42 protein-coding genes and 2 pseudogenes are annotated in these 43591 nt (G+C 30.4%); 18 read left to right on the top strand and 26 right to left on the bottom strand.

The genetic code is table 11. The features are described 5' to 3' along the window. Nucleotides 1–64: 64 nt before the first annotated feature. The gene (locus AST02_RS00220; protein ID WP_069814819.1) at nt 65–655 is read left to right on the top strand and encodes a type 1 glutamine amidotransferase family protein; all 591 of its coding nucleotides are present in this window, start codon (nt 65–67) and stop codon (nt 653–655) included. A gap of 69 nt (nt 656–724) precedes the next feature. Then, nucleotides 725–1237, top strand: coding sequence for a GrpB family protein (locus AST02_RS00215; protein WP_069814817.1), 513 nt, complete (start codon nt 725–727; stop codon nt 1235–1237). A 13-nt stretch (nt 1238–1250) separates the two neighbouring features. Here the strand turns inward: AST02_RS00215 and AST02_RS00210 are convergent, their stop codons facing one another. From AST02_RS00210 to AST02_RS00195, 4 genes are all read right to left on the bottom strand, one after another. Continuing rightward, nucleotides 1251–1859 (bottom strand): stage II sporulation protein M, encoded by a 609-nt coding sequence (locus AST02_RS00210; protein ID WP_069814815.1) that lies wholly within the window; start codon nt 1857–1859, stop codon nt 1251–1253. 263 nt (nt 1860–2122) lie between these two features. Beyond that, entirely contained in the window at nt 2123–2575 is a 453-nt protein-coding gene (locus AST02_RS00205; protein ID WP_141714579.1) for a DUF334 domain-containing protein, read from the bottom strand. 28 nt (nt 2576–2603) lie between these two features. After that, nucleotides 2604–3593, bottom strand: coding sequence for a relaxase/mobilization nuclease domain-containing protein (locus AST02_RS00200; protein WP_069814811.1), 990 nt, complete (start codon nt 3591–3593; stop codon nt 2604–2606). Continuing rightward, nucleotides 3575–3955, bottom strand: a complete 381-nt coding sequence (locus tag AST02_RS00195) for a plasmid mobilization protein (protein ID WP_069814802.1) — start codon at nt 3953–3955, stop codon at nt 3575–3577. The genes AST02_RS00200 and AST02_RS00195 overlap by 19 nt, the downstream gene beginning before the upstream one ends. Nucleotides 3956–4346: 391 nt before the next feature. On the opposite strand from AST02_RS00195, the gene AST02_RS00190 reads away from it, so the two are divergent. Beyond that, entirely contained in the window at nt 4347–4781 is a 435-nt protein-coding gene (locus AST02_RS00190) for a plasmid mobilization protein (RefSeq protein WP_069814800.1), read from the top strand. Nucleotides 4782–4845: 64 nt separating this feature from the next. Here AST02_RS00190 and AST02_RS00185 read toward each other — a convergent pair whose 3' ends face one another. The 3 genes from AST02_RS00185 to AST02_RS00175 all read right to left on the bottom strand — a co-directional run bounded on the left by AST02_RS00185 (nt 4846) and on the right by AST02_RS00175 (nt 7512). Continuing rightward, nucleotides 4846–5331, bottom strand: coding sequence for an IS3 family transposase (locus tag AST02_RS00185; RefSeq protein ID WP_069814798.1), 486 nt, complete (start codon nt 5329–5331; stop codon nt 4846–4848). Between the two features lie 274 nt (nt 5332–5605). Beyond that, nucleotides 5606–6808, bottom strand: coding sequence for a cytochrome P450, cyclodipeptide synthase-associated (locus tag AST02_RS00180; protein WP_069814796.1), 1203 nt, complete (start codon nt 6806–6808; stop codon nt 5606–5608). 5 nt (nt 6809–6813) lie between these two features. After that, on the bottom strand, nt 6814–7512 hold the full coding sequence (locus tag AST02_RS00175) for a tRNA-dependent cyclodipeptide synthase (RefSeq protein WP_226957522.1): 699 nt from the start codon (nt 7510–7512) through the stop codon (nt 6814–6816). A 183-nt stretch (nt 7513–7695) separates the two neighbouring features. Here AST02_RS00175 and AST02_RS00170 point away from each other — a divergent pair, with 183 nt between their 5' ends. From AST02_RS00170 to AST02_RS14160, 3 genes are all read left to right on the top strand, one after another. Further along, nucleotides 7696–8145, top strand: coding sequence for a MarR family winged helix-turn-helix transcriptional regulator (locus AST02_RS00170; RefSeq protein WP_069814792.1), 450 nt, complete (start codon nt 7696–7698; stop codon nt 8143–8145). Nucleotides 8146–8157: 12 nt separating this feature from the next. Beyond that, a complete protein-coding gene (locus AST02_RS00165; protein ID WP_069814790.1) occupies nt 8158–9351 on the top strand; it encodes an MFS transporter in 1194 nt (397 codons plus the stop codon). Nucleotides 9352–9923: 572 nt separating this feature from the next. Continuing rightward, nucleotides 9924–10019: a type I toxin-antitoxin system Fst family toxin gene (locus tag AST02_RS14160; protein WP_014287283.1), complete on the top strand. Its 96-nt coding sequence runs from the start codon at nt 9924–9926 to the stop codon at nt 10017–10019. 126 nt (nt 10020–10145) lie between these two features. On the opposite strand, the gene AST02_RS00160 is transcribed toward AST02_RS14160, so the two are convergent. Next, on the bottom strand, nt 10146–11063 hold the full coding sequence (locus AST02_RS00160) for an AEC family transporter (RefSeq protein ID WP_069814788.1): 918 nt from the start codon (nt 11061–11063) through the stop codon (nt 10146–10148). Between the two features lie 18 nt (nt 11064–11081). Continuing rightward, the gene (gene aldA / locus AST02_RS00155) at nt 11082–12506 is read right to left on the bottom strand and encodes an aldehyde dehydrogenase (RefSeq protein ID WP_069814786.1); all 1425 of its coding nucleotides are present in this window, start codon (nt 12504–12506) and stop codon (nt 11082–11084) included. Between the two features lie 113 nt (nt 12507–12619). Between aldA and AST02_RS00150 the strand changes: the two genes are divergently transcribed. The 4 genes from AST02_RS00150 (at nt 12620) to AST02_RS00135 (ending at nt 15323) form a co-directional block, all read left to right on the top strand. Further along, nucleotides 12620–12967 carry a winged helix-turn-helix transcriptional regulator gene (locus AST02_RS00150; RefSeq protein ID WP_069814784.1) on the top strand — a complete coding sequence of 116 codons (348 nt, stop codon included), beginning with the start codon at nt 12620–12622 and terminating at the stop codon, nt 12965–12967. After that, nucleotides 12964–13365 (top strand): winged helix-turn-helix transcriptional regulator, encoded by a 402-nt coding sequence (locus AST02_RS00145; RefSeq protein WP_069814782.1) that lies wholly within the window; start codon nt 12964–12966, stop codon nt 13363–13365. Before AST02_RS00150 ends, AST02_RS00145 begins: the two co-directional genes overlap by 4 nt. Nucleotides 13366–13442: 77 nt before the next feature. After that, entirely contained in the window at nt 13443–13958 is a 516-nt protein-coding gene (locus AST02_RS00140) for a type 1 glutamine amidotransferase domain-containing protein (RefSeq protein ID WP_107544336.1), read from the top strand. A gap of 327 nt (nt 13959–14285) precedes the next feature. Next, on the top strand, nt 14286–15323 hold the full coding sequence (locus AST02_RS00135) for a 2,3-butanediol dehydrogenase (RefSeq protein ID WP_069814777.1): 1038 nt from the start codon (nt 14286–14288) through the stop codon (nt 15321–15323). 87 nt (nt 15324–15410) lie between these two features. Here the strand turns inward: AST02_RS00135 and AST02_RS00130 are convergent. The 5 genes and pseudogenes from AST02_RS00130 to AST02_RS00110 form a co-directional block, all read right to left on the bottom strand. Further along, nucleotides 15411–15962, bottom strand: a pseudogene (locus AST02_RS00130) (recombinase family protein). Nucleotides 15963–16234: 272 nt separating this feature from the next. Further along, nucleotides 16235–16531 (bottom strand): hypothetical protein, encoded by a 297-nt coding sequence (locus tag AST02_RS00125; RefSeq protein ID WP_069814775.1) that lies wholly within the window; start codon nt 16529–16531, stop codon nt 16235–16237. A 2-nt stretch (nt 16532–16533) separates the two neighbouring features. After that, complete coding sequence (locus AST02_RS00120) at nt 16534–16842, bottom strand: DUF2089 family protein (RefSeq protein WP_370736926.1); 309 nt, start codon at nt 16840–16842, stop codon at nt 16534–16536. Nucleotides 16843–17085: 243 nt separating this feature from the next. Next, nucleotides 17086–17817 carry a class I SAM-dependent DNA methyltransferase gene (locus AST02_RS00115; RefSeq protein ID WP_064206653.1) on the bottom strand — a complete coding sequence of 244 codons (732 nt, stop codon included), beginning with the start codon at nt 17815–17817 and terminating at the stop codon, nt 17086–17088. 67 nt (nt 17818–17884) lie between these two features. Continuing rightward, nucleotides 17885–18487, bottom strand: a complete 603-nt coding sequence (locus AST02_RS00110) for a recombinase family protein (RefSeq protein ID WP_064206671.1) — start codon at nt 18485–18487, stop codon at nt 17885–17887. Nucleotides 18488–18900: 413 nt separating this feature from the next. Between AST02_RS00110 and AST02_RS00105 the strand changes: the two genes are divergently transcribed. Genes AST02_RS00105 through AST02_RS14465 form a run of 4 tightly spaced genes read left to right on the top strand, consistent with a single transcriptional unit; the run spans nt 18901 to nt 22002 of the window. After that, nucleotides 18901–20082 (top strand): FtsW/RodA/SpoVE family cell cycle protein, encoded by a 1182-nt coding sequence (locus tag AST02_RS00105; RefSeq protein ID WP_069814771.1) that lies wholly within the window; start codon nt 18901–18903, stop codon nt 20080–20082. Beyond that, nucleotides 20079–20669, top strand: coding sequence for a phosphatase PAP2 family protein (locus AST02_RS00100; protein WP_069814769.1), 591 nt, complete (start codon nt 20079–20081; stop codon nt 20667–20669). The genes AST02_RS00105 and AST02_RS00100 overlap by 4 nt, the downstream gene beginning before the upstream one ends. Continuing rightward, a complete protein-coding gene (locus AST02_RS00095) occupies nt 20647–21561 on the top strand; it encodes an LCP family protein (protein WP_069814767.1) in 915 nt (304 codons plus the stop codon). Before AST02_RS00100 ends, AST02_RS00095 begins: the two co-directional genes overlap by 23 nt. 24 nt (nt 21562–21585) lie before the next feature. Beyond that, nucleotides 21586–22002: a sulfite exporter TauE/SafE family protein gene (locus tag AST02_RS14465; RefSeq protein WP_370736925.1), complete on the top strand. Its 417-nt coding sequence runs from the start codon at nt 21586–21588 to the stop codon at nt 22000–22002. Between the two features lie 270 nt (nt 22003–22272). On the opposite strand, the gene hxlB is transcribed toward AST02_RS14465, so the two are convergent. Beyond that, nucleotides 22273–22821, bottom strand: a complete 549-nt coding sequence (gene hxlB, locus AST02_RS00085) for a 6-phospho-3-hexuloisomerase (protein ID WP_069814762.1) — start codon at nt 22819–22821, stop codon at nt 22273–22275. 1 nt (nt 22822) lies between these two features. After that, entirely contained in the window at nt 22823–23455 is a 633-nt protein-coding gene (gene hxlA / locus AST02_RS00080) for a 3-hexulose-6-phosphate synthase (protein ID WP_069814760.1), read from the bottom strand. A 90-nt stretch (nt 23456–23545) separates the two neighbouring features. On the opposite strand from hxlA, the gene AST02_RS00075 reads away from it, so the two are divergent. Beyond that, on the top strand, nt 23546–23884 hold the full coding sequence (locus AST02_RS00075) for a winged helix-turn-helix transcriptional regulator (RefSeq protein WP_069814758.1): 339 nt from the start codon (nt 23546–23548) through the stop codon (nt 23882–23884). Nucleotides 23885–24203: 319 nt separating this feature from the next. Here AST02_RS00075 and AST02_RS00070 read toward each other — a convergent pair whose 3' ends face one another. From AST02_RS00070 to AST02_RS00035, 8 genes are all read right to left on the bottom strand, one after another. Continuing rightward, a complete protein-coding gene (locus AST02_RS00070; RefSeq protein WP_069814756.1) occupies nt 24204–24560 on the bottom strand; it encodes a YxeA family protein in 357 nt (118 codons plus the stop codon). 574 nt (nt 24561–25134) lie between these two features. Next, nucleotides 25135–27018: a heavy metal translocating P-type ATPase gene (locus tag AST02_RS00065; RefSeq protein WP_069814754.1), complete on the bottom strand. Its 1884-nt coding sequence runs from the start codon at nt 27016–27018 to the stop codon at nt 25135–25137. Nucleotides 27019–27274: 256 nt separating this feature from the next. Then, the gene (locus AST02_RS00060) at nt 27275–28228 is read right to left on the bottom strand and encodes a metal ABC transporter substrate-binding protein (RefSeq protein WP_069814752.1); all 954 of its coding nucleotides are present in this window, start codon (nt 28226–28228) and stop codon (nt 27275–27277) included. Nucleotides 28229–28246: 18 nt separating this feature from the next. Then, the gene (locus tag AST02_RS00055; RefSeq protein ID WP_069814750.1) at nt 28247–29086 is read right to left on the bottom strand and encodes a metal ABC transporter permease; all 840 of its coding nucleotides are present in this window, start codon (nt 29084–29086) and stop codon (nt 28247–28249) included. After that, nucleotides 29079–29816: a metal ABC transporter ATP-binding protein gene (locus AST02_RS00050; RefSeq protein WP_069814748.1), complete on the bottom strand. Its 738-nt coding sequence runs from the start codon at nt 29814–29816 to the stop codon at nt 29079–29081. Before AST02_RS00050 ends, AST02_RS00055 begins: the two co-directional genes overlap by 8 nt. Nucleotides 29817–30503: 687 nt before the next feature. Beyond that, on the bottom strand, nt 30504–31991 hold the full coding sequence (locus AST02_RS00045; RefSeq protein WP_069814746.1) for an aldehyde dehydrogenase family protein: 1488 nt from the start codon (nt 31989–31991) through the stop codon (nt 30504–30506). Nucleotides 31992–32365: 374 nt separating this feature from the next. Further along, nucleotides 32366–32821 carry a MarR family winged helix-turn-helix transcriptional regulator gene (locus tag AST02_RS00040; RefSeq protein WP_069814744.1) on the bottom strand — a complete coding sequence of 152 codons (456 nt, stop codon included), beginning with the start codon at nt 32819–32821 and terminating at the stop codon, nt 32366–32368. A gap of 85 nt (nt 32822–32906) precedes the next feature. Beyond that, nucleotides 32907–35756, bottom strand: a complete 2850-nt coding sequence (locus tag AST02_RS00035; protein WP_069814741.1) for a YhgE/Pip domain-containing protein — start codon at nt 35754–35756, stop codon at nt 32907–32909. Between the two features lie 218 nt (nt 35757–35974). On the opposite strand from AST02_RS00035, the gene AST02_RS00030 reads away from it, so the two are divergent. Further along, nucleotides 35975–38104, top strand: coding sequence for an amidase domain-containing protein (locus tag AST02_RS00030; protein ID WP_069814739.1), 2130 nt, complete (start codon nt 35975–35977; stop codon nt 38102–38104). A 164-nt stretch (nt 38105–38268) separates the two neighbouring features. Here AST02_RS00030 and AST02_RS00025 read toward each other — a convergent pair whose 3' ends face one another. Continuing rightward, nucleotides 38269–40263 (bottom strand): hypothetical protein, encoded by a 1995-nt coding sequence (locus AST02_RS00025; protein WP_069814738.1) that lies wholly within the window; start codon nt 40261–40263, stop codon nt 38269–38271. Nucleotides 40264–40513: 250 nt separating this feature from the next. Further along, on the bottom strand, nt 40514–41284 hold the full coding sequence (locus AST02_RS00020; RefSeq protein WP_069814736.1) for a DUF536 domain-containing protein: 771 nt from the start codon (nt 41282–41284) through the stop codon (nt 40514–40516). Between the two features lie 445 nt (nt 41285–41729). Here AST02_RS00020 and AST02_RS00015 point away from each other — a divergent pair, with 445 nt between their 5' ends. Together AST02_RS00015 and AST02_RS13985 are read left to right on the top strand one after the other, a co-directional pair. Then, nucleotides 41730–42668 carry a replication initiator protein A gene (locus tag AST02_RS00015; protein ID WP_069814734.1) on the top strand — a complete coding sequence of 313 codons (939 nt, stop codon included), beginning with the start codon at nt 41730–41732 and terminating at the stop codon, nt 42666–42668. A gap of 16 nt (nt 42669–42684) precedes the next feature. Then, a pseudogene (locus AST02_RS13985) lies at nt 42685–42996 on the top strand (protein rep); the annotation flags it as partial. Nucleotides 42997–43591: the final 595 nt, after the last annotated feature.

Here is a 43591-nt window from a genome sequence, read left to right as displayed (position 1 = left end):
CAATAAAGCAATTGGAATAAATCAATTAGGTTTAGTAATCTAAAAATAAAAGGGGTTTTTAATTTTGAAAAAAGCTTTATTTCTTTTACTAGATGAATTTGCAGATTGGGAAGGAGCATATTTATCTTCAATTTTAAATCAAGATGATAATTGGTCTGTAAGTACTATTTCTGTTGAAGAAAATGTATCTTCTTTAGGTGGTTTTTCTGTTTTGGTAGATTATATTATTGGCGATGAACCTAAAGATTATGATCTGTTAGTTATGATTGGAGGTAATTCTTGGGATAATGATTCTGAGAACCTTTTAAAATTTGTTGAGGAAGCATTTAATAAAAATATAGTAATTGGTGCTATATGTGGAGCAGTTGATTATTTAGCTAGAAATGGTTTTTTAAACAAATATAAACATACTGGTAATTCGGTTTATATTTGGCAAAATTATAAAAAATATAAACCTGAGAATGAGTTTTTAGAAAAGCAAAGTGTTGTTGATAATATGCTTATAACAGCAAATGGTACAGCATCATTTGAATTTACTGAATCAATTTTAAGAGAGATTGATTTTGATTCTGATAAAAGTATTGAAAAGACAATATTTATGAATAGGTTTGGTTTTTATAAATATTGTGAAAAATACGGAAATCCATATTTATAAAGTTGGGTGTATTTGGGTTTTTAGAAACTCGTTTACACTCGTTTCAAAAAACAAAAAAGGAAGGCTAAAATGAGAGTAGAAGTTAAAGATTATCAACCAAATTGGCAAGAAAATTTTAATAACGAAGCAAAAAAATTAAAAACTATTTTTAACGACGAAATAATTCATATTCATCACATAGGCAGTACATCAATCCAAGGATTAAAAGCAAAACCCATAATAGATATCATGGTAGTAGTGAAAAATATAGAAAAAGTTGATGAATTTAATAAAAAATTGAATGACCTCGGATACGAAAATTTAGGGGAAAATGGTATTCCTAGAAGAAGATTTTTTAGAAAAGGAAAAATAAAAAGAACTCACCACTTACATGTATTTGACTATAAAAATAAAACAGAAATAGAACGTCATTTAGCATTTAAAGAATATCTAAAATCTCATAAAGAAATCGCGAAAGAGTATGGGGAATTAAAAAATAAATTAGCCAAGAATTATCCTGAAGATATAAAATCCTATGTAAATGGCAAAGATAAATACGTGAAAAAAATAGAGAAAAGAGCAATAGATTGGTATAGACAATAAAGCAACGTTGAATTTAGGTAAATAAGTTATATATAAAATCTGTGAGGTATGTCTCTAAAAATGCTGCGAGTATGTATAAAGGTAAAGCGATTAGAAAATATATTTTAAGTAAATTGCTGAAAGCTAACTTAAATGAAAAGTTTTGTTTTTTAGTTTTTCTAAAAAGATTACTTATTTTTCTAATGATTGTTTTATTTAATTTATATAAACCACTGATAACAAAGCACATTGCAAATATTTCGATTATTGTATGTGGTGCTGAAGATAAAACCATGGTGAGGCCTTTATTTAAATCAAAATTGATTGCAAAACCAAATACTATTCCGGTAATTATTGTTGTAGATAATAAATTTAAAAAGTATAAAAATGGGATTGGAATTAAAGAAAGTATCAGCATTTGAAACGGCACTTTAAAACCGTTGTTTAGAATGTATTGCCAAACCTTTATTAAACCATTTGTTTTAGAAATGGTTCCGTGTTGTCCGTCTGTCATATTTTTAAGAGTTTCGAGTGATGGGCTAAAAATAATTGCTAGAATTAAAGTGATTAAGAAAATGGTTGTTGTGAATATGAATATTTTTATGGTTCTTTTAGCATAATTTGGATCTTGGATATTAAACATAAGGGACCTCTTTTTTGTTTGTTTTTGGAACGAGTGAAACGAGTTTCTTCTTGTCTTGATACTATATAGAAATAACTCAAAGATATTAAATGTCATATTATTGTTGATATGACAGTGTGTTTCTTTATACGCGAAAGAAATAAATAAAAACCCCCACTTTACTCTGGAAAGTAGCGGGGGATTCCATATAGCGAACCATACTTCACTTGTTACTTATAAAATAACATAATGAATAGCTAATTATAAATACTTTACGTTATATTTTATCTTTCAAATAGTCTTAAAAGACTTAAACAACACAATAAAATTAAAACAAAGAGTAGATAAGGGACGATATAAGCGATGTACCATAAGTAGCCCCATGCTGATTGTGTATGTGTAATCGTATGATGCAAGGCACTATACATGCTATCAATACCTAAAACGTGTCCAATCGGACCGGTCACAATGGAAACTAAGGCCATTAATAAAATAACGAAGTATAGGGCGCCTATACCATGTGTCATACTTTTAATACTCGATTTAAACGTGCTATTCAACTTTTGATTTTCTTTTAAACTGTTGTTCAATGCTTCATGCTGTTCTCGGTTAGCCATTCGAATCCCTTTGAGGTCTTCATACATCTCGTATTTTTCTTGTCTAAACGCCTTTGCGACATCCTCAGTTATATGTTTGGTATCAATTTTAGATAACATTTGATTGGAAATTTTAATCACTTTGGTTTCTGTTTTATCTAAGTAGTTTTTAAAGTTCGAGGTCGAAGCCTTTAGTTCGCTTACTAATTGTTGGTTCTGATTCGATCTGTTTTGCTCTTGCTGCTCGAGCTCGATCATCCTGTTCCCGAGCTTCGCGTTCTGCTCTTTCAGTTCGTTCACGACGTTTTCGTTCATTGAAGAGGGTTTGGGTTGATTGGTCGAAAGCTGACCAGTTAAGCGTTGTTCTAGGTTGTCTATGCGGTGATTGATCTTTTGGAGTTCGTTCAGGAGTTGTTGATTTTGATTCGTATTTTCTTCTTCTACGTTGTTTCTCGGCTTCAAAGCCATGTGAAATGCCTCCTTTGTCATAAAAATCTCCTAGTTTGCTGCCACGTACTTTTTTATCTGCTTCTATATGTCTATAAGTGATGGTTTTATCCGTCACACGTTCAACAATGATGCCTTTCGGACGTAATTGTTCTTGAAAACTTTCCATATCTGTCGCTTGTGTTTCATCAACGGCTAATCGGATATCATTTTTCCATGATAATTTCCCTTTATCTATGAGATTTTGTTCAGCTTGGGTGTAGCGCATCTCTGCTTGGTTGTTGGGGATGGATAAACCATGATGTCGGCATACCACATCATTTGCTTGTCTGACGTCTTTAAGTGCTTGTTTATTATTATTGAATTTTTTCCCTGTTTCTAAGTTGATGGCATTAATCACGATATGATTATGTACATGATCGGTATCACTATGCGTATAAATCGCCACTTGATGATCAGGCGCTATTTTTTCGGCTAGTTCTAAACCGAGTGCATTACACTTTTCAGGGGTCACTTCTCCTGGTTTGAATGACTGGATAATCACATGACCTTGGTTGCCGTCTGTTTTACCGTAAACTTCGCGAGAAGCTTTAAACGCACTTTTCGCATAATCGATGTCGCAATTTAAACCACTTTTTTCCTCAGCGCGTTTTTCTGCATAGTTAAGGGCTCGTGATGTTGATTTCGTAGCACTTATTTTAGTTGTTGCCATATATGATTCAACTCCTCACGCATGATGGCGATATCTTGTTGCATTTGTTCCATATTTGCGCGTTCGCCATACGTATTTAAAGCTTTCGCGATTTGGTTTAAGTTGCTACCCAACTTACCCATATCTTTGGCCATCGATTGGCGCGTGACTTTGTCTAATTTGGGCGCCACTAATCGAGCCCCTTGTGCTTTGTTTTTAACAAACAAAGGCACACTCATATTCAAAGTTTCAGCCGAAGCCTGTAACTTTGAATATTCGGATTCGCTCACACGAAAACTAATTTGTTTCGGTGCCTTGCGGTCGGGGATTTGGTTTTTCCCGACAGCTTCGTTACCTTCAATCATTGTTTTACGTTCGCTCATAATCCCACCTCGCTTTCTAACGAAAGACACGTTGTTCCGTTGATTGTATTATAACATAATACAATCTTTCTCACATCGTTTCAGAGGTTTGGCAAGCATTGGGAATGCTAGCCACTTTGTGCCTAGATACCCTGCTTGTTGGTGGATGAATCCCCCAAGCCCCCTGTGATTTTTTCTGTGAAAAAATAGCAAATACTCATGAGTATTTGCTTAGTCCAATGCGCAAAAATGTGCGCATTAAATATGAGTAATTACTAATTATATAAACGGTATTTATATTTAGTAATTATTCATCAAATATCCCCTCATATGTTAAAATAATAACTAAGCAATCACTCAATTAAAATAGCATCTATTTTTTGAGTGTTTACTTAGTTATGGGGGGATACCAATGACAGATCAAAATCATAAAAAAGCTAAAACAATCAATATCAATTTAACTGAAGACGAGTATGAAAAAGTAAAGCAACTTGCAGAAATAAGAAATTTAAATCCAACGGCATATACACGACTTACTGCGTTAGGTAATCGGATTAAACCGACGGTTGTATATCCTGCCGATGAGCGCATTGATGCACTTGAAAAAGAAAACGAAGATCTTAAAATGAAACTTATGGCAGGTTATGGTCAATATGAAGTTTCAAAAGAAGATTTTGAGAACTTAGAAGAACAATATTATCGATATGCGGGTTATGTAAATACATTTAAAGACTTTTTACAGTACGTGCAAAACGATGCGGAATATATCAATTTAAATGGTTATAAGAATGATGAAAAGTTAAAAGAAGAGATTAGGGATGCTATAAAGTCATTATTAGAAGATTAAAATGGGGAACGCTATGACAGTTACTTTTTTGGTATTGCTATGTCAACAGTAAACTGGACAATCTTCATGTGGTACTTAGCTTAAAATGAATAGGTGATTGATAATTTAAAGAACCATGAATTCTATGATGATTATACCAATTTATATAATCACAGAATTTTAATTCAAGTTCAAATAATGTTCTAAAATGATTTTGATAAATAAATTCTGTTTTTACAGCTTTAAACGTTGCTTCTGCTATCGTATTGTCATAAGGACAACCTTTTAAACTTAATGATCGTTCTATACTAAAATCTGTCAAAGCATCTTCGATGCATTGATTATCAAATTCTTTTCCAAATTCAGTATGAAGCATTGTTACATTATTTAACCTGTAATTAATCGTTGATAAAATACTTAAAACAAGGCTAGAGTTTTTCTTTTTTCCTGTACTCATTCCAATGATTTCTTTATTAAATAGATCGATAAATAAGCATATATAATGCCACTTTTGACCGACTTTTACATCAGTCAAATCACTTACAATGACTTCCATTTCCTGATTTGTCATAACCATTTATCCAAAGCAGAAGGTGTTAAATCATATTCTCGAATAATATCTTTTCTTGATTTTCCATGCTTGAATAGTTGGCCATTTGAAATTTGAATTCAGGAGCTTCTTAATTTTAGACTAACCTGCCTCATAAAAGTTGTTTAGTTAAGTGTAGCTGATCCATTGATTATTTTGTATGATAAAAAAGAAACACTCAACTCCGTTAGTTAAGTGTTCTAATTTTATAAAAAAGAAGCGTTAATTTTATTATTGAAAAGTTTAAAATATAACACTATTTAAAACTAATCAGTAATTCTTTTGCTCCCCTAGTATATATTCCCTCTTCTACTAAATTATTGTCTTTTAATTTAATGTCCTTTAATCTATCTAATATAATGTTTGTGACCAATTCTAATTGGATAATCGATAAAGCTGCACCTACACATGTATGTACTCCTGATCCGAATGAAAGGTTTTGTGAATGAGAAGTAAATGGTTTATTTTTATCTAATCTTCTATTTATATTGAATTCGTTTGGATTACTAAATGCTTCTTCGTCACGATTAGCTGATCCTATCATACAAATAACTACATCATCTTTATAAAGAATTACTCCATTTAATTTAGTGTCTTCTCTGACCTGTCTTGGTATTAATTGCACAGGTGAATTGAATCTTAATGTCTCTTGTATGGCATCTTTAACTAATGTTCTGTCTTCAATTACTGCTTTAAATTGACTCGGATGATTTGATAAATTATAGAATAAATATGATAAGGTCTTATCCACTGGCTCTGTTGCAGCCAATAGTATATTTAATGTTAATGCTAATATTTCAGAATCACTAATCTTATTTTCGTCATTTCCATATTGGTGTAACAGCGAAATTAAGTCATCATCTTCTGAATTATGTCTCTCTTTAATAAGAGGCATCAAATATTCTTCAAGCTTATCACTACAATATAAAGAATGTTTCATTTCTTCATCAGATAGATTAAATGAAGTGATAAATTTAGCTATACCATTGTGCCATTCTCTTATTTTTTCTGAATCATCTATATTTATACCTAAAAGATCCATAGAGCTTTGTACAGCAAATACTTTACCAAAATCATTTACTATATCTAATTCTTTTTGATTGTTTATGTTTTGATCGATTATATTATTTGTTCTTTTCTTAATAATTGGTATGAGCTTTTCTAAATACTTCCCTGTCATTCCCTTTAATATTGCTGATTTTTTTCCTCTGTGCTCATGTCCTTTCATTTGAGCGAGTACTCTATCTTTCATAACTGGTTCTGCTCTTGTAGCTAATGTCTGTGTTGTAAATAATTCGTTATTCTTTAATATATATTTTACATCTTCATATCTACTAATTAGATAAGCATCTACTTCTTCATCATAATGAATTGGTGATTGTTCCCTCAATGCCTCAAAAGTTGGTATTGGATTAGTTTCATACTCACTACTAAATACACTATTATTTTTTATTTCCATAATTATTATTCTCCCATTTCATTTAAAATTACATACCCTTGATTTTGATCAATTGATAAGTCAAAATGACCGTTTTGTATTTGTTCCCCTAAATCCCAATTGTCGTGATATGCTAATATTGTTTTTCTCACATTAAATATTGAGTTTGATTTCAAGAAAAAAGGAAGTTCAGCTAGTACATATTGTGATGCATGTTCTAAATCTGAGCGTGTGATATTTTCAACTGAGATCCCCATGTTTTTCGCCTTGCTTTCTAATGCTTGTTTTGACATTTTCAAACAATTATTTTTGAAATCTAAATCATTTAAATAGTTATTACAAACCTGTTCAAAAACCTCTTGATAATTTTCATCATTCTGAAAATCTGAAAATGTATATATTTCACATGCATAATTTCCAACTGACATCAAAGCTTCTTCGCAAAATCTTTTCTGTCTATTAAGCTCTTTACGAACTTTACGTTTAGCTTTTACCTCTGGTGTTCCTAAACACTCTAAAATATTAGTAGATTCTTTTCCCGCTAACAGTATAGTCATATTACTAAAATTATCATTTGCCCACTTTATAACTTTATTTATGTAGTCTCGATTATACTTACTTGTAAAAGGACTGATACCTATAGTTATATGTTCCCCGCTCGTATAAATTGCTTCGCAATTACTTGTTAAAAACTTTACTTCAAATTCTTTAATAACAGAGTCCAAAATTTCCCCTCCCAAAAGTTAACCTGTTAATTGTTAACCTAAAAATAATTAATCAGTTAACAATTAACAGGTTAACAAAGCTTTTTATTTTTATCAATGTTATTATTAACTAGTTGACAAAAAGGGGAAATTATTATTCAATATTGTTAACCGGTTAACAAAAATAAAAAAGGAGTTTTCACCTTGAGTAAAAAATATGAAGTTATCAAATCTCTTGAAAAATTTATAGTTGAAAGAGAAAACAGTAATAAAAAAAGAATTTATAAGAAAAGTGAGAATAAGATTGATTTGTCTTTAACACAATTCCATATAATAGAAATAATAGATAAAAAAGAAAAAGTGAATAATAAATTATTAGTACAGGATTTAAAAATCTCTGCGCCTGCCATTTCAAAATCTATGCGTAAGTTATTAGATCTTAACCTAGTCGAAGAAACGTATCTTGAAGAAAACAGAAAAGAGAAATACTACAAACTAACTTCTACAGGAGCAGTGTTTGCAAATGTCCACGAAGAATTACATAATCGTGCGACCAATAAATACAATGAAATATTAAATGATTTTGAAGAAGAAGAATTAGAAGTAGTTATAAAGTTTTTAAATAAAGTAACAAAAAGTCTTAAAGAGGATTAAAGGAGAGATACCATGTTAAACAATGACAAAGTAAAACGTACAATGCTTATTGTATTCGGGTTTATGGCGTTTTTTGCTTCTTTAATACAAAATATATATACACCTATCATTCCCCAATTGCAAAGTGACTTTAATGTCTCTTTGCTATGGGTTAACTTCACTGTAGGTGGATTTATTTTTATAGTAGCAATAATGCAAATTATTCTAGGAAAGTATATTGATTCGAAAAATCTAAAAAATATGTTACTAATAGCAATTGGTATTACATTATTAGGAAGTATAGTTTGTGCTATCACAAACACATTTATTATTTTCGCAATATTCCGTCTTTTTCAAGCTATAGGATGTGGAATGATTCCATTAATAGTTATTACATTACTTGCAGATGTTTCATCTAACGATAATCGATCATCCATAATGGCTAATTATCAAATAATGCTATCTTGTGCACCAGCCTTAGCACCTATACTTGGTGGATTAATAGGTAATGATTATGGTTATAAAGGGATTTTCTTGGTATTAACGACTGTCTCAATTATTTTACTCATAGTTTTAACATTTATAGAAGTTCCTGAGGTAAATAGATATAAGAAATCGAAATCTTCCGTAAAATATATGACTTTCTTTAAATCGAAATCTTATAATATTATGATCTCTTTTGGCTTTTTAATTTTCTTCACCTATTTTGCATTAATAGTATACTTACCTATTCTATTAACAAGAATATATGATATATCAACTGCTTTAATAGGTTTTATATTTTTACCAATTACCGTTAGCATTATATTAGGTAGCTTAACTTATAAGAAATTAGCTAAAAATGTTTCTAATTCTGTTGTATTCAAATTAACTATAATTACATTCCCAATTTTATTAATACTATTTAGTATTCTAAACCAAACTAATATTTATATATTATCAATTAATATATTCTTAATTGGACTAATTGTAGGTATAATACCTGCTCTTATATCTACAAATTTATCATCTGAATTTCCTGATAAAAAAGGAGCCGCTTTAGGCGCATTTAACTTTATTAGATATATAGGTATGGCGTTAGGCTCTATAGCAGTAGGCCTATTTAATATAAATAATGTATCCATACTCTTTATTGTCATATCAATACTTTTACTAATATTGACAATCATATATTTTCTATCAATTAGACAGCATAAGGTAATAATTAATAAAGCATATAATAGTTGAACAATTATTTTATTGTTACTTAAATTCTTTTATTATAAGAAAAATAAGGACAATACTAAATTAGGAATGAAAAGTATGAAGACTTATATAAAGAAAATAAAACACCCAAGAGTTATGTGAGATTTCTGATCAGTTAGCAATAGATCGTTTCTGGACACTCTTTCTTTATAGCCCAAAATCTATGTATATCGTTATATAATATGCTCAAATACCCAACATAAAGTCAATGTTCATAAAAATGATTTATATATCTATAGTGTATAATGTTTGGCTGTGGTAGGTTACGTGATATCTATTTTATAAGTGTACATATTAATTGGCCGGAGTATACAATCTATAAGCTTACTGTATACAAATTTTGGTTAACAAATCAGCCACGTAGAAACAATTGTGAAAGATAAGATGTAAGAATTGATGTATAGAATAAAGATTTTAATAAAGGTAGTTTAATTTCTATTTAACATAGTTCAACTTATCGGAAGTAGATATGCTTCAAAAGATACAGATGGTATAATAGTGGAGTCGCCTATCTCTCAGGCGTCAAGTTGACGTAGAGAGGAGGTGCATACGCGATGTCTGAAATCTTTGTAAACATCATGACCACAGCAGCAAGTGGTTGTCTCGTTGCGCTATTTGCGCATTGGCTACGCAAGCGTAATGACGAATAGGCGACTAGCCACACCAAAAAATCCCCTTACTACGGCCATAGTAAGGGGATTTGGTGCATACATGCCTGATAATCTTTGTTAATTGCATTATAACATCATAGTATAGAGGAATGCAAAGTGAGAAATTTACAATGACAATACATACATTAAAATAGGTAATGTTATGATGCATAGTATCGAAGACATAACCACATATTGAGAAGTTTCAGGCCCCTTATCAGAATATATCGTTGCTAAGGATGTATTGGTAGCCCCGGCAGGCATCCCTGCAGAAAGTACCATCACACCTAAAATAACTTTATCTGTTATAAACGTATTTAAAATTACAAATACAAGCCCAGGTATCACGATAAGACGTACAAAACAAAAAATATAGATATTTTTGGAGACCATAAATTTCTTAATATTGATTAACCCAAACAAAGCACCTGTAATAATCATAGATAAAGGAGCAGTCATACTCCCCAATTCATCCAGTGCAGTAGTTAATGTTTTAGGTAATGAAACATCTAATATCAATAGTAAGATGCCTAAAAAAGAAGCTAAAAGTGCAGGGCTTAATAGTGATGGGCCTATAGATTTAAAGTTAACATCATTTTTATATAATCTTATACCTAATGTAAATAAAAATAAATTAGATATTGTATTGTAAATGACAAGTATAAATAAGCCTTTTTCATCATATAGTGTACCTATAATAGGAATCCCTATAAATAGTATATTTGAGTATGTGCAACAACCAATCCATACCTTTTTCAGTGCTAGTTCCATGTGCGTGAAGGAAACAAGCAATTTAGAAAGAAGAAAGGGAAAAGCTACTAAGAATAAGCTGATACAAATGATTATAACAAAGAAATTCAAATTATAAGCAGCTATATTAACGTTAAAGCTAGTTAATATAGCTGCTGGTAATACAATATTAGTTAATAAATTCGATAAACTGCTCATATGTTTTTTATGAATCCAATTTTTTCTGCTACATAGAAAACCAATGACGAGGAATATTAATAGTATTAAACATTGATCTATAACTGTAGTTATCATACTAATGAATCTCCTAACCTACTCATAACGAATATAGGTTACGGTTGTATTTAAATATTCTTCAAAACCATTCACACCATCTGCACCACCAAGTCCTGATTGACGCCATCCTGCATGATAACCAACAATAGCTTCTTCGGCTTCACAGTTAACATAAACTTCGCCGAATTTTAGTCTTTCACTTGCTAACATCGCTTCTTTTAGATTTTCTGTAAAAATATAAGAAGAAAGGCCATAATCAGAATTGTTTGCTTCATCTAATATTTCTTCAAAGTTTTCAAAACTTACGATTGGAAGTACAGGGCCAAAAATTTCTTCTTTCATAACTATAGAATCTTTGGAAAGGTTGGTTAAAATTGTTGGTTCGTAGAAAAATCCTTTTCTATCTAAGATGTGTCCACCTAATTCTATCGTGGCACCTTCAGCTACTGCAATTTGTACTTTTTCGTTTATTGAGTCTAATTGTTTGTGATTAATAATAGGACCCATTGTCGTATCTTTATCATAGGGATCTCCAGGCTGAACTTTATTCATTTTGTCTTTAACGAGTGTTATAAATTCATCAAAGATATCTTTTGCTACATAGATACGTTCCGGGCATGTACATACTTGGCCGCTGTTATTAATTCTTGCTTGTACAATATAACTAGCTGCTTTTTCAATATCGGCATTCTTTGTAACAATCGCAGGCGCTTTACCGCCAAGTTCCAAGTTCACGCCTTTTACATTATTTGCTGCACTTGCCATAACTGATTTACCGGCACCAGTACTACCTGTAATTGAGATGAGCTCAATGTCTTCACTTTGTGATAATAAGTTACCAACTTCTGAACCTGTTCCTGTTATGATTTGGACTAAACCATTTGGAATGTGAGTCTTTTGGATATATTCAGCAATTTTAAACGCGCCAAATGGTGTCTCCTCACTTGGTTTTATAACAATAGAACAACCAGTAACTAAAGCTGGAATAAGTTTTCGCATTAAAACAAAAATAGGTGCATTCCAAGGAATGATACCAGCAGTATTACCTACAGGTTTTTTAGTTAATATAATTGTCTCGTTTTCTACTTCACTTTGTAAAACTTCTCCATTATTTTTTCTAGCTAAACTACACATGTAATTAATATACTCAATAGATTTCTCTATTTCACCTATGGCTGCATATAGTGGTTTACCTTGTTCTTCAACATAAATTTCAGCCAATTCATTCTTATTTTTTTCTAATTGCTCAGCTAAATCTTGAACAATTTTAGCTCTTTTTACAATATTAACCTGTTCCCATTTCAATTGTGCCTCTTTAGCACCATTGATTGCTTTTTTAGTATCATTTTCATTTGCTAAAGTAACTGTATTGATTATTTCCTCTGTAACTGGGTTAATAACTTCTAATTGATTTGTAGAATTACTTTCTACAAATTGACCATTTATAAATAATTTATTCATATAATGACCTCCTTTTGTTATAATATAATCTTTACGTAACATTTAGTAAATACAGAGTGCAAATTGATATACTGATTAATTTAACAGTATAAATTGTGAAAGGGTTGAATAAATTGATAGAATTTAAAAATCAAAGTTTTAATTGCGAAAAAGAACTTGCATTAAATATTATTGGTGGGAAATGGAAACTTATGATTGTATGGGAGTTATTACGAGAAGAACCATTACGCTTAAACCAAATTGAAAAAGCTATTCCAAACGCACATCAACGTGTATTAATCAATCAGCTAAAAGAATTGGAAAAAGATGGACTTATTACACGTACCATTTATCCAGTTATGCCACCTAAAGTAGATTATAGACTAACTGAATTAGGAAAATCTCTAAAACCATTAGTAGAAGAATTATATAACTGGGGCATTTATTTATATAATCATGGAGAAAAGAGGGATAAACAATGAGAGATATGAATATAAGAGAGGATGTAAAACAAAGGCTAGAAAATGGAGATTATAGTTGTTCAAAAGAATATACACTTTCAATTATCAGTGGAAAATGGAAAATAGTTATTTTATACCATTTAGGACATGAAGGTGCTTATCATTTCAATGAGTTAATGCGTTTATTACCTAAGATTACACATCGTATATTGACTAAGCAGTTGAGAGAATTGGAGGAAGATGGAGTTATTTATAGGTATAATGAAACAATAAACCACCGCCAATATACCTTTTATGCTTTGACTTCAATAGGTGAAAGCTTAATGTTTATTATCGATACAATGTATGATTGGGGAGAGCGTCGAATAGAAGAGTTAAAATTAACACCTAAATATAATATTTCAGAAAAACAGGAATAGCGCACAAAATTGTGCGTTATTTATTTTATACTCTAGTAACTGTAAAATTATGTATATAAACAAGATAAAGGAGAGATATTATGGCGAATATAGCTGTATTGGTTACTGATCAATTTGAGGATATTGAATTAACTAGTCCTGAGGAAGCTTTGAAAAATGAAGGGCATACTTTAACAATTATCAGTGAGGATAACAAACAAATTATAACAGGTAAGCATGGTACGGAATATAAAGTTGATCAAAGTATTGAAGACGCGATTCCTTCAGAATTTGACGGCATACTGTTACCTGGAGGATTTTCTCCAGATTTATTACGTTCTGATGAAAAAGGTAAATTCGGTTTATTTACTAAACACTTTTTAGAAGAAGACAAACCTTCTTTTGCTATCTGTCATGGTCCGCAGCTACTAATAGATACTGATTTAATTAAAGGAAAAGAACTTACAAGTTTTATTTCAGTTAGAAAGGATTTAGAAAATGCGGGGGCAAAAATTTTAGAACAGCCAGTAGTAATTGATGGAAATTTAATTACTAGTAGAACGCCAGATGATCTCGATAAATTTAATAATGCAATTTTAAATGCATTGAAATAGTAATGGTACTTGTTATTCTTAATAATAAGTTTAGGATAGTAGAAGGACTGTTACCAGTGATTGTTTGTAACAATATACACGCATAAGAAAGAAGAAGCATAACATATGTTATGCTTCTTCTTTCTTATGCGTGTATATATTAGTTAATAAACTAGCTATAAATAGAATCAAGAATAGTATAAAACCATACATATTTCAAATATATTTAAGTATTCGTGGGATAATAATTTATCCATTATCAGAAAAAACATATCTAAGGTTAGTTTATTTGAAAGTAACTTTTAAAAGGCATACTATTAAATTAACTAAAACAAGGAGGTTTTATCAATGAAAGCAGCAGTTTGGTATGGTCAAAAGGATGTACGAGTTGAAGATCGAAAATCTAAAGAGTTACAAGATAATGAGGTTAAAGTTAAAGTGTCTTGGGCTGGCATTTGTGGCACAGATTTACATGAATACTTAGAAGGCCCTATATTTATTTCAACAGACAAACCAGACCCGTTCCTTGGCCAAAAAGCACCTGTTACATTAGGCCACGAATTTGCAGGCGTAGTAGATGATATTGGCTCTAAGGTTACAAAATTTAATAAAGGCGATCGTGTTGTCATTAATCCTACAGTTTCAAATCGTGAAAAAGAAGAAAATATTGATCTTTATGATGGTTATTCATTTATAGGCTTAGGTTCTGATGGCGGATTTGCAGAATTTACAAACGCCCCAGAAGAGAATGTTTATAAATTACCATATAATGTTTCTGATAAAGAAGGTGCCCTTGTAGAACCGACGGCTGTTGCAGTTCAAGCAATTAAAGAAGGCGAAGTTCTATTTGGTGATACTGTTGCTATTTTTGGTGCAGGACCAATCGGTTTATTAACAACTATAGCAGCTAAAGCAGCTGGTGCTAGCAAAATATTTGTTTTCGATTTATCGGAAGAGCGACTTAATAAAGCTAAAGTAGTAGGTGCTACTCATACGATAAACTCTGGTGAATCAAACCCAAGTGATATTATTAGTAAATACACTGATAATGGCGTTGATGTAGCATTTGAGGTAGCTGGTGTAGCGCCAACACTTAAATCTGCAATAGATGTTACTAAAGCAAGAGGTATTGTTGTTATAGTTTCTATATTCGGCCATCCTATTGAATGGAATCCAATGCAATTAACGAATACAGGTGTAAAACTTACTTCGACGATTGCTTATACACCTACTACATTTCAACAAACAATAGACTTAATTAACGAAGGTAATTTAAAAGTAAAAGACGTCGTTACTGATGAAATTGAGTTAAATGATATTGTAGAGTCAGGATTTGAACAACTTGTAAACGATAAATCACAAGCAAAAATTCTCGTTAAATTATAATATAGGTTATAAAAACTAATGAAAGGAGAGTCTTCAAATTAGAGATTCTCCTTTCATTAGTTTTCTTCCTGTGATTATTTGTTTTTACTACTTCATTTTTATTATTCTATATACAGTAGAACGACTCACTCCTGTTTGTTTAGCAATCTCTTCACCCGTAAGTTTTTGTTCATCGTATAAGAATTTAATCTCTCTTTTCTTATGATCAGGTAATGAAGGTCTTCCGCCTTTTCGCCCTCTTGCTCGTGCTGCTTCTAAACCTTTCTTCGTACGTTCACTTAATAAGTTAGCTTCAAGTTCCGCAAATGCACTCATCATTGTAAAGAACATCTTGCCCATCGCATCTTTAGTCGATACATTCATATCTATAATATGTAAATCAATGCTGTTTTCATCTAACTACTGTGATAACTCAATTAATTGTTTTGTTGTACGTCCAAGACGATCTAGTTTATATATAACTAGTATATCTCCTTCACGTAAATAATCTAAACACTTATCAAGTTCTGTTCTTTTGATTTTAAGACCACTCGCTTTCTCTCTAAAGATACGTTCACAACCATATTCTTCAAGTGTATCAATCTGTCCATTAAGACTTTGATCTTGTGTTGATACGCGTGCATAACCAATTTTAGCCATTTGAATATCACCTCTTTTAATCGTTTTATGGGTACTTATTAACGAAATCTAATTCTCGATGCAAATAAACGCGTCTCTCATCGTCTAAAAACTCATTATTTTTGACATTTATGATACATTGATTATAACACAAGTTTATAGACTCGAATATCTAAGAAAAACCTCTTAATATTAAGTTAAGAGGTTTTGTGCCAAAAACGAATCCTGTTGATGATTAATACAAAACATAACTCCACCACTTTTTGTTAAAGGCGATAGAATTATCTTAAAATTCACTTTAAATCTTTGCTTATCATTTTATCTAATTCTTTTTGTTCTTCCTTTTTATTATCTTTTTGAGCACTACTCCACTGACCTAATAAGAATAATAAACCTATTACACCAAAAATAAGAGTTCCCCCAATATTTAATCCTAATTTACCCGTTGTATATAAAAATACTAATGCTACTATAAATAATACAGGTACAATTCCACCTATTATCTTATTTCCTGTCTTAGATAAAAAATACTGTATAGCAAATAATACGGCATATAAAATAGCTGGTGCAAATGTTAATAAATTACTCAAATTCACTCAATCTCCTTTTCATGACTATATATTTCTAATAATTGTTTAGCGTCATTCAAATCTAATTTTTCCTCGATAGCCAGCTTTTTTACATAATTAACTAATGAACTCTCTTCATTGTCTTTTGCAGATTCTATTCTTTCTATCACACTATTTAATCTATTTCGAACAGTTGGATATGACACTTCATAATATTTAGCTAGTGCTTTTAGTGATCCAGAATTAACAACAAAATTTTTAACAAATTCAAAATCTTCTTTTTCTAAGTTCACCATCCATTTAGGAATATCATTGTTTTTCAATATATTCACTCCTTGAATATAAATTACCATATAATTGAACATTATTCAAATATACTTTAACATTATTAAACTTTTTCTCAACTTATATTACTTAACCTTCATTATTATTAAATAACTTTCTAAAAAATATGCTCGATTAGCATAACTAATGTTTATCAGAAACCATGTTAAAAGAGACTTCTTATTTCAATAAGGAGTCTTTTAATAGTTTTATAATCAAATTTTGTCTTAATAAAGAAAATATGTGCACATTTATTTCTTTATTGCTTTAACTAATATAAATGGAGGAAACTGTTTTAACGTATTAATACGAACTTCATCATAATATTTAAATACTTCTTCTGATTGTCCAAGGTCCTTAACACATTCAATTTCAAAGCCACTATTTATTAAACTATTGAAAATAGTTTCAATAGTATGATGGTATTTGAAAACGTCTTTTCCTATCCAGTTAGCAGAACGAATAGATTCATCAAAGTAACGTTCCATTCGCAAATAAATTCCATTTTCATCTTCTTTTTTAACTTCTGAATCCATAGTAGCTGTTTGGATTGGGTGCTCCATAGTAAATACAAGGGTTCCTTCACTTTTTAGTAATTGGTATAATTTTTGACAACATTTTTCAAAGTCTTCTATGTAATGAAATACTAGTGAAGACACTATGACATCAAAGGTTTCATCTATATTAAGTGTCATAAAATCCTCATGGTATAATGTCACAGGTTTATATTTAAATTTCTTACGACTTTCATCTATCATGTTTTTTGATTGTTCGATACCTGTTATATGGTTTGGATTATACGTTAACATGTAGGTTATAAGATTTCCCATTCCACACCCAACATCAAGTATTTTCGTTCCAAATAAGTCAGGCATTAAGCGTTTAATTTCAGGCATTTCCACTACCTCATTATAACTTAAATGGCTATTCCTCTTATTCTTATATCCTTCAAAAAATGCTGAGTCATCATAAATATTATTCATAAAATATCCCCCTTTTTATTTTTGAAAGGAATAAGAAGATAAATATATTAATGAGATTACATAATATTTATCCTCTACTACCTTTAATTCTGTATACAGTTTGTCTGGTAATATCTACTTCTTTAGCAATTTTACTAATTGAAACGCCTTGTTCTAGCATTTCTATAACGCGATGATAGACTAAACGTTTTTGAGGATCTTTGGCGTTTGGTGAATAAAGTACAGGTCTGCCTTTATAGACGCCTTTTTCTTTCGCTACCTTAATTCCTTGTGCTTGCCTACGCTTGCTTTCATTTCTTTCTTGCTCTGAAATCATTGCTAAAATTTGAATGATTAAATCCTTCATGAATTTATCTAATAATGGATTACCAATTGCTTCATTCATCATGGGCAAGCTTGTAATCATTAATTGGACTTCTTTTTCTTTTAAATAGTTAACTGTTTGAATAATTTCATCATAATTTCTACCTAATCGGTCGATGGATTCTACAACTAAACGATCTCCCATGCGTACAAAACTTAATACTTCTTGAAAAACAAGTCTATTTTCAATCGATTTGCCCGATTGTTTTTCTGTGAATATTCTTTCAGCACCAAATGCTTCTAAATTTTCAATTTGTCTATCTAAATTCTGATCAATGGTTGAAACTCTTGCATAACCAACTATCAAATTTTTCACCCTTTCTCACACACCCTAATCATACAATTAGAAACTGCATTTTACAAGCCCATTCAAGTGTTTGGTTAGGGTAGGCTCTAAAAATACACTTTTGTTTTGATTCAAATGCTTTAATATCTAAAATACTATTATATTAGACGCTACATTTTCCTATTGACATATAATTTAAAAGCCATAGTTGCAGAATCTCTTAAAAAGTAGTTACGGGAAAACTTAATACTTATTTTTGAGAAATGACAGATTATTTATAAAAGATAGTAATCCAATAAGTTGTACTTTATTTGATATCTTGAAGCTACTTGACTCTAAAAAACCAATATATTTTAGGTCAACCTAAAATTATTTGTCAACACATAAAAATTATGTGACAATTGTAAACATAATTTTAAGAAAGGATTAAGATAATGTTAAAGGCAATTAAAAAAATTAAAATGCGTATTAAACATTTAGATTTAAGTATTCTATTTATTTTTGTAATATTAAGCGCTATAGGTGTAATAATGATTTACAGTGCCAGCATGGTTTCAGCTTCAAAAGGAGCTTTAACTGGTGGCGTACCAATAGAAGCTAATTTCTTTATGAAAAGACAGTATCTTTTTTCCGTTCTGGGTTTTATCTTAATGCTATTTATTAGTATGTATTTTAATATTAATGCATTAAAAAGTATTAGCGTCCAAAAGTTTATGGTTATAGGCACGATAGCACTACTGTTACTAACACTTTTAATTGGTAAAGAAGTTAATGGTTCGAGGAATTGGATTAACCTAGGATTATTTAGTGTGCAGTCATCAGAATTCTTAAAATTAGTAGCTATTTTTTATCTTGCTTTTATTATAGATAAACGCTTAACAAACAAGCGAGATTATAAATTAAAAAATTTAGTTCCGCCACTAGGAATTTTAGGCGTAGGTTTAGTACTTGTATTAATGCAAGGAGATTTAGGAGGAATGTTATTAACTGTTGCAATTATTGCTTCAATTTTAATGTATTCTGATATTAAAAATAAAATAAAAGTTCAAATTTTAGCTATTACATCAATACCAACAGTATTATACATAATTTATACTTTAGTTTTTGATTCTAAAAATCTATATAGGATGAAACGTATAAAAGTGGTTTTAGATCCTTTTAAATATGAAAATGATGATGGTTATCAACTTACTAATGCGCTGGTATCAATCAGTAACGGAGGTATTTTTGGCCGTGGATTAGGAAACGGAATTTTAAAATTAGGTTATTTACCTGAACCGCATACGGATTTTATATTCACAGTTATTTCTGAAGAGTTGGGACTCATAGGTGTGATATTCATATTAATTATGTATGGTTTTATAATATTTAAAGGTTTTACATATGCTAATAAAACCAACAATCATTTCTACAAACTTATTTGTGTGGGTGTAGTGAGTTACTTATTTATGCAAGTATTTATAAACTTAGGTGGTGTATCAGGATTGATACCATTAACAGGCGTAACATTGCCGTTATTAAGTTATGGAGGATCATCTATGATAAGCATTAGTATCGCTTTAGGCATTATGCTAGCGGTTATAAGAGAAATTAAGAAAGAAGAGCGATATAAATGAATAAAATTTATTTCTCCACATTATTATATTCAAGTCTCGTTCTACTTATGTTATCGATTATCAATGGTTTTATGTTCAAAATAGATTATTATGTACACCAGTTTTTAAATCAATATCTACCTAGCGGTACGGTTGTACAAACGCTACATTTTATATCTAATGTTTTTTCTCCATTTAATTGCTTATTATTAGTATTGTTTCTTCTAACTATTCTGTTTTTTAAAAACAAAGATCAATTTTTATTATACGGATTTTGGAGTTTCAGTGTTTTTTTAATTGGGACAATTATGAAATATACAATTGGGCGTTCAAGACCTTCCTTAGAATTTGATGGCTATAGTTTTCCAAGTATGCATGTGTTAAGTGTAAGTCTATTAGTAACTTTGCTTATTTTAATTACAAAAAATAAATGGACAAAAATCGTTGGAATCGTCTTAATTATTACGATGATGATATCGAGAGTTTATGTTAACGCACATTATTTTTCTGACACGATAGGCAGTCTAATTGTATTAACAATTATGTTATTAAGTTTGAGACTAGCCGAAGAGAAGGAGTTACATTATGAAACTAACGAAAAAAGGTAAAATCGTAATTACTATACTTATTCTTTTAATTATTGTCATCGGTTTTTTCACGTATAAATTAATCCATTTAAATCAATCTATACATGATTCACAGAAGTCAGGTGAAGAATCGAAAGCAGCCCATGCGAAAATAAAATCTAAAAAACCAATTTCTATTGCGATTTTCGGGGTGGATTCAGATATTGAACGTGCAGAAGAAAATATGGGTCAACGAACAGATACTTTATTAATTGCATCTATTAACCCTGAAAAGAAAAAAACAAAACTTATTTCAATCCCTAGAGATATGAGTAGTGAGATTCCGGGCGTTGCCGGCAATGAGAAAATTGCTCATGCATATGCATATGGTGGCCCGAAAACAGCAATGAACACACTTAGACAAAACCTTGATGTGCCTATAGATGCTTATATCACCGTTGATATGGATGGATTTGAAAAAATGATTGATATCTTTGACGGCGTGACTGTAACGAGCAATGCTACTTTCAGTTATAATGGATCAAGTTTTAAAGAAGGAGAAAAAGTAAAGCTTGACGGAGAAAATGCATTAAATTATGTAAGGAGTCGCAAAGAAGACGGTGCTGGCGGAGATGAAGGGCGTGCCGAAAGGCAACGCCAAGTTATTGATACACTAGCTAAATCTGCTAGTGAGTCTTCAAGTATATTTAAATTAAACAAAATACTCAAAATAAGTGAAAATAATGTTACAACTAATCTTAATGTAGGAGATTTAAAATCATTATATTCAAATTATAAAGACGCTACACAATCAATGGAAAAAATGTCAATTGACGGAGAAAATTTAGTAGAGTCGGACGGTATTTGGTATTTTGAACCAAACGAAACAGATAAAATAAATAAAATAGCCGAATATAAAAATAATTTAAAATAACAATAAGTCCTTATTTAATGGAAGGTGTGGAACTATAGCTATTATAGTATTGATTATAATAGGATCAATATCCTCCAACATTGGCTCGTTAATTGGAGTTGGTGGAGGTATAATTATTGTACCAAAGCCTGTTTTTATACGTGCAAATTCCGACATACTTACAGGTATTACAATACAAACAACCATTGGCATTTCCTCTTTAGCACTGGTTTTCATTGGTTTATTTTCACTTCTAGTTTAGCGAGTTCTATCGGTCATACTATTCAAGAACATGTATTTTGGGACTATAGTGTTGTATTAATTATTGCTAGTTACATAGGGACAAAATTTGGTGTGAGAATTAATCGTAATATTGATTCAGCAAAATTATCTAATTTACTCAAATTCGTCTTAATACTTATGAGTATTTATTTAATCTTTAAAGAACTCAATGAGCTATAATTTAACTTTACCTATATATATGAAATATAGATCTATTTTCAATTCGTTTTAAGTCTTTTGTAGAAACAATGAAAAATTCTAAAATTAGCGTGACTAAATGGTAATAAACTAACTCAACGTTTCACTTTAATAACTATTCATCTTAATATTGTAATTAATATTAAAACTATTAAACATTTAAATTAATTTTAATATGTAGAAATAAAAAGAGAGAGGAAACTTAAATTTAGTTTCCTCTCTCTTTTTACTTTTATTAACACTTATATTTGGTTATTCCAAATTTGCATGGTTTTGTTGCATTGCTTCTTCATCAACTTTTAACTCAGTCATTAAGTCTAAAACAATACTATCTAAAAACACTTGTGATGCTTGTTCAAATAGGCTACCTAGTGGTTGTACTGAACCTTCAGCATCATATTTCGTCCCTGCCGGTAATTCAATAACTGCATTTGCAAGTTCACCTATCACTGAAGCCGGGTTTGTCGATAATAATACAACTTCTGCACCTACAGCTTTAGCTTTATCTGCTAATAACCTTAAATGCTCTGTCGAACCTGACCCAGAGATAATAACAAACAAATCATTTTCAGTAATAGACGGCGTCGTAGACTCACCCACAACATGCGCATATTTGCCTAATTGATTTAAACGCATTGCAAAACTATTTGCTACAAAGCCAGAGCGACCTTTACCTGCAACAAATATTTGATTCGCTTCAACCACTTGTGTTAAAAACGTTTTTGCTTCACTATCTTTAACGTGTGATAGTGTATGGTCTAATTCATCTAATATTAAGCGATATTTTGTAATTTCAGTCATATTATCTGCCTTCAATCGCATCTCTACATTGTTTAGCAGCTTCAACTGGATCGTCTGCGTTAGCAATACCGCCACCAACTACAACCAAGTCTGGTTCTTCTGCTACAACTTCTTTAATTGTATCTGGTTTAATACCACCAATAACAGCTACTTTAGAATTAGAAATAACTGATTTAACTTTACGCAAACTTTCTAAAGGTGATTGACCTTCAGCTTGTAAGTCATAACCAGTATGCACAGCGATATAGTCTGCGCCTAAATCGTCTAATTCTTTAGCACGTTTTTCTAAATCTTGTACTGCAATCATATCTACTAACAGTTCTTTACCACTTTTATGTGCTTCTTCAACTGCTGCTTTAATTGATGCATCTTCAGCAACACCTAAAATTGTTATTACGTCTGCACCAAATTTAACTGCTTGGCTTACTTCATAGTCTGCAGCATCCATAATTTTTAAGTCTGCAAGTACTTTTACGCCTTCTATATTATCATTTAAATGTTGAACCGCTGGTAAACCTTCATTAATAACGATTGGTGTACCAATTTCTACGATATCTACATAATCTTTAACTTTATTCGCAAGTTCTGTAGCTTCCTCTTTATTTAATAAATCAATTGCGAGTTGTAATTCCATAAGTTATTACCTCCTAAGTATTGTATCGCCAGTATGATACAATGTCATAATTAATACAATACTGACATATTTGTCACTAAGGAGTAGTCTATGTTAATAGAATATAATAATAAATTGTTTTACACTTCTAAAGATTTAGCTTTATCGGTAATTGGCGGTAGATGGAAAATCCCTATTATTTACCACTTATTACAATCAGAAGTACTTAGGTTAAGTGAGTTACAAAAAAAATTACCAGATATTAACCAAAGAATGCTGATTAGACAATTAAAAGAACTTGAAAAAGATATGATAATTACAAGAACTGTGTACCCAATAGTCCCTCCGAAAGTTGAATATCGTTTAACTGGTATTGGCTTGTCTCTCGAGAACGTAGTCTATGGTATTTGCGAATGGGGAGATGAATATCTAAAATTACTTAAAAGTTAAAATATATAACTACCAGAATTTCACACAACTCTCATTAAAACATGAGTTCCCGGAGTTTAAGTCTAACGTTCTCTATAATACTAAAAAATCCAGTATTTCTTCAGTTATAAATTATCTTTTTAACCTATAATAAATAAAAGAAACTTCTTTTAAAAAAGAAATTTCTTAGTCGTTTTCAAATCAAATCTTTTAGTAATAACGAACATTAATTAATCGTTTCAAAATCAAAATGGGTCTCAAAAATGAAGTGTTTTTGAACTAATATTACTAGCTTTATCTAATAATATTAGTTTGATATAGTCAGAGATTAGGTCTTTTGTTAAAGAGAACTTTTAGTTCCCTTCCTTTCCAATAACTCCTGTGCCTTTTTAGGGACGTTATCAGCATCTACCTCTTCATAGGTAATCACTTCATCTTCCTTGTAATAAACTTTTAAATAAGACTCTTTTTCAACTTGGTTTTCAGCTGTAAAAGAGAGTCTTTTTAACTCTCCATTTTCATCAAAACCCGTCATATTATATTTATATCTGGAATAACCTGATTCTTTATATTTCTCACCATCATCAACAATTTTTACATAATATTTAGTTGAACCAATTGTTTGCAATGTCTGTGGCGAACACGCAGTTAATAAGCATATGGCAAATCCTACACTTACAACAAGTAATTTTTTCATAAAAACAATCCTCTCTAATTAACTATAATTCAATTATAATAAAGAAAATAAAAAAGCAACATCGATTTTCCTTACAAAAACCTTTCAAAATTGACACTTTATTAGATAATGATATTAAGGAGTCCCTTACGAACAACACTAAATTCTTAAAGTGGTAATTTAATAAAAACTCTATTTTCTAATGAATTGACCTGTTCGTATTATAAGATTAACCAGTCATTTCTGCTTAGTCTATTTTTAATAGGTTTTATGGATAAGGTAGCCAAGGTTGGACGGCTTGGCCTATGAGACATCAATATCGTCGGCAATCCTCTCCAACTCCTAATTATAGAAACTCTTTTGAGGGTGGCTGGTAATTAGATATCGTACAACGCTACTTTATTAGTATTTCATACTATTAGTCTTTTTAAGTTGAAAGAGAGAAGGAAGCTCTATGCTATTTCAATTATTAATAGATTTTAAGATTGAAAATATATCTATATATATTTATAAAATAGACCTTTTTGAAAAAAGACAATTAATCATTTCAAAATCAAATTCTTTCTTAATAATGATTGTTATACTATTTAATTCTTTAACTAAAGTTCTTAAAATCATCTTTAAAATATAAGAGTCTTAAACTATTTATAATTACAAGAATCGTGCTGCCTTCATGTCCTATAACACCAAGAGGTAAATTAATTAATTGAAGAATATTGGTGAAAATCAATATTACTATAATGCTTAATGAAAAAATAATATTTTCTTTAACAATTTTTTTTAACTTTAATGATAGGCTTATTGAAAAAGGGATTTGAATTAAATCATTTTGCATAAGAATTGCGTCTGAAGTTTCCATTGAAATATCTGTACCATTTCCCATTGAAAATCCGACATCGGCAATTGCAAGAGCTGGCGCATCATTAATCCCATCTCCAACCACAGCTATAGTTTCATATTCATTTTTAATTTTTTTTGCAATTTCCGCTTTTTCTTGAGGAAGTTTATTTGCATAAACTTCTTTAATTCCAATAGTTCTTGCAATTTCATTTGCTGTTTGAAAATTATCCCCTGTAACCATAATTGTGTGTATATTCATTTTATTCAACTTAGAAATAGCATCTATAGTATCATCTTTAATTTGATCTGATAGTGAAAAATAAGCTTCTAACTTATTATCTTTAGAGACATAGACTTGTGTTGAAACTGGGGGAATGCTATTTATTTTTTGTTGTATATCTAAATCCAATACCCTGTTTGTGACAAATTCCAATTTACCAATGCGCCATTCATGATTATTATAATAAACTTGTAATCCTTTTCCTGTGATATTATGTACATAATCAAGAGGTATTATGTCAACGTCATTTAAATGTTTTACAAGTGCTTGAGCTATAGGGTGTGTTGCTTCGTTTTCTGCTGATTTTAATATTTTTTTTAATTCTTTTTGTTCGACATTAGACATATAAAATGATTCCTGAACAGTAGGCTGTCCTATTGTTAGTGTTCCTGTTTTATCAAATATTATTGCTTTAACTTGATTGAGTACATCTATTGCATTTCCGCTTTTAAATAGCATATTTCGTCTTGTAGCACGACTGATTGCAGATAATGTTGCGGGAGTAGCGCTTGCAATAAGTGCACATGGCGATGCAACAGTCAATAAAACCATGCCCCTATAAAAAGCTTGTTCCCAACTCCAATTCAATATAAATGGAGTCAATAAGATAAATAATGGCACACCAAGAAGTATTATTTTGACATAAATACTTTCTATATTTTCTATAAAACTTGCAGTATGTGAAGGAGAAGACTGAGCTTCATCGACAAGTCGAATTATTTTTGAAAACAATGTATTATCGATATTTTTTGTAACTTGCATCTCAAAAGTTTCACCTTCGTTGAGCGTCCCTCCGATTAAATTTTCCTTGTTCTTTTTTTCAATAGAAATAGATTCTCCAGTTATAGCCGATTCATTAATGACCGCATATTCAGAAGTTAATTCACCATCTATAGGAATAGTTTCTCCCTTTGGCACTTGAACAAACATACCTACTTCCAACTCTTGTGTGGAAATAATATCAATTGTTCCATCTGTACTTATGTGTCTAGCGAGATCTGGTGTGATTTTTAAAAGTTCAGTTATTGTATTTTTTGTTTTTTCTTCAGCCATCTTTTCCATTGTTTCAGCTAAGGAGAATATAAATATCAACAAAGCTGCTTCCATCCAATAACCAATTACTGACGCACCAATTGCAGCTAAAATCATTAGTAAATCAACATTAAAATGTTTGTCTTTAATTAATTCATTCAACCCTTCTTTTGCACTTAAGAATCCTCCAATGATAAAAGCTAATAAATAAATTTTGATAGAATAAGTAAATAAATCTAATGAGTTTAAAATAATTCCTACTAAAATTAAAAATGCACATATTATAGTATTGATTAGTGCAGCATGTTGTTTATACTTTCTAAGCATATAAAGCCTCCTAACAAATTATAATTACTATAAATAACAATGTAATATAGATTATAATTATTACAATCTATATTACCATAGCAAATCCTTTTAATCTAATTTAAACACTGTTATAGAAGTATAATCATTCTCATTTGCGCGTTGAAATTATTGGTAATATTATACTGTTTTGTAAACTTTTAAATATGATTTTTTAATAAATGATAAAAAGCAGAACTATTGTCTATAAAGACAATAGTTCTGCTTTTTAAAATTTTTATTTTTCTAAACCATTGGTTAAAACATCTAAATTATATTCTAGATATTTTAGATAAGTATCAGCTCCCCCCCTTTTTTTACTAATTTCATCTGAGTAAATTGGTTTTTTATAAATAGAAACTCCACTTTCTTTAGATACAGTTTCCATTGGACGCTTATCTACGTTGGATTCAACAAACAAGCTAGCTGGTTTATTTTTATCAATAAATTTTACTAAACTTTTAATTTGTTCAGGAGAACCATTCTCATCTGTGTCTATTGCCCATATATAACCTTCTTTTAAATCATAACTATCAGCTAAATATTGGAAAGCTTGTTCACTAGCTACGAAAACACGATCTTCCTTAGGTATATCACCTAGTTGTTTTTTATAATCATCTTCAATGTTATGTAAATTCTTTAAATATTCTTTTTCATTTTCTTTGTAATAGTCTTTATTTTTTGGATTTCTTTCAGATAAAGATTCAGTAATATTTTTGACCATTTGTTCCCCTACATTTGGATCAATAAATGCATGTGGGTTAATTTCTTTATTACCATCTTCGTCTTTAATATATTTAGGTTTAATGCCGTCAGAAGTTTTTATTGCATTTTTTCTGGGAAAATCTGAAGCGTCTAGTGCTTTAAATAGCCACCCTTGACTACCGCCTTCTAAATTGAGTCCATTATAAAAAACTAAGTCTGCACTAGAGATGTGCTTAACATCATCTGGTTTAGGATCATAATCGTGAGGATCAGTGCCCGTTGGCACTAAATTTTCAACTTCTACATGTTCTCCTCCAATTTCTTTAACTATATCTTCAATCATAGAAAAACTTGTAACAACTTTAATTTTGTCTTTATCTACTGATTCTAGATTTTTGTCAGAGTCATCGCCCTTATCTCCGTTACTACAAGCTGCTAATAAAATTGAAAGTGTGATGGTAAATAAAAAGAGTATCGCTTTTTTCATTATAAAAATCCTCCTAAATTAATGTTTAATGGCTCTCCACAATACCCCAGTTCTAGGCGCTAAAAAGAATGTAATAGCAAATATTGCCGTAATAACTAATACAATCACAACACCTGAAGGTAAATTAAAAGTGAAGCTAAAGAATAATCCAATAATAGATGAAATAGCTCCTATAAACGCTGATACAAGAATCATAGTCGATAATCTTTTCGTGAGTAAATAGGCTGTTGAAGCTGGCGTAATAAGTAAAGAAACAACTAATATGACACCTACGGTTTGTAATGAAGCAACAGTTACTAATGTTAATAAAACCATAATCGTATAGTGTATAAATTTTGTTGGTAAACCTGATGCTGCAGCCATTGTTGGATCAAATGTAGATAATAAAAACTCTTTATAGAAAACAATAACAATAATCAAGACAATGGCAGCAACTATAAATGTTAATGTTCGATCTTGTTCTTTAACTGTTAATACGTTACCAAATAAAATTTCCGTTAAATCTATGGAAGATTGAGCTTTAGTAACCAGTAAAACGCCTAAAGCTAGAAATGCAGAAAACACAATACCTATCGCTGAATCACTTTTTATTTTACTATTTTGATTGACAAAACCTATACTTAAAGCAGCCATAATACCAAATAATACCGCCCCATAAAAAAAGTTAATTCCCATCATATAAGAAATAGCTACTCCAGGTAAAACTGCGTGTGAAATAGCATCTCCCATGAGAGCTAAGCTTCTTAATACTATGAAACAACCAATAACTCCGCAGATAATTCCGATTACAACTGAAGTAACAAGCGCTCTTTGAAGAAAATTAAATTGAAATAATTCATTTATAAATTGACTAATCATTTTTATCCCTGCTTTCTGAAGGAATAAAAATATCTGTACCAAAAGCTTTTTTTAAATTTTCTGCTGTAAATACATTTTCAATGGATCCAAATTCAATTAAATGTTTGTTTATAAGAATAATACTATTGAAGTATTTACTTATTTTAGACAAGTCATGATGAACAATTAAGATTGTTTTTCCAGATTGAGCTAATTCTTTTAATAAATCAATAATGATATTTTCACTTGTAATATCAACACCAACAAAAGGCTCATCGAGTAATATTAAGTCAGTTTCTTGTACTAAAGTTCTAGCAATTAGAACACGTTGGAATTGCCCCCCAGATAGCTCCCCTATTTGTCGATTTTCATATCCCAACATATCAACTTTGTTAAGTGCTTTCACTGCCATTTCTTTTTCTTTTTTTCCAGGTAACTGCCATGGTTTTAATTTAGGATAAATACCTAAAATGACACAATCTAAAACTTTGATAGGAAAAGTTGTATCTATATTACTCTTTTGTTCGACATATGAAATATTTTTAAGTTGTTTATGTATTGGTTGATCATTTAAAAATGCTTGTCCTTTATGCGATATTAAGTTAATCATCGCCTTAATCAAAGTTGACTTACCAGCTCCGTTTGGTCCAATAATTCCAACAATTTGCCCCTCTATAATTTGTAAAGAAACATCTTTTAAAGCTTGTGTTTGATTATCATATATTACTGACAAATTTTTCACTTCTAACAATATATTCCCTTCTTCCTTCAACTTCTCCAGTGATATATTTAGGTTACCCTAAAAATAAAGTTTAGTCAAATGAACATTTGGTGGTTTATCTAGCTATTTCTACTTTTAAGAATCACTACTATAGGTAGAATTATGATTACTAATGTGCAAAGGAATTATTTAATAGTTGTATTCGAATTAGGGAGAGAAATTGAGTTAGTGTCTAATAAGATGTTGTTTGAAATTAGGTACATCTGAAGTAAACAAATAAGTGGAATTGATAGAAAATAATGTTTTCGACAATTTATTCAGCGTTTGTCTAAACATTTAAAAACAAGTTTAAAAGGATGATTAACTATGAAATATTTTAATTAAAATATTGTAAACAACAACGATTATTTTCTCGTATTTCAACAAAAGAAATTCTAATAATAAAAAGCACTGATTTAATTAGAGATTAAATCAGTGCTTTTTTATTACAATCTTTAAATTCTTTCAAAAACACATAAAAGAATGTTTGATATAGCTTTCCTGCAAAACGTTATTAATTAGGAGAAAAGTATTAAAGTAACTCATCCAAAGTTCTTTAATACAATAAATATTAAATATGTTTTGATTACCATATCCTAAATATAATGTTAGGCTCACCTAAAGTCAAATTAAAAGAATCCCTCTGGTTATTTGATTGAAGCGTTAAAATCAAATTTATTAATACAATCCTTTTAGTTCATTACTTGTATCAATAAATATATTTTTAACTTGTTGATAATTACTTAAGGCTTCTTTATATGTTTCTCGGCCAATACCTGATTTTTTATAACCACCAAACGGCGCGCCTTCTGGTACTTGGTTATATGTGTTAATCCAAATGCGACCTGTTTTTACAGCTTTCGCAATATTCAACGCACGTGTAATATCTTGAGAGAATACGCCTCCTGCTAAACCATACTCAGAATCATTAGCAATTTTAATTGCTTCTTCGTCATCTTTTACTTTTATAATTGTTAAAACAGGACCAAAAATTTCTTCTTGAGCTAATTTATCAGCGTTATCTTTAACAGCGATTAATGTTGGTTCTAGGAAGTAACCACTATCTAAACCATCGTTAGTAATACGTTTACCCCCTGTAAGAATTTCAGCATTAGATTGTTCTGCATAAGTGATATAAGATTGGATTTTTTCCATCTGTTCTTGGCTTGTTTGACTACCCATTTGTGTGTTTTCATCCAATGGATCGCCTACTTTAATATTTGAAAAGGCTTCTTTTAGACGTGAAATTAATTTATCATATATACCTTCCTGAACGAGCAGACGAGATCCAGCACTACAAACTTCACCTTGGTTAAATAAAATCCCAAGTTGTATACCTTCGACAGCTAAATCTAAGTTAGCATCATCTAAGATAATATTGGCACTTTTACCGCCAAGTTCTAAAGTAGCTGGTACAATACGTTTTGCTCCGGCTTCAGCAACTTGATAGCCCACATTTGTTGAACCTGTAAACGAAAGTTTGTTAACACCTTCATTATTAAAAATAGCATTGCCTGATTCTGAACCTTTACCTGTTACTACATTGACTACACCTTTAGGTAAAATTTCTTGGAAAATTTTAGCAACTTCCAATAAACTTAAGGGTGTTGAGGAAGAAGGTTGAATAACAATTGTATTACCTGCTGCAATTGCTGGTGCTATCTTCCAAGATGCTAATAACATCGGGAAGTTCCAAGCTACAACTGCTCCTACGACGCCAATTGGTTCATGGCGAACGATGCTCATTGTATCTTTATCTATATCATTGACTGAACCTTCATGTGTTTCGATAACGCTTGCAAAATAATTAAAATGTCTTGCAGCATATGGTATATCAATGCCTGAGGTTTCACGAATAGGTTTACCATTATTTAATGTTTCGATTGTTGCAATTTTCTCTTTGTTTTCCATCATTTTATTACTAATTTGTCTTAATAAATTAGCACGTTCTGTTTTAGATGTTAAACTCCATGACTCAAATGCCTCTTGAGCTGCTGATACAGCTGTATCTACATCTTTTTCATTGGCTTTGGTAATATGTGATAATGTTTCTCCTGTCGCCGGATTTTTAACTTCTAGCGTTTCATTACTATGCCCTTTCACAAATTCTCCGTTTATAAACAAACCATAATTCTCATCCAAATAATTTTTAATATCTACTGTCATTTGAATCTCTCCTTTGTTTTAAAACTTCTTGTGGCTTACTTATCCTATTGTTACTTTAGTATAACTTATATGGTAATACTTATTAAATTTTTCAACTGTTAGCTATTTTGATTTGAAAAAGCTTGAGCAAATTTATTTATTCCATGCATCTGTTTATCGATTTATGAAACGGTCTTTCGAGTAATAAATAGTCGGTTTCAATATAAAACTAACTAAACAAATTTTATAATTTATATATTATGTTAGAAAATAAAATTATATTTTTACAATATGAAAAGTAATTTTAATATGATTACTATTAATAAACGATGAATTTTTATTTTTCAAACATCTAAGTTAAAGTGGATACTTTAATTTAGTGGAATTAATTTACTCTAGTAGTACTTTTTTAAAAATGTCTTTTCAAAATTCATGAGCTGATACATAAATTTTTCAAAATCTTCTCTAACAAAACAACTTAACAAAAGTAATTTTATTTCTTTTGTTAAGTTGTTTTTTATTTTTTTTAATAAGCATTCTCCATTATGCGTCAAACTCACTAATTTAGTACGTTTATCATTCGAATAAACTCGTTGCACATAACCTTTGCATTCTAGCTTCTTAACACGTTTTGATGCAGCTGTCTTATAAATACGTTGCTTATTTGCTAAGTCGTTAATCGATACTTTTTCATTATGCTGAATAAAATACATTGTTTCTATTTGTTCATAAGATAAGTAACGACCTGGTTCCAATTCTTTAACCATGTTAGTAATTGCTTTATTAATATTCGCTGTAGCATCATAGAATTGGTTAATTATTATTTCTAAGTTCCCCTCTTTATGATCCATATTAACCTTCCTTACTAAACTATCGTTTTTCAACCATCATTGATTTTTTAAAAATTAAATATTACTTATTATAAGCATAATAACTTTATTCCATTACATCACTTTCTTCAGCTTTTTCAGTTGCTTTTCTCATCAATGGATCAGTAATTGGTTTAAAGATAACACCAATTAATAAAAATCCTATACCAAATAATGAAAGTATCACTAATTTTTTAGTTAAAATTTCAGGTACAGGTCCTCCAACTGCTTCTCTTAAAGCATCTATTGAATAAGAGAAAGGTAAATAAGGGTGAATGACTTGGAAGAACTCTGGTGTAACTTGGATAGGGAAGGTTCCTCCACCACCTGCTATTTGTAGTACAAGGAAGATGATTGCAATTGCTTTCCCTGGATTTCCTAACAATGACACTAAAGTATATACAATTGAAATAAATACAAGTGATGAGAATACTGATATAGCAATAAACCATACAACAGATTCAACTTGCGCTTTCAGTATCACTATATCTCCAATTGATACGACGAGTGCTTGGATAATACCCAACGTGTAGAACAACCCACTCTTTCCTAGATAAATTTCTCTTGTCGTTAGATGTGGCTCTAATGATTTATGTTTATTATCTGTCGTTAATAAACTTACCAGTAATAAAGCTCCTACCCATATTGCTAATGCTGTGTAAAATGGTGTGCTTGCTGAACCGTAGTCTTTCACAGGAAATATGTCTTTTTGATCTATATTAATTGGATTTGCGATTACATTAGCTTGTTTTTTCAAATCATTTTTCAATAGGTCTACCATTTTATCCACTGCATCGTCGTCTTCAATCTCATCAAATAGTTTGTTCGCTTTAGCCAGATCTTTTTCAACATCTGGTAATTGATTACGTGCAAAATCTGCCAAATTGTGTAAGCTTTCTTTTGCACGTGGTTGATTTGTATCTAAAATATCTACCAAATTATCATAGCGATTAAACAGTGTAGGTATTGTATTGTTCACAGTTGCTGTTGTATCAGATAACTGTTGTTCTAAACCTGGCAAGTCATTTTCAATAAATGATGCTGCGTTAGAAACACTTTGTTTAAATTGTGGATAATAATTTTGAGCAATAGACATTGCATCCATATATCTTTGCTCAATGACTGGTAGTGCACTTTGAATCGTCTCAATTCTATCCTTACCAGTAGTTAAAATACTTTCTCCTGAATTTATAACTTGATCAATTGTGTTTAATTTCGATTGAACAGTTGATAGTTTTATATCGCCGTCATCTAATAATGACATCACATCATTAGATACATCTAATAATTTTTGGTTTAGTTCTGACTTAATATAGTTTCTTAAATCATCTAAGCTACTATTCACGCCTGGAATTTCTTTAAGTAATTCTACTGCTTCTTCTTTACCAGAACTTCCATTCGAAAGTGCTTCACTAAGTTGATTTTGTGTCTTAATTAAATTATTAATTCTATTATTTGCTGATTCTAACTCCTTAATCTCATCAGAAAGATCTACCTTTTCTCTATCTTCAAGCTCTGATAATATATCTATAAATTTTTGATTGGACTTACTTGTTACTTCAAGTCTAGATTTAATATTATCTAAAGTTTCTTTGAAATCTTTTGGCTTATCTGTAGATATAATACCGTAAGTGACATTTTTTAGCGCATTAATATCTTCTTGACTACTTTCCGCTTGTTTGTCGGTATAATTGGATAAAGATAATAATGATTTTGATAGTGAAGATTCCATTGCGCTTACATCTTCACTACTTATTGCTGTTCCATTTTGATTATTCCCAGCATTGTCGCTATTACCATTACTTATTTGCGAAGTTTTAATATTTGAATAACTATCTGACCCTTTAGAGCTTTGCTGCTCAGTTTCAACATTTTCTTGTAATCGATTATTAGCATTTTTATTTGCTTCTTGTGCATTATCAACGACTTCTTGATAGCCTTCGACACGCTGTTGCACTGCAGGTAAATATCCTTGCGCTTCATTCAGGTCTTGTAACCCTGCGTCAACCCCTGCGCTTGCAAGGTCGACACCACGATTAATTTTTGGAAAAGCTTCTGGTACATCATTAGATGCAACATTCAAGGCATTTTCAATATTTGGCATGTAGTCATTTAATGCCAATATCAATTTAGCTCGCTCATTTAATGTCGGAATGGCCGCATTAACTTGGTTTAATTTATCTGCAGCATCTATAACCTCATCTTTATGATTTCCTAACGCTCTAAATTCATCAGCATAATTGTCAATTTCATCCTGATTTTCATCTAAATATATTATTTTATCAGCGAAATCATTAATTTTGGGTATAGAATCATTAGCTTTAGATACTGCATCTTCAATTTTATTTATGGTTGGAATTTCTTCCTCAAGTTTCACGCCAAGTCGATTTGCTTCATCTAATAATGCTTTTGTTACTGTCTCATTAAATTGTTCATTTGCTTTTTGAACAATGGCACTCGTCCCTGCATTTGTCATTTTAGGCGCAATCGCATTAAGTTTTTGATTCACTTTGTATTCTACGTCTGCTTGCTGTGGGTTTTTTCGAAGTGTGCCGGTAATTTGGTGTGTAAACTTCTCTGGTATGTAAATGGCCGCGTAATAATCGCCCATCTTCAAATCATGATCGGCTTTTTTTCGACTTACAAATTGCCAATCAAAGTTATCATCTTTCTTTAGTTTATTGGTAATTTTATTGCCCACGTTCACATTTTTATCTTTAACTGTATCTCCCTTATCCTCATTTACAACAGCCACTTTAATATTTTTAGTATTACCGTATGGATCCCATGTCGCTTCTAAGTTAAACCAAGCATAAAAAGAAGGAAGAAGTGCTAAACCTCCTAAAATCACTAAAACAGCAGGCGTCTTAGCAATCTTTTTCAAATCCATTATAAATAATTTTATTGCATTCTTCATTCATACACCTCTAAAACTATATCTATTGATTTTTCTTACATAAATTTAAAATTACTATTTGTTAATTTCATATAAGTTGATATACTGAATACATTAATGAGATCTATCTATTTTATGGTTGATAGGTATCAACTAAATATAAGTCTGTTTACAGTGTACCAAGACAAACCATAGTTTGTACATAGCAAAGTAATATATTTTAGAAAAGAGGTATTTTCATGAAGCAACAAAAATTATTAGTCTGTTTGCTTTCAACTTCTTTACTTATTCCATCATTTTCTATCAACGATGTTAGTGCCGAATCTTTAGAAAAAAGTGCCACAACTTCTGAATCAAATGACGTGTATAAGGAAGAAGATGAGGAGCAAGCTAAGCAATCACATTCATCAAAAAATGGAAATGATGAAAAGAATAAGTCTAGTGATGAAAAGGAAAATAGTGAACGCAAGAGTAAGTTAAATAGTACAAAAGATGAAAGGACTACAGAAGATATTAATAATAAAAGACATAAAACTTCTGATAATGAATCATTCAACGAAAAAATACCGAGTTCATTTGAAAATTCATTTAATGATTCATCGTCTTATGATAGTTTGAATGTTTTCAAGCCAGAACCTTTTAAGAGTGACAATGATGGGCTATCTGAATTATTAAATCAACTGTTCTCTAACAATAAAATAAAACAAACTTCTACTATAGAGAATAACGATGTACAAAACGAGGAGAATGACAGTCAAAATGATGATACATCTATAGATCAAATAAATCCAAATACGACATATTCGGATGATAGTGACGAATCAAATACTAACAATTTAGAAAAAAATAGTGATAAGGGTTCAGATAAGGGTTCACTACAAGATGACATTGATGATGTACAGTCATCTGAGAAGTCAGAGAACGATGATATAGATAATAAGACTGAATCAAACAAACTTCCAGTTGATAAAAATCAAAAAAAAGATGATGGTGAGTCAAAACAATCCTCCCAACAAGATCGATCTTATGAAGAAGCAAATAATGATGCTGATGATCTAGACAACAAAGATAATGACACACCTGCTACTGAAAACGATAATGCCAATAGGGATAACGAAAATGCTGATAAATCAGATACAAAATCTGACGATAAAGTATTAGATGCAATTTTAGACGAGTATAGTGAAGATGCTAAAAATAATAAAAAACAATATGATGCTAAAAAAGATGATTTATCAAATGGAAATAGTAAAAGTAAGGAAAATAATTCTGAGAAACAGGCATCGAATACAAATGCTAACCCTCAATTACCTTCTGAATCACAATTAGCTAAAAAAGAAAAGCCAGCTCAATCATTTGAAAACGACATAAACCAATCAAACATCAGATCTACTGCAACTTTCCAACAATTGCCAAATTTAGCGGATGATAATAACAATTCTAACGATATAACAATTACTGAAAGTAAAAATACACGAGATTTTATTAAAACAGTTGCACAAGACGCTCACGACATAGGTCAAGATGAAGATATTTATGCATCTGTTATGATTGCCCAAGCCATATTAGAATCTGACTCAGGCACTAGCGATCTTGCTAGTTCACCCCATTTCAATTTATTTGGAATAAAAGGAGCTTATGAAGGTCAGTCGGCTACATTTAATACACTCGAAGATAATGGCAACCATACGTTCCAAATTTCAGCAAACTTCCGCAGCTATCCAAGCAAAAAAGAATCATTGGAAGATTATGCCAATTTAATCAAACACGGCATCGATGGTAATCAGGACATTTATAAACCAACATGGAAAAGTGAAGCTTATAGTTACCGTTCAGCAACAATGCATTTGGCTACTACATACGCGACTGATTCACAATACGCGGACAAATTAAATAGTATTATCAACCACTATGACTTAACACAGTTTGATAATAAAAAAATGCCTGATTTAGATAACTACAAAGCGAACAACGATGATTATGATTCAGCTTTCAAACCATTTTCAGAAACAACAAATGACTCTCCTTATCCTCATGGGCAATGTACATGGTATGTTTATAATCGCATGGCACAGTTCGACAAATATGTGAGTGGTGATTTAGGCGACGCACGAAACTGGAATAATCGAGCAGAAAGAAAAGATTATGCTGTTTCTTCAACACCAAAATCTCACACTGCCGTTGTATTTGAGGCAGGTCAACAAGGAGCAGACCAGATCTACGGTCATGTAGCTTTTGTAGAAAAAGTTAACGATGATGGTTCTATCGTTATATCAGAATCAAACATTAAAGGACTTGGTATCGTTTCTTATAGAACAATTGATGCAGATGCTGCAACTGAATTGAGTTACATTACAGGTAATAACTAGTAAATTTAAATATTCCCTTTATTTTATTTATTAAAGTGTTTAATTTAACTTTTAATCATTCAAAATACAAATGCTCCATTCAAAGTTCCACTTACTAGTGTTCACTTTGAATGGAGCATTTTAAATATACTATATGAATTAACTCGTACTAAATACGTTATAATTTAATATTTACAATTTTTCGATTTATTTCGTTTGGTGAACCATATTAATCCACCACCTATAATGAAAAGTAGAATCCCTAATGGAATCGTTGATTTTTTTACTACTGTTCCTGTATCAGGTAAAGAAAAATCACCATTATTGTCAAATAAACCACTTAAAAAGCTACCCGAGGAATCACCTAGAGATAAAGCACGACCAGGCGAAGGATTAGATATATCCTTAATTCCATCTAATATACTATTTCTATTGAATAAATCGTCAAATAGACTTGGTGTACCAAGTAATTTTGAATTTCCACTTAATTTTCGCATCTGTTCATCTCTGTCTAACAAACTCCCATCAAATTTATTTGATAAACTTGGCGTATATTTTAATGGTTCAAACAAACCATGCATATCATCTTTAAATTTACTTATATCTTTATCAGCCTTTAATAAATCATTCAACTCATTATTAATTCCCGATTTCATTAGATTTAATAAGTTATGCTTAGAATCTTCTTTTTTGGCAATAACGTCAGCAAGCGCTTTAGCTTTAGCATCATTTAATTTCGTAGCTAGCATTGTTTCTAAAGCTTTACGTTTATCATGAGATTGGTCCAATATATTTTCTAAAATATCATCGCTTGTAACATTGTCCCCAAAATGATGTTTGATTAAAGCTACAATTTGTTCGTTACTCGGATTTTTACGCATTATTTCACCAACGATTTTTGATGTATCTATATGATCAAATTTAGTTAATAGTATCGTTTTAATAAGTTCTTGCTTATCAGATGTTTTATCAAACATAGATTTTAAAATATCATCACTCGTAGTAGTAGATAAGTTATCTAACTCACTAACAACTTGACTCGCGATTTGTTGATCTGTTTTACCTTTTGTATCTATACGTTCTAAAATAGATTGTGCACTCTTTTCATCAAAAGTACCACTAACAATATCTTTTACAGCTTGTTCTTTATTATTTACAGATTGTAAATGATTTAATACAACGTCATTTTGTTTCTTTAGACTTTGTTGCGTTTTTTCTATTTCTTTTTTCAATTTTTCTTTGTTTTTAGCAGATATTGAGTCTCGTTCAGAAAGCTTTGAATCCAATATCTTTAAATTATTTTCTTTATTTTCGACATAATAATCTAAATTATCTTTTATTTTTGAATGGTTTGTCGTAACTTTATCGATGTCTTTTTTAATTTCGTCTGATTGTTGCATTTGATTACTCTCAGTATTAGATGTATCTTTAAATGCTAAACCGTCTTGGTTGTTTTCTTTAACAGCGCTTTTGTCATTTTCTGAAGTCGTATTTTTATTTTCTTCACTATCATTCATATCTGCTATATCTTTACTTTCTTCATTTAGTTTACCCCTATCAACTAAATTGGAAAAATTAACACTATCATCAAACAAATGAGCTGTATCTTGCTTTGTATCTCTTTGATTTAAATTAGCATCAAACGTATTATCTTGCAGACCTTCTTGATCGAACAATTCATTACTATCTTGTTCTTCAATATGGTTAGACTTTTCTTTAACAGAAGAAGCTATATTTTTTTGACCATCTAACTCACTTTTTACACTTTCCTTATCTTCAGATACTTCCTTTTTGTCATTTTCAATTAAATGACTCTGCACTTTATTCTGTTCAATGATTTTATTATCAACCTTTTTTGCTTTCTTCAATATTGCTTCAACTTCTTCTGTACTTTTAGCTTTTATAATTTCTTTAATAGAAGCATCTTTATGACTATCTTTAATGTTTTTTAGTTTATCAATTTTCTCTTTACCTTCTTGAATGCGTTTTTCTAGCGTATTTTCACTATTCGAATGTGTCTCAATATTTAAATCAGCCTTATCTTTTGCTTCTACTGATGGCGTTGAAGTCACACTATATCCCATTAAAGAAGTGCTAATAATAAGGGCCACACTAGAAAATTTAAATTGATGATTTAATCTGGTTTTGTTATTTAAATTATTATACCTTACCTTTTTCATTAAATTCACCTTTCTTCTAATTATTCTTCCTCATTATATAGGTTATATAACTTTATTCAAATAGCAATATTGAAATACTATCTCATTTAAAAAAATAAATATTATGTCCAAATTTATTGATAAATTAACTTAAATTTAAAATGAAAATGATTTTCACTATTGATTTATTAACATAACCGATGATTATCAGAAGTTGTCACTATATAAAAAAGGCACTAAAAGGTTATAACCTTTTAGTGCCTTTTTTATATTAGCTACCAAATAAACGACTCCAAAACCCCTTTTTAGGTACTTCCTCTTCCCTATCACCAGGCTCACTCTTGATTTCTTCAGATGATTTATCATTTTTTGGTAATTCATCTTCTTTTATACTTTCAACCTTTTTATCTTCAGGTATATCTGTATGTTCCACTTCTGTTTCTGATGGCTGATTTTCTTTTTGTTGTTGGTTGATATTTGGAGATTCTTCAGTAAAAGTTGCTTCTTGCGCATTAACGTTTTGTCTATCATTAGTCGTTGTATCAAAAGAATAATTAAGCTGTCGTTCTTCTTCTAATTGATGTTCTAGCTTTTGAATTTTTTTATTACTTTCCAAAGCTAAAATTTGTTGATTCTCCAACAGTTTATTTAATGTATTAACATTGCTATTTTGTTGGTCTAGTTGTTTAGTTAGATTCTCAATATATTTTTCATCATTTTTAGCTCTAGTTTCAAAGATTTCTATTTGCTTTTCTAATTCATTTGCTTTTGTTTTTAATGTCTCAGAACTATTTGAATTATTATATATATGCTTTTCAACTTCTGCAGTATTTTCATCAAACATTTCTTTTTTTACGGATTCTTTATTTTGCGTTGTACTTTCTTTCTTAGTAATTTTTTCTATAATTTTCAAACAATCATTATCATTAATATAATTAATTCCATTTTCTTTTTCAAAAGATATATTTAAGCTTTTAGCATTATTAACAATAGTTTGTTTAGTTACATCCAATTCATCAGCAACCATTTTAATAGTTTTCATAACATCCACCTTTAGGTGCCTAATTTAGTACCTAAATTTTACCACCTAACAAATATTTTTTCATCTTTTACCACCTAAATTTACCACCTATTTTAGTACCTAAATGCCTAATTAGCCACCTATTGGGTATTTTTAGTGCCTAATTAGGCACTAAATTAATAAATTCTATTATTTTGAGGTTATAAAGCGCTTCTGACTATACTTAAAACGCTTTATATACAACCTTAAAAGTGTTAATATTACTTTATGAATATTAAAAGAGTCGATGCTATTGGCGTAGCATCGACTCTCGGTAATAAAACGATTCGCATTCGTTTGTTTATATATTTTTTTGATACTTGTATTATATATATCTAATCATCTAAGTGCAAGCACAAAACATATAGCTTACGTAAAAATTGTTTTATTACCTCAATCCAAAAAAAGTGGAAATGAGGTTTTTATTATGCCCAATTTTGAGAAATACAATTTATCACAAGTAAAAACTGAAAGGTTTTATCAACTCCCTAAATATTTATTTGAAGATACATATTTTAAGAAAATGTCAGCAGAAGCCAAAATTATGTATGCATTATTAAAAGATCGTTTTGAATTATCCATCCAAAATGAATGGGTAGATAAAAATAATAACATTTACTTTATTTTCAGTAATAAACATTTGTGCGAATACTTAGGTTATGCAGAACAAAAAATCATAAAATTGAAAAAAGAGTTAGTAAATTTTAATTTACTAACTCAAGAACGTGTTGGCCTTAATAAACCCAATAGATTGTATCTATTAAAACCCAATTATGATATTGAAGGCAGTCGTACCAAGGAACTTCCAAATTCACAGTTCCAGAACAATGAATTTGGAAGTTCTAGAACTATGAATTTAAGTGGTCAAGAACTTCCAAATTCACAGTCTAATGATACTGACTTAAGTAATACTGATTATATAGAGACTGAGAATAATGATACGTATGATGTGAATGATACATACAACAATCCAATAAACAATAATCATTCGGATCATACAAATCATCAACAAACCGAATTTAATAATGATGCGCTTAAGTTCCAAGTACTCGAAGAATTGCCACAACAACTTCAAGACTATTTAAGTAAATTTGAAATTAGAGAAATTCGGATTATTAAAAGTGTATTACTCAAAGGTAAGAAATCATTTAATAATGCACATGATACCTATTACCGTTTAGAAGATGTTGAGTTTGAAATTGTCAGTGTGTTGAAACGTTTTAAAGCGATGCTGCTACAAAAGAATGAAACCGTTGAAGCTATGCAAGGTTATTTAATGCAATCCATTAAAGCTGAATTCGAAGAAACACATGCACTTTATATGCGACGTCAAAACATGACACAACATAATATCTTTAATCAATAGTTCAAATGGTTTTATAGCAATCAAGGAGACCTCGAAATATTCGGTTAAGTCATCAGATTATTTAACTGGAGATAGCGAAAAAGATTCAGAGATTGTTAATGATTTAGAAAAAGGATTATATCGAAAACGTATGTTGAGTTATGGTGGATTGCTTAAACAAAAACATAAAATTTTAAATTTAGACGATGCCGAAGATGGCAATTTGATTAATACAAGTGATGAAGATAAAACAACAGACGAAGAAGAAAAAGCACATTCAATTACTGCAATTTGGAATTTTGAAAAACAAAATTATTACTTAAAAAATCAGGAGTTTTTAATATGTTGAGTCCATTTATCATTGGATTTATACCAATATTAGTTTTAGTAGCTATTGCAAAGATTGGTCAAATTATAAAACAAAAACAAAAACGTTAGCCTTTAAGCTAGCGTTTTTTTATGCTTTTTTGCCCCTGCGGGAACTATAGCGTTCAACCGGCATGGTTGCCCAGTTTTTACCGCAAAAAATAATTTTGTGCGTAACTGGGCAGTGTTTATTTTTTTCTTGCCCATTTTGCTAACTTTTAAGTTTGCATATAGATGGGCAGTGTCTAAAAAAATTAGTCACTGGTTTTGCTCAAATTTTAGTTGGTGTAATTAAAATATATTTATTTGGCTCACATTTGCGTTTTAAGAGCTTATATACGTTTTTAGGTATAAAACTATATGATTTACCCCTAAATCTTTAAAATACCCCCTTAAAATTCAAAATAAAGGCATTTAAAATTTAAATAGTTCTTGTGATAAAGTTTGCTAAAAAGGAGTGGTTTTATGACTGTTATGTGGTTATCGATTATAGGTATGTGGTTTTGTATTGGAATGGCATTTTTTACTATCAAGGTTATTAAAAATAAAAAGTAGAGCACGCATTTATGCCGAGAAAA

The organism is Staphylococcus equorum, assembly GCF_001747895.1.
GTDB classification, from domain to species: Bacteria; Bacillota; Bacilli; order Staphylococcales; family Staphylococcaceae; genus Staphylococcus; species Staphylococcus equorum_A.
Note: the sequence above shows the minus strand (reverse complement) of the source record. Positions and strands in the feature narration are given on the sequence as shown.

What these genes read in the sequence shown, in the direction of transcription:
- AST02_RS00215 (WP_069814817.1), top strand. Translation starts at nt 725, where the DNA reads ATGAGAGTAGAAGTTAAAGATTATCAACCAAATTGGCAAGAAAATTTT.
- AST02_RS00210 (WP_069814815.1), bottom strand. Translation starts at nt 1,859, where the DNA reads ATGTTTAATATCCAAGATCCAAATTATGCTAAAAGAACCATAAAAATA.
- AST02_RS00200 (WP_069814811.1), bottom strand. Translation starts at nt 3,593, where the DNA reads ATGGCAACAACTAAAATAAGTGCTACGAAATCAACATCACGAGCCCTT.
- AST02_RS00195 (WP_069814802.1), bottom strand. Translation starts at nt 3,955, where the DNA reads ATGAGCGAACGTAAAACAATGATTGAAGGTAACGAAGCTGTCGGGAAA.
- AST02_RS00190 (WP_069814800.1), top strand. Translation starts at nt 4,347, where the DNA reads ATGACAGATCAAAATCATAAAAAAGCTAAAACAATCAATATCAATTTA.
- AST02_RS00185 (WP_069814798.1), bottom strand. Translation starts at nt 5,331, where the DNA reads ATGACAAATCAGGAAATGGAAGTCATTGTAAGTGATTTGACTGATGTA.
- AST02_RS00180 (WP_069814796.1), bottom strand. Translation starts at nt 6,808, where the DNA reads ATGGAAATAAAAAATAATAGTGTATTTAGTAGTGAGTATGAAACTAAT.
- AST02_RS00165 (WP_069814790.1), top strand. Translation starts at nt 8,158, where the DNA reads ATGTTAAACAATGACAAAGTAAAACGTACAATGCTTATTGTATTCGGG.
- AST02_RS14160 (WP_014287283.1), top strand. Translation starts at nt 9,924, where the DNA reads ATGTCTGAAATCTTTGTAAACATCATGACCACAGCAGCAAGTGGTTGT.
- AST02_RS00160 (WP_069814788.1), bottom strand. Translation starts at nt 11,063, where the DNA reads ATGATAACTACAGTTATAGATCAATGTTTAATACTATTAATATTCCTC.
- aldA (WP_069814786.1), bottom strand. Translation starts at nt 12,506, where the DNA reads ATGAATAAATTATTTATAAATGGTCAATTTGTAGAAAGTAATTCTACA.
- AST02_RS00145 (WP_069814782.1), top strand. Translation starts at nt 12,964, where the DNA reads ATGAGAGATATGAATATAAGAGAGGATGTAAAACAAAGGCTAGAAAAT.
- AST02_RS00135 (WP_069814777.1), top strand. Translation starts at nt 14,286, where the DNA reads ATGAAAGCAGCAGTTTGGTATGGTCAAAAGGATGTACGAGTTGAAGAT.
- AST02_RS00115 (WP_064206653.1), bottom strand. Translation starts at nt 17,817, where the DNA reads ATGAATAATATTTATGATGACTCAGCATTTTTTGAAGGATATAAGAAT.
- AST02_RS00105 (WP_069814771.1), top strand. Translation starts at nt 18,901, where the DNA reads ATGTTAAAGGCAATTAAAAAAATTAAAATGCGTATTAAACATTTAGAT.
- AST02_RS00100 (WP_069814769.1), top strand. Translation starts at nt 20,079, where the DNA reads ATGAATAAAATTTATTTCTCCACATTATTATATTCAAGTCTCGTTCTA.
- AST02_RS00095 (WP_069814767.1), top strand. Translation starts at nt 20,647, where the DNA reads ATGAAACTAACGAAAAAAGGTAAAATCGTAATTACTATACTTATTCTT.
- hxlB (WP_069814762.1), bottom strand. Translation starts at nt 22,821, where the DNA reads ATGACTGAAATTACAAAATATCGCTTAATATTAGATGAATTAGACCAT.
- hxlA (WP_069814760.1), bottom strand. Translation starts at nt 23,455, where the DNA reads ATGGAATTACAACTCGCAATTGATTTATTAAATAAAGAGGAAGCTACA.
- AST02_RS00075 (WP_069814758.1), top strand. Translation starts at nt 23,546, where the DNA reads ATGTTAATAGAATATAATAATAAATTGTTTTACACTTCTAAAGATTTA.
- AST02_RS00070 (WP_069814756.1), bottom strand. Translation starts at nt 24,560, where the DNA reads ATGAAAAAATTACTTGTTGTAAGTGTAGGATTTGCCATATGCTTATTA.
- AST02_RS00065 (WP_069814754.1), bottom strand. Translation starts at nt 27,018, where the DNA reads ATGCTTAGAAAGTATAAACAACATGCTGCACTAATCAATACTATAATA.
- AST02_RS00060 (WP_069814752.1), bottom strand. Translation starts at nt 28,228, where the DNA reads ATGAAAAAAGCGATACTCTTTTTATTTACCATCACACTTTCAATTTTA.
- AST02_RS00055 (WP_069814750.1), bottom strand. Translation starts at nt 29,086, where the DNA reads ATGATTAGTCAATTTATAAATGAATTATTTCAATTTAATTTTCTTCAA.
- AST02_RS00045 (WP_069814746.1), bottom strand. Translation starts at nt 31,991, where the DNA reads ATGACAGTAGATATTAAAAATTATTTGGATGAGAATTATGGTTTGTTT.
- AST02_RS00040 (WP_069814744.1), bottom strand. Translation starts at nt 32,821, where the DNA reads ATGGATCATAAAGAGGGGAACTTAGAAATAATAATTAACCAATTCTAT.
- AST02_RS00035 (WP_069814741.1), bottom strand. Translation starts at nt 35,756, where the DNA reads ATGAAGAATGCAATAAAATTATTTATAATGGATTTGAAAAAGATTGCT.
- AST02_RS00030 (WP_069814739.1), top strand. Translation starts at nt 35,975, where the DNA reads ATGAAGCAACAAAAATTATTAGTCTGTTTGCTTTCAACTTCTTTACTT.
- AST02_RS00025 (WP_069814738.1), bottom strand. Translation starts at nt 40,263, where the DNA reads ATGAAAAAGGTAAGGTATAATAATTTAAATAACAAAACCAGATTAAAT.
- AST02_RS00020 (WP_069814736.1), bottom strand. Translation starts at nt 41,284, where the DNA reads ATGAAAACTATTAAAATGGTTGCTGATGAATTGGATGTAACTAAACAA.
- AST02_RS00015 (WP_069814734.1), top strand. Translation starts at nt 41,730, where the DNA reads ATGCCCAATTTTGAGAAATACAATTTATCACAAGTAAAAACTGAAAGG.